This window comes from Microvirga aerophila (assembly GCF_003332305.1).
Taxonomy (GTDB): Bacteria; Pseudomonadota; Alphaproteobacteria; order Rhizobiales; family Beijerinckiaceae; genus Microvirga; species Microvirga aerophila.
Genome location: NZ_QOIO01000029.1, coordinates 1 through 56,637, shown reverse-complemented (window position 1 = coordinate 56,637; position 56,637 = coordinate 1). Strand labels below are relative to the sequence as shown.

The window sequence follows — 56,637 nt, the reverse complement described above, 5'->3', positions numbered from 1 at the left end:
TAATCGTCATAGCGTTCTCACCTCGCCGCTACGCGACGGTTCTCGCGGCGTTCGATCCAGCGAGGTTGATTACAAATATGCCCCAGAAACTCGATCACGACGAGCGCTCCCAGATAGGCAGTGACGCCCGTCCCCACGTCGAGGGGCGGGTTTACCTCCACGAAGTCGAAGCCGATGATCTCATGCCGCTCCGCGATCGCCCGCAGGCTGTCCCGCAGCTCGGGATAGGACATGCCATCCGGCTCGGCGGAGACGCAGCCCGGCACGAGGGACATGTCGAGGGCATCGACGTCGATGCTCACATAAACTGGAGACCCGGGGGGAAGCAGCTCCGCGATCCCTGACGGACCGAGACTGCGGAACTGGCCCATCGGGATGACGCGATTGCCGTCCGCCCGAATCTCGTCGATCTGATCCTTGCTGTTGCGCAGGCTTCTGATGCCGACCTGCGTAAGGCTGAGGGCGGTTTCCATCGCGGCCACGTGCCGGAAGGCATGCCCATTGGTATAGCGCAGCCCGTGCTCGAATGAGCCATAGTCGCAATGGGCGTCGAACTGGATCACGTGGACCGGGCGGTCGAATGCTCGGAAGATCGGATAGGTGATCGAATGATCGCCTCCGAGAACCACGGGCATGGCTCCTCGCTCGAGAATGGCGCGCACGGAAGCTGTGATGTTCTCGAACGTCGCCTCGGTGTTGGTAGGGCGGATATCCACATCGCCCACATCGGCGATGAGACCGCCTGTCAGTTCTGCTGCCAAGTATTCGTTGCCGGTTTCGGGATCATAGACGCCCCTGGGGCTGAACCGGAGGGAATGCTCCCGCAGGGCCCGCGGCCCCATGCGGCTGCCCGGCAGGAACGGGGAGCCTTCGTCGAACGGCACGCCCAGAATGGCCACATCGGCATCGAGATCGGACAGATCGGCGCAGATCGGCGTGCGCAGGAAAGACGGAATACCGACATAGGGTCGGTCCACGCGGTCCATATTCTACTCCTTTGTGGATGATGATTGCGCGCCGGCGCCGGCGCGCCCCGGGGACATGACGAGATCGAAGAACGCCCTCGCGCGCAGGCTGGAAGCCTGGTTCAGCACCTGCTGGGCCGGGCCGTCCTCGACGATGCGGCCGCCATCCATGAACGCGATGCGGTCCGCCACTTTGGCCGCGAAGCCGATTTCGTGGGTGACGACCAGCATGGTCATGCCGCCCCGGGCGAGATCCCTCAGGAGTTCGAGCACCTCGCCGACCAATTCGGGATCGAGAGCCGATGTCGGCTCGTCGAACAGCATCAGGGCCGGGTCCATGGCAAGCGCCCTGGCGATGGCGACTCGCTGGCGTTGACCGCCGGACAACTCATGAGGGAAGGACGAGGCCTTGTCGGCAAGACCCAGCCGTTCCAGCAGAGCCCTGCCTCGACGGGCCGCTTCCTCGGGCGCCCGACCAAGCACCACGACCTGCGGGCGCGCAATGTTGTCGAGGGCGCTGAGGTGTGGCCAGAGATGAAGTTGCTGGAACACCATGCCGATCCGCGGGCGCATGGTGTCGATCTGCCGGCCACTGTGGCGGCGGACAGCTCCGCCGGGGTTCACCTCGCGCCCGAATGGTTTCCCTTCGATAGCAATGAAGCCGTCGTCAGGCTGTTCGAGCCAGGTTAGGCAGCGCAGCAACGTGCTCTTCCCGCAGCCGCTCGGGCCGGTGAGTGCGACCACCTCGCCGCGATGGATGTCGAGATAAATCTGTTCCAGGGCCGACGTTCGGCCGAACCGCTTCACGAGGGCGGAGACCGACAGAACCGGTATGTCGCTCATGATGCGGGCCGTCGTTCGAGGGAAAGGAAGCTGTCCGCAAGGCTGTTGCGGGTGACAGCCTTGGACTGCGCTCCGCCGGCCTTGCGCTCAAGCAGAGTTGCGGCCCGCGCCACGGCGATGGAGATAATCCAGTATACGCCGGCCACCACGGCGAAGACCTCGAAGGGCGCGAAGGTGTTCCCCTGCACCACCAACCCCTGATAGGTCAGCTCCGCCACTGTGATGGAGCTCAGGACGGACGATTCCTTGATCATCGTGAGCGTCATGTTGGTGGAAGGCGGCACGAGAGGACGAAGGATCTGTGGAGCCACCACGTAGCGCATGGCCTGCCCGGGCGACATGCCGATCGCTCTCGCGGATTCGAACTGTCCCTTCGGCAGAGCGACGATGGCAGCTCTTACAATCTCGGCGAAATAGGCGCTGGCGAACAGGGAGAGAGCGATGGTGCCGGTGAAGACGGCCGGGAGGCGGACGCCTGCAAAAGGCAGGCCGTAATGCACCAGGAACAGGATGATGATGAACGGGATGCCCCGCAGCACTGCAAGATATACACCGATCAGGAACCGCAGCGGCCGTAGGGGCACAAGCGCAAGGAGCGCGAGCACAGTGCCGAGCGCGAAGCCAACCACGAAGGCCGCCAAGCAAACCCGGATCGTCAGGAGCGCGCCTTGAAGAAACAGGGGCCAATAGGTGGTGAAGACCGAGACGTCGAAACCCATAGGCTTACATCCGCCTTGCGGCGAGGCGTGCCTCGAGGGTCATGCCCACGAAGCTCACTGCCAGATTGATGACGAGGAAGACGATGGCCGCGCCTACGAGGGTCTCGAAGGGACGGAAGGTAGAGCTGGCGATCTGCTGGGCGGTGCGCAGGACATCCACCACCGTGATGACCGAGAGCAGCGCCGTGCCCTTCACGACGATGGTGGACTCGTTGATGAGGACCGGGAGGGTTCGACGAAAGAGCTGGGGCAGGATCACCCGCAGCCAGATCACGTGGCGACGCAATCCCAGCGCCGTGGCGGCCTCGATCTGTCCAGGATCGATCGTTGGAAGGCTGCCGCGCATGATCTCGCTGACGAAGACCGCGCTGTTGAACGAGATGGCCAGCACTCCGGCGACCTCGGCGCTCAAATCCAACCCGGCATTCGGCAAAGCGTAGTAGAAGATGAAGATCTGGACCAGCAGCGGCGTTCCGCGGATGAAGCTGATCAGCACGTCGATCACCGCATTCACGGGAGCGATCTTGAGTGACCGGAGGATCGTGAGCGCCGTGCCGAGGATCAGGGCGATCGCGATGATGATCAACGCGAGGCGGAGGTTGACGAGGGCGGCGGCCGACAGGTTCGGCATCACCGAAATGAGATGAGCAGTCTGGAAAACCATCGCCCTCGAGATCCTTCCAGTCCCAATTAGAACGAACCCGGGGGCAGGTAGCCGGTTTCCGGAATTTTCATCTGGAATCCGAACCACTTGTCTTGCAGCTTGCCCAGCCGGCCGTCGTCGCGCATGGTGCGGATCACGCCGGATACGAAGTCCCGCAGATCCAGATCGTTCGGACGCGTGACCCATGACAGGTAGGTGTAGTTCGCGCCTGCAGTCATCGGTGCGAGAAGCTCGAAGGTCTCCGGACGCTCCTTGACGAGCACCGCAAGACTCGGGAGGGACTGGATCACGGCGTCGACCTCCCCGTTCGCCAGTGCCACGTAACTCTCCGTGAAGGCCGTATAAAGCTTGAGGTCCGCAAACCCCTTCCCGCCATCCGCCTTGAGCTTGGCGTCGACGGCCTTGGCGACCGGTTCGGTCGAGGAGGCAAGTTGCGTGGCGACGACCTTGCCGTTGAGATCTGCCATGCTCTTCATCGCTTCGCCCTTGCGCTTTGCCGCATAGGGCACCCCATCGGCGATGGGCAGGGTGTACGCGTAGCGCTTTGCGCGCTCCTCGTTGATGCCGACGGTAGTTGCTACGAGATCGAACTTGCCCGCCAGGATGCCCGGCAGGATGCCTTGCCACGGCAGGTCGAGTTGTTCGAGCTTGACGCCGAGCGCGGCCACGACCTCATCGAGGATGTCCTTGCCGTAGCCGACGATCTTGCCATCCTTGACGAACTCAAAGGGCGGGAAGGCCGCCTCGGTGCCGACCCTGAGCACGCCCGTGCGCCTGATCTTTTCAAGGGTCGTTTCGGCAAAGGCGGGGCGCGGCGCGAATAGGCCCAGCGCTGCGCCTCCCGCCAGAAGGCCGAATTGCCTGCGATCGATATTAGACATTGCACAACCTCGTGGTTTCTGGAGCGAGACGGCGTTCAGTTGAAGAAGCGTCGAAATAGCCAGCTCGAACGGCTGATCCGATGAGATTCACCATAAGTCTCCCGGCTGTGATGCTGGTGATGTTGTTCACGTCGAACGACGGCGTGATCTCGACGATATCCATGCCGAGCACCCGCCCCTTACCGACCAGCCCGTGGATGAGACGGCGGACCTGATGGAACGTCAGACCTCCGGGAGCAGGCCCCTCCACGGCCGGCATGACGGATGGGTCCAGGCCGTCGGCGTCGATGGTGATGTAGTACTGCCCCCCATCGGGAATGCGAGCCAACACGGCGTCGATACCGCCATCGTGGACCTCGAAAGCCGGGATGATGTTTGCGCCGTAGGCAAGCGCAGCCTCCACCTCCTCGGGACGGGCGCTTCCCTGGGACCTGATGCCGATCTGGAAGATGTCGCCGATATGGTCCATCTCGGAGGCCCGGCGGATCGGACTTGAAAGGCCGTCATAGACGCCGTTCACGTGATCGCGCCAATCGATATGCGCATCCACTTGGATCAGCGTGATGGGTCCGCGGCCTTCGAAGGCGCGCAGGATAGGAATCGGGATGCCGTGGTCGCCGCCGATCGTGATTGGCATCGCGCCGGCGGCCAGGATCTTTCGGACCGCTTCCTCGGCCCGCCTGTAATGGCTGCTCCGGTCATGAATATCGAACGGGACGTTCCCGACATCGACGACCTTCAGGTCGCGGTCGCCATAGATCGTGCCGCCTACGTCGAAATCGTAGCGCTCAAGCCCCCGGCTGATCCGATCCGTTACAGCGCGGACAGCATCCGGAGCCTTGATCTGATCGTTCGCGATCGCATGCGGCTCGTAGGCGCTGCCATATGGAATGCCGAGGATTGCGACATCGGCCTCAAGCGCGTCGAGATCCGTGACGACTGGCGAGTAGAGGAAGCTCTGGTGACCGGCCCTCGGCGGGACCGTTAGCGGCAAGGACATCGATACCCCTTGAATAATCCTAGTGCACAATCATCGTGCAGGATGCCTAAACAGCGTATTCAATATGCACATCATTTAGACATATAAGAATTCTATGCAATTCATTGTCACTCACAAGTATGCCAGAGTACACGCATACTTGTAGAGCACGCAACATGATACGTTCTGAAGTTTCTGCAATCCCGTCATTTACGGAGGGTGATCTACGATTATTAGGTATTTTTAGAGCTGTAGCCGAAGCAGGCGGACTGACCGCTGCGGAAACAAAACTGCGGATGGAGCGCTCGACGATCAGTCGACATATCCAATCCCTTGAAGCGCGCTTGGGCGCGCGCTTGTGTCACCGGGGCCCCTCGGGCTTCGAGCTCACGGAATTCGGCCGCGTTGCATTGCGGGCGTCGATCGCTGCATGCGACACCTTGGAGGCAGTTCGCAACGAATTGAACTTCGCCAGGAACGTGATTGTCGGAGAAGTGCGCGTTGGCATTGCCGATAATTGCATCACCAATCCGCAGACCCGGCTTGTTCCAGCCATCAGGCAATTCAGATCTCTCGCGCCTGACGTCACGTTGGATGTTCGAGTCCGTCCGCCCCGCGAACTGCTCGATGACCTTCTGTCCCGCCATATCCACATCGGTATCACCGGCGCGCCCGTCGGCGACAGCCACTTCGAATACGAGGAATTGTTCATCGAGGAGTTCCGCCTATACGCAGGCCCTATGGAGGGCGAGGAGGAACTGGACCTCAAAGATGTCGCTGCCGGCAAGGCATCCTTGATCGTGCGCGAGCAGGATCGTCATAGCCTCGCGCTAGCGAAACGGCTTGGGGTCGAGCACACTGCTGTAGCATCCGGCCTCGAATCGGTTGCGACACTTCTCGCAAGTGGTGGCTATGCGGCCTTTCTCCCGACCCACTACGTGGCTGGACTTCCGCGGCTGAGCGCCTTCCGTGAGGTGAAGGGCGCTACGGAACTGATCTATCGTGCCCCGTTCTCTGTCGTGATCGAGCGAAGCCGCTCCCCCTCGCCTGCCGTCGCGCTGTTTCGCAAGCAACTGCTCAACTGCCACCAAGAAGCCTCTATTACACTTGCCTGCTCTGCCTGAGATCCTGAGCAGGAATGGAGCCTCTTATACTAGCTTGTTTCGCGTAAAGCCGAACAAGCAATAAGTCTTCAGACCGCAGATGCGTCCGCTGGCAGGTCCACCACCTGCTCGCTCTCAAGCACCTCAATATGGTTTAGATGATCATGCGCGCGGCGCGTTCCCGAGCGGCCAAGCGGCGATCCCCCGACGAGGTGCTTCTCGTACCCAGTCTCCACCCTGCAGCGACGGCGCCCGCCACGCAGCCGAGCGCAACCGCGGCCAGGATCCCGCGCGCAGCCGTTTCGGAAACTGCCATTACGCGCTTGCGGGAGCATGGGCCGAACCGGCCGCCGACTCCCGGATCGCCAGGAGGCGCATCGAACAGGTTACCCTCGCGAGGCCGCGCTGGCTTTCCGGTCATCTGCCCCTCCCAAGCCCGGCGCGCCATCATGCGGTCCAGGAGTCTCGGCGCAACCATTGTTCCGAGGATCGCCTGAATCGTGGGACTGCCGACCCACATCTCGCGGGGGGCGTTCCGGGCAGCCCGCACGATTGCCTCCGCCACAGCCTCGGGCTCGTGGATCGGAGGAACGGGCTGTAATTCCTTGGGCAGATGACTGCGCACCCAATCAAACTGAGGGGTGTCCACGGCAGGAAGCTGCACCATGGTAAGTCTGATCCGGCTGCCTTCGTGCTGTAATTCGCTGCGCAGCGAATCCGTGAACCCGCGCACGGCGAATTTCGCCGCGCAATAGGCCGACTGCAGCGGGATCGACCGATAGCTCAGCGCCGACCCGATTTGGACGATGGTTCCTTCGCCCGTCTTCTGCATATGACGCAGGGCCGCTAGTGTTCCGTGGACCTGCCCGAGATAGGTCACTTCGGTGACACGGCGGATTTCGTCAGAGTTCAACGCGCTGGCTGGGCCGAAGACCGACGCCATTGCGTTGTTGATCCAGACATCGATGCGTCCCCATACGCCGACCACTTGGTCGGCCGCAGCCTCCATGGCGTCGGCATCCGCTACATCAGCCGCGATGACCAGAGCTTTGCCGCCCGCTTTTTCGACCTCGCGAGCCGCGCTCGCAAGGCGCCCGCGCCCGCGGGCGATGAGGGCCACGTGCCAGCCATCCCGGCCGAACGCCACCGCTACGGCGCGCCCGACGCCCGCGGACGCCCCTGTGATGACGACCACAGGACTGGTCGCCCGGGATGCCGGCGGTGTCTGGTGCGCCATCGCGTCAGCCCGGTTTTCATCATGAAAATTGTCAATCACATCGGGCTCTTCGGTACGTTTGGAACGACAGTGCCTAGATATAAGAACGGCCCAGTTAGTGAGTTCCACCCCATGGGCCGCACGCTCGAGGCCAGCGAACCCTGGCGGGACGTCACTCCCTCGAAGGCACGATCGATCCGATAAGGCCACGGGCGGTATCGACGAGCACGTTGCGAGCCTCCGCGTCACCCTTGACGAGTGCGCCCATGAAGTGTCGCGCCTGCTTCAGCGTGATATGAGGTGGGATCGGGGACACATTGGGATCCGTCACCATATCGAGTACGAAAGGTCGGTCCGCCGCAAGGGCCTCGTCCCAGGCCCGACCGACCTGCTCCGGATCCTCAACCCGACGGCCCGCAAGACCGATGGATTTGGCAAACTCCGCATAGGGTACGTCAGGAAGCGTCTGCGAGGCCTCCCATTTCGGGTCGCCCGCCTGAACGCGCTCCTCCCAGGTGACATAGGCAAGGTCGCGGTTGTTCAGCGCCATCACGATCAGACGTGGATCCGCCCACCGTCGCCAGTATTTCGCAATCGTAATGAGTTCCGCCAAGCCGTTCATCTGCATGGCGCCGTCGCCGACGAGAGCAATCACCGGACGCTCGGGATAGGCGAACTTCGCCGCAATGGCATAAGGAACCGCGCATCCCATGGTGGCGAGAGTTCCCGAGACGGAGCCCATCATTCCCCGCCTGAAGCTGAGATTGCGCGCATACCAGACCGACGTAGTGCCGCTGTCGGCCGTGACGATGGATCGGTCCGGCAAACGCTGTGAGAGCTCCAATACGACCCGCTGTGGGTTGATCGGATCGGCCTCGGCCATCGCCATGCCGTGGATTTGCTCCCGCGAGGAAACAACGCTGGCCTCGATCGTTTCACGCCACGACCGATCCGGCTTTTCGTCGAGCAGCAGCAGAAGCGCTGCCAGCGTCGCGGCGGAATCGCCGACAAGGTTGACCTCCGTTGGGTAGCGCAGTCCCAACATGCCAGCGTCACGATCGATCTGCACACCTCGGGCTTGGCCTTCCTTCGGCAGGAATTCCGCATAGGGAAAGCCCGAACCAACCATAAGGAGCGTGTCGCAGTCTTGCATGAGGTCCCAGCTGGCCTTTGTACCCAGAAGGCCGATCGAACCCGTGCAGAACGATAGGTCGTCCGGGACGGCGGCTTTGCCTAGAAGCGCCTTGGCGACCCCAGCGCCAAGCCGTTCCGCCACGGCGATGACCTCATCCGTGGCCCTAAGCGCGCCAGCGCCCACCAGGAGAGCGACCCTCTCCCCCGCATTCAGCACCTCGGCAGCCCGGGCTAAGGCGCTCGGGTCGGGAACGACGGGCGACATTTCTATACCGGTCCCCGAATGGGTCATGGCATGCTCGTGCGTCGGCTGCTCCATCGGCGCAACCTGGAGATCGTTCGGCAGGATCACGCACGTGACGCGACGCTCCGCTTTCGCGATTCGGTAGGCCCGGTCGATCAGATGCCGGACCTGGGCCGGCGCGACAGCGGTCTCCACGTAAGCGCCGGCCACGTCCTTGAAGAGGGACTGGAGGTCGAGGTCCTGCTGGTAATGCGAGCCGATGGCCGTGCGCGCCTGCTGGCCGACGAGCGCCAGAACAGGCTGGTGGTCCAATTTCGCGTCGTAGAGGCCGTTCAAAAGGTGAATCGCGCCGGGCCCGGAGGTTGCGATGCAGATGCCCATGTCACCGGTGAACTTCGCGTCTGCGCAGGCCATCAAGCCCGCCATTTCCTCATGCCGCACCTGGACGAAGTCGACCGCGCCCTCGGTCCTCGCAAGTGCCGCGATCAAACCGCCGATCCCATCTCCCGGATAGCCGTAGACACGGCGTACGCCCCATTCCTGCAAACGCTGCCAGATGAAATCTGCGACGGTATCGGCCATGACCGGCTCCTGTCAGGGTTCTGCCCTTAAACCCAGGCCGCTCCTTTAAAGTTGCATGGAGGCCGCCACGGAACCGCAGCCTTGCGGTGGGGCTCGTTCTGACGGGCGCTGAACTCCGTCTCCCGCAGAGCGGTATCGCTTTGGCCATGTTTCGGGACTTCGGTCTTTGCCGACTGTCTCGTTAGATCGGGCGGACTGACCGAGTGAAACGAGCCTCACTTACGGCAAGCGAAAGGCGGGAAGGTGCTCGCTGTTCCGGCGTTCATCGCTGCAACCACCATGATGTTTGCGAGTTCGAGTTCCTCGGTAGAACGGGGGCAGACATCACCTTTCGTCGTGCAACCCGATGCCAGGAAGGCATCATGACGACTGAGAAATTCTGATCCTAGACCTCGCGTGCCCCGTCGTGCCAGAGCCTCGGTCCACGCCGCCTTATAGCGGGCGCACTTCACCTCAGGCCAGCTTTGCGGCTCCTTACCCTGCGCGAAAGCGGTCGAAGCTCCGTTCGCCAGGGAGGCCGCCAGAAAGGCCGCAAGAGCGGCAGTCAGTATCTTGTAAGGGCTCATCTTATCCTCGGGCCTGCAACGCGGGCGCGAAGGAACACGAGCGCCGGCCCAGGTCAAGCCGGCCTCCACATCTGCCGTCGGGCTCGCGCCCCCCTCCCCATATTCCGGATCTTTGGAGGCGGCCCGGCATTATTCGAATGGCGAAGCCTGATCGTTGACCCTGTTGGAGAGCCTGTGAGGTTCGTATGAAAACATCATATGTCTGGATTGCACTCGCGGCCGCTGCGTTCAGCACAGCGGCGACCGCGGCAGATTTAACCACCATGACCCGAAGCCGGGACACCGTAATCCGAGGCCAGCAGACCAGTCGACCGATCATCAGGCTGGCGGATCAGGAGCTTGGTTACTCGGTCCTGCATGACACAGGCCCCTCATCCCGTGGCTACCGGGTGCATGTGACATGCACTTTGGACGATAGTTTTATGCAAACGTATTGCCCGACAACGCAATACGTCGCCACCTGTCCAAGGGCCAAGATCGCGTGTGGCGGACCCTGAGGAAAGCCGGCGCGCTTTATCCAGTTGGACCAATGGATAAAGGCGGACCGATGGTCCGCCTCGTTCTTGATGTCTAGGCGTCCAGCTTAAAACCCGACCCCGATCGAGATGCCCCCGTAGGGCCGTCCGTATCCATAATAGGGATAATAGGGGCGGCCATAGCCTGCATAATACCGGACGGGCCGGTAGTACCCATAGGCCGGACCGTAATATCCGTACGGGACGACGCGAGCAGGCCGATAGACGGGGTACGGTCGGGCGTAGCGATACGGCCGGGCATACCTGTAAGGCCGGGCGTATCGGACCACGCGAACGGGACGCCGGTTGTTCCAATTCCGATAAACGACCCTACGGTAGCGTGGGCGTCGCTCGACAACGCGGTAGCGATACTGGGTATAAGCCGTCTCGACCCGGTCGAAATCAGGCACTACGGCCTTGGGCGACGCCTCGGCGGCACCGCCCCAGGCTATGGAAACCGCCATGGCGGCAAGAAGGTGGCGCAAACGCATCAAAACCTCCTAGAGCGTTTGTCTTGAAACGTATGGGCCGCCCGCCCCGTTCCAGAGAACTGTCCACAGGGCCAGCCATGGCGCTGCCAGTGCTTTACGCTCGCCTTCTCAACCAAGGCTGGAGAATTCTTCCTTCGTATCGACGTCTCGTAGAACCGCTTGCCTGCTCGTGGGCCACTCGACCACGTCGGACCGACCGCGAAGGACGAGACCTGCGCCGCTGTCTCCGGAAAGCTCATCGATCAGGCCGTGGAGCCTTCGTGAGATTATGACCGGGTTACCCCGTTGCCCGTTCAACGTCGGAACCAAAGCGGCTGGTTCACCCGCCTCCTCCCAGGCGACCACGAGCTCGTCGATAAGGGCAGCTGTCACCAGCGGCATATCTCCCAGAAGAATGATGGCGGCTTTTGCTTTCGGCGGGAGCGCAGCGAACCCGGCCTTAAGCGATGTCGAGAGGCCCTCTGCGAAAGAAGCGTTGTGGACAATCTGAATCGGAAGACCTTCCAGCACGACCTCAATCTCACCGCTGCGGTGCCCTGTTACGACGATAACGGGCTGCGCCGCGGACCCCATTGCCGCCTCGACTCCATAGAGGAGCAAGGGTTTGCCCTGCAACGTGGCGAGCAACTTAGGCTCCTGGCCAAAGCGGGTGCCACGCCCGGCAGCAAGAATAATGGCCGCCACACCACTCACGCTTCATCCTCGCTTTCACCGCCAGCGCGCGGTTGCGGCCGGGAAAAGATCTCCATGAGAAGCCCCCCTACTCCCATAGCGTTGATGTCGGCGCGGGTGACGGGGACTTTCGCCAGCATGCGTTGAAGGACCCAGTCAAATCCATTTTCCTTGGGAGACCTGGCGCAACCCGGCGCGCCAATGACCGGTTTGCCCGTTATGGTTCCGACAAGGAGCAGGTTTCCAGGATCAACGGGCATGCCGAGGCTTTCCACATGCCCACCAGCCTTGTCGATCGCGGCTGGAATCACATCCCGCCGGTCTGCAATGGCAGATGCCCCGAACACGATGATGATCTCGGTCTCATCAGCCGCCTGCCGCAGCAGTTCATCGGCAAGCACATAGGTATCGTGGGGAATGCGACGATCCGCCGTGACCGTCGCGCCGGCAGGCTCCAGCCGCGTCGACAGCACGGTGATCGTCTTATCGATGATCGTCTGCTTCATGCCTGGCAGGAAGGTAGAAATCACCCCGACCGTTCGGCAGGCATAGGGAGCGACATGCAAAGCTCCCCCACCGACGACAGCCAAACCGCGCTTGAGCACCAAATCGGGAACTGCATACGGGATGACCTTCACGGTTCCGATCATTTCCCCTTCGACCACGGGTTTGTAGGCAGGCAATGTTGCAGCGGTAATCGCCTCGTCGACAGCATTGAGACGGTCGATCGACAGCTTATCAACCATGAGAACGCCGGAAGCGCCGGCGTAAAGATTGGATCGGCCCGTAAAGGGCCGTTCTACAATGACACTCTCCCCCGCGAGTGTCTCGGCGATCCTTCGCGCAGCGTCATCCTCGCCGACATCGCCATGTTCCAGCTGGGCGGCGACGATCATGTCAACGCCTTCTCGCTTCAAACACAGGGCCAGCTCCGCCGTGATGGAGCTTCCTTTCCTGATGAACGTTTTGCCTGCGCGTACACTGTGAACGGCAATCGCCCCGATAGCATCCTCGATCGCGACAGGACCGAACTTCACGCTGATCCTCTCCGCTCATTCCGAAAGGCAGCGACGATTTCGGCTAGAATCGAGACGGCAATCTCCGCAGGCGACGTTGCGCCTATATCGAGACCGATAGGTGCACGAATACGGGACAGATCAGCCTCTATGAAGCCCGCGTTGGTCAGGCGTTCAATACGTCGTTCATGTGTTTTGCGCGATCCGAGAGCACCGATGTAGAAGCATTGTGAACGAAGAGCAGTTATGATCGCAGGGTCATCTATTTTCGGATCATGTGTCAGCGCGACTAGCGCTGTGTACCGATCGAAGCCAAGACTTGGTAGGACGGCGTCCGGCCACATTGTTAAGAGCGAAACATCTGGGAAGCGATCTGGCGTCGCAAAGGCCGTACGTGGGTCGACGACTGTGATGCTCAGGTCGAGTTGCTTCATCATAGGGATCAACGCCTGGCTGATATGCACAGCTCCTATAATAACGACCTTCAACGGTGGCTCTTGCACTGTCAGAAAGAACTGGCGCCCATCATGTTCTACAAGAGCGCTCTTGCCTCGCGTCAGATGCAGATCCAGCAGCGGGGCGAGCGGATCCTGTGCGATTGCGTCCTGACCTACGAGACGCTGCTCGCCGGATTGGATATCGGTGATGATAATAGCGGCACGGCGGGCGGCTCGCTCGCCGTTGAGCCGTGAGAGCATCTCCAGTTTCATAGACAGGCCCTTGCCGAAGCGCTGCCAGGACGCTGACCTAGAGGCAGTTCGGAGATGTTCTCAGGGAAAGCGAGATGCTTAGATGGCGACCCGTCCATTTCTGAAGCCATGTTATTCCACGCGCTCCACGTAAATCTTGATGCGCCCGCCACAGGAGAGCCCGACACGCCAAGCAGTTTCATCCGCGACCCCGAATTCGAGCACACGTGGCCTTCCGTCCGCGATGACATCAAGCGCTTCGGTGATGACAGAGCCCTCCACGCAGCCGCCGGAGACCGAGCCCAGAAAGTTCGCATCCTCATCGATGATCAGATGGCTGCCAATGGCCCGAGGGGCCGATCCCCAGGTTTCGATCACGGTCGCCAGCGCAACGCCTTTTCCGGCCCGCCTCCAGTCTTCCGCCGCTTTCAGCACATCAGTATCGGTAGAGAGCATTTCGGTTCATCATCATGAGGCCCAAACGACGCTAGCTTGGTGGTAAAACGGCTTACTCTTTACCATATCGGGACTGTGATTATCCAGAAGCCCCATGTGAGCGCTCCGCATCCTGAACAGAGCTTGTTCTATGGATGTTGCGCCGCATCCCCAGCGACATCAAGATGCACAGATCTAGCGAGATTGCGGAACGGAGCCTCCGGTCGCCGTACCACTTCCCTTCGTGAGGTCCTGATTGTCATCGAGACCAGCCTCTCGTGCGAGCGGTTCGAACCCCTTGGCATTTTTCAGTATGCTCAGATCCATCTTTACCAGGAGATGAACATCCCGACGGTTCACCGTCTTCTGTTCGATGGCGCCGACGGGAATGCCAACTCTCCTGCCGTTTGCTCCGGAAGCAGCGTCTAGGTCAGCAACCAGCGCCGTCATTTTATGATCACGACTGATAAGAATGTCCCGTACGGTTCCAACTCGCGTTCCAGCGGCGTCATGAAGAGGCCGGCCGATAAGGTCGCTGGAGAGCAATTCCCCCTCCATCTGCTCCGTGACGACACTTGAGGTGTTCGTACTTCCTGAATTGGTCTGGTTGGCATTCGGAATACCGCCGATAAGTGGCGCCTGAGTGGATGGAGTTTCGGACAACTGCGGCCGCGCGCCAGGTTGAGAGGTCGGCCCTTGCGCGAAGGCAACAGCACTGGCCGCCATCGCCAGAAACGTTATCCCAGTTGCGTACCTCATTCGTTATGCTCCTCAGCCTAGCTGTCTCTGAACAACGTGAATTGTTTCACTCGGATCCGGCCGAGCTCCAAAATGGATGCCGATACGGCACCTTCCGATAAAGCTCATAACAAGTACGAGCTTACGTAACTGTCTCGAATAAAACTTGTCGGAATTATTGCGCCAACTTACGATACTGCAATAGCTGGCAGTGAGATTCATTTGTTTCGCAGATAAGCTCTATTTTGCACTGCAGCGAATTTGCTGCACCAGCACAATACGAAACTGGGAGGATGGCACGTGGTTGACTTCAGTTTGAATGGTAAAGCTGTCAGCGTGGATGCGCCTGACGATACGTTCTTGCTCTATGTGCTTGTCAATGATCTCCGGATCAATGGGGCGAAATATGGCTGCGGCCGCGCGCAATGCGGAGCATGTACGGTGCTCATTGACGGCGAACCGGTCCGGTCATGCCTCACCGCAACCTCTGCCGCCGCTGGACGTTCGGTCACAACCCTGGAAGGCCTGCGTGACGGCGAGAAGCCCGGCAGACTTCAGCAGGCATTTATCGACGAGCAGGCTGCGCAATGTGGGTACTGCTCCTCCGGAATGATCCTCCAAGCGCAAGCCCTTCTCGATCGCAATCCCACTCCGAGCGACGGCGAGGTACGAGCGGCGCTGGACGCCAACCTGTGCAGGTGTGGCTCGCACAACCGTATCGTTCGGGCCGTGCTGCGTGCGGCAAGGGAGGTTTAAGCAATGAACAAGCCCTTCACTCTCGATCGCCGCCGCCTACTCCAAGGCTTGGGTTCCCTGACTCTATCCTTCGCGGTCCCCCTGGATCTTGCGGTTGCGCAAACTCCTCCAAAACTGCCCGGCGATCTCAAGACATCGCCGATGCTGAGCGCATGGCTTAAGATCAATGCTGACGGCACCGTCACTCTGATGATCGGAAAGGTTGAGCTTGGCCAAGGCATCCTGACAGCTGTCACACAGATCTGCGCCGACGAACTCGACGTGGACCTTGGGCGCGTCAAAATCATCTCCGGCGATACTGCTGTCGTGCCGGACGAAGGAACGACAGCAGGCTCCCAATCAATGCCGGGCTGTGCGCCGGCCGTTCAACAAGCCTCCGCCGAAGTCCGCCAGATCCTGCTCGGGCTGGCCGCCGCGAAACTTGGGCAGCCGGTAGAGTCTCTAAAAGTCAGTGATGGAACGATCACGGGCCAAGGAGGCTCGCAGGCTACCTATTGGGAACTCGTCACCGGCAAGGAGTTGGAGAGAGAAGCAACCGGAAAGACGCCTCTAAAGCCCGCATCGGAACACCGATATATCGGGAAGTCGGTTACGCGTGTCGATATCCCGGCAAAGATGACCGGCGAGGCCATCTTCCTTCAGGAATACCGACCGGAAGGTATGGTTCACGGACGCATCGTTCGTCCGCCGACTTATTCCGCTCGGTTAGCCGATGCGAAAACCGATCAAGTCGAGAGCATGCCTGGCGTCCTTAAAGTCGTTCGCAACGGCAGCTTCCTTGGGGTTATTGCGGAACGTGAGGACCAGGCGCTTGCCGCCGCCGCCGAACTGGAGAATGCGGCCAAGTGGGAGGTCGACAACCTCCTTCCAGGACATGAAGGCATCTACGACTGGCTACTCAAGGCTAAGTCTGAGGATAAGGAGATCCATAAGAAGGCCAGATCAGGAGGGGGCGAAACCGCCAAGGTCATCGAGGCAACCTATCAACGGCCATACCACATGCATGCCTCGATCGGGCCCTCGGCGGCGATTGCTACGATGGGCAATGATGGCACCTTGACGATCCAAACACATAGCCAGAGCGTCTTCGAGACCGCCCCGGCAATCGCCAAGATGCTCAGCATGGACCCTGCAAAGGTACGGTGCCAGCACATGCAGGGGTCCGGATGCTACGGACATAATATGGCTGACGATGCTGCGGCCGACGCAGCGCTTCTTGCCGTTGCCTTGCCGGGCCGGCCGGTTCGACTGCTCTATACGCGAGACCAAGAGCATAAATGGGAACCCTACGGTTCCGCCATGGTGATCAAAACCAAGGCAGCCGTCGACGACAAAGGAAACGTTCTCGATTGGGACCTCGAAGTTTGGTCCACGCCCCATGGAACCCGACCAGGCGGAGAACCGGGCAACCTGCTGTCTGCACGCTACCTGGAGAAGCCCTTCAAACAGCCGGTTCCGCGCAATGGCGGACCGCCAAACTACGCGGCCGACAGAAACGCCATTGCTCTCTATGACTTCCCTGGCCAACGGGTCCTTTTGCATTACATCACGGAGATGCCCCTTCGGGTTTCCTCCACCCGGGGCTTGGGGGCTTACGCGAATGTGTTCGCAATTGAGTCGTTCATCGACGAACTGGCTCGGTCCGCAGGCGCAGACCCGCTCGAGTATCGGCTGCGTTTCTTGAAGGACAAGCGAGCCCGCGATGTCCTGGTCAAAGCCGCCGAGACATTCGGCTGGGATAAGTTCGAGAAGAAGGAAAATCGCGGACGCGGCATCGCATTCGCTCAGTACAAAAACTATGCCGGGCTGTGCGCGGTCGCCATGGAGGTGGACGTCAATCGACGCAATGGCAGGGTTCGCGTGGTGCGGGTGGCAACGGCTGCCGATAGCGGCCATGTCGTCAGTCCGGACGGTATCTCCAACCAGATCGAGGGTGGCGTCATTCAGTCCCTGAGCTGGAGCCTCAAGGAGGAGGTCAAGTTCGACAACTCCAGGGTGCTCTCCGAAGATTGGGCGAGCTACCCAATCCTCACGTTCTCGGAAGTCCCGCCTGTCGAAGTCTCGATCATCGATCGACCAGGCGAACCATACCTCGGAACGGGCGAGGCCTCGCAAGGACCTACATCGGCAGCGCTCGCTAATGCGGTCTTCGACGCGACAGGAGTTCGTTTCCGGCGGCTTCCATTTACCCCCGAACGTGTCAAGGCGGGCCTCACCGTTTGAAGGAAGCGGGGAGCTTCGGCTCCCCACTTTTTCGATGAGTTCCTCGCTTGGCTTCGCACGCGAGTAAAATAAGGTTTGCTTCACGCTGGAAGCGCCGGAACATCCTCATTCCAAAATACCAGCCGGCCTCACCCAACCGGCGATTAGCCAATCGGAGTAATTTTATGGAAATGACCGAGAGCCGGGAAATCGGCGCCCCTCGTGCGGTTGTATGGGCTGGGCTGAATGACCCCGAGATCCTAAGACAATGCATTCCAGGCTGCGAAAGTCTCGAGAAGCTGTCCGATACGGAGATGCAGGCCAAGGTGACGCTCAAGATTGGCCCTGTGAAGGCCACGTTCAAAGGTGCGGTCACCCTCAAGGATCTGGATCCTCCCAACGCTTACACCATCAGCGGCGAAGGCACTGGCGGCGCAGCAGGTCATGCAAAGGGGTCGGCTTTCGTACAATTGGAAGAGAATGATGCCGGCACGACCCTGCGCTATGCGGTCAAGGTGCAGATCGGCGGCAAGCTGGCTCAACTTGGCGGCCGGCTGATAGACGCAACGGCCAAAAAGCTTGCTGGCGAATTCTTCACCAAGTTTAGTGAGCTTGTAGCTCCGGTCCGACAACCGGAGGCAGAAGAAGCCCCTGCGAGTCCGCAGAAACAGGGTTGGTTGGGAGGGGTATTCTCAAAGAAGGATCAGCCGGTTCCCTGAAGGCTCGAAGAAGACGTGCCTACAAGGCTCAGGGTGGAACCCATAACGAGTTCCACCCTGAGCTTTTCTTAGTGGCGCGTCGAACCTGTCAGACCGAGCAGTAACGCTCCTGAATCTCTGCGTCCGCCAGAAGTTCCGACGCCGAAGCATGATGCACGACAGTGCCTTGATCGACCACGTACGCCCGATCCGCAATGCTGAGGGCAAGCTCCACATTCTGCTCCACGAGCAGAATGGTCGTGCCTTGTGCCTTCATGTTGCGGAACAGCTCAAACATCTCGTCCACCAGCACCGGCATAATGCCTTCCGACGGCTCGTCGAGCATGATCAGCTTCGGGTCCGAGATCATGGCCCGCGCGATCGCCAACATTTGCTGCTCGCCTCCGGACATGGTGATGGCCACTTGATCGAGACGTTCCGCCAGACGAGGAAAGATCGTAGCGGTTCGGTCGATCAGTTCCGCCTCTTTCTTTTTGTTGGGCGATGCGACCAAGCCCAGCCTCAGGTTTTCGCGCACGGAGAGGCCAGGAACAATTCGGCGCTCCTCAGGCACATAGGCAAGGCCCGCTCCGAAGCGGGCATGCGCCGGCTTGCTCAAGACCTCCCGGCCTTCAAACTCGACCCGGCCGGCTGTCTTGTCGATCAGACCGATAATCGACTTGAGCGTGGTGGTCTTGCCTGCCCCGTTACGTCCGATGAGACAAACGATCTCGCCATTGTTGACGTCAAGGCTGATGTCCTGAAGAACGTGACTTGATCCGTACCAGGCATTGAGCTTTTCGACCCTCAGCATCGATTCAGTGCTCCCGCTGGCCGAGATAGACGCGCTTGACGGTTTCGTTCCGACGGATATCCGCAGGCGTTCCCTCTGCCAGGAGTTCGCCGTGGTGCAGAACGAGCAACCGGTCGCTGATCCCCATTACGAGTTTCATCTTGTGCTCCACGAGAATGACTGTCCGCTCCTGCGCAAGCTGTACGATCAGGTCCATCATCACGCGGGTTTCCTCAGGGCTCATTCCGGCAGTCGGCTCATCGAGCAATAAAAGCCGGGGGTGACTTGCAAGCGCCATGCCGATTTCAAGCGCACGCTGTTCGCCGTGGGCGAGTGTTCCCGCAAGACGGCCGCGCCGGCTCCAAAGCCCAACTCGATGAAGCAGTTCATCGGCTTGGACGACCAGATCCTTGTAGGAGGTCCGGGGCGTCCAGATGTTGTACCGGGAGGAAAGCGCCTGGAGGGCGACCCGGATGTTCTCGTGCGTGGACAGTTGCGGAAACACGTTCGTGATCTGGAAGGACTTGGCCACGCCCATGTGAGCGAATTTATGCTGCGGGAGCCCGGTCACGTCCCGCCCCTCGAACTCAACCTGACCGCTTGTGGGAGGAAAGGCCCCTGACAACAGGTTGAAATAGGTGCTCTTGCCGGCTCCATTCGGCCCAATGATGGACGTGATGGCACCACGACGAAACTCAGCCGTGATGTCTTTCAGCGCTGTAAACTTGCCGAACTGCTTGCTGACCCTTTCGGTACGCAGAATGACGTCTGAGGTTGCTGTCTGACCGATCACTTTTGAACCCTCTGCAGCAAGGTTCCCCAAATTCCCTTCGGGAAGAACAGGACGCACACCATGAAAACGGCTCCCACGAAGAGCTGCCAGTGCACGGTCCAGAGGGAGACGAGATTCTCGAGAAGCAGGAATACGGCAGCCCCAACGAAGGGGCCGAAGAAGGTTCCCATACCGCCGAGAAGCGACATCATGACCGCAAGGCCCGACGTCTCGTAATGCATGATCTCGATCGGTACGATCGAGAGATGCAATGCCTGAAGGGCTCCCGCCAGTCCGCAGAATGCGCCCGATAGAATGAACGCTATCAAACGAGTAGCCGTGACGTTGTAGCCAGAGGCACGGGCACGGGCTTCATTCTCGCGTACGGCTTCGATGACTGCGCCAAAAGGCGACGCAAGGATGCGCGACAGAAAGATCAGGGCGAGGATTACAAAAGCTGCAACCACATAGTAGCGCGTCAGCGGATCGATGAAGTCGAACTTCAGCCCGAAGATCGAGATTTCACGCACGTTGATGCCGCGCAGGCCGTTTTCGCCTCCTGTCCAGTCGATTGCCTGATAGAACAGGTAATAGACGCACTGCGACAGGGCCATGGTGACCATAGCGAAGTAAATGCCCCGGGTGCGGATCGCCAGCACGCCGATCGCAGCCGCCATGGCGACGCCACCCAAGACACCTACCACTATCGCAGCGTACCAGGGCATTCCGAAATGCACGATCGCGATGCCGCATAAATAAGCTCCTGTCCCGAAGAGCGCAGCGTGCCCAAAGGATAAAAGGCCCAGATATCCGAACAGCAGGTTGAAGCCGAGAGCGTATAGCCCGTAGATCAGGATGTTCACCGCCAAGGCGGTGAACGGCATCACCAGCGGAAAGGCCAGCAGGAAAGCCGATGACAGCAGAACCCGGTGCTGTCGGGCAAGTTCGAACCAGCTGGCGCGATGCCTGGGAGCAGCCGCCAATGGTTCGGAGATGTGGGAAGCTTCATGCATGATGATAATTCCGTCAGCTCATCAGACCGGCTCGGCCAAAGAAGCCCTGCGGGCGGATCAGCAGAACGATCGCCATGAGCGCGAAAATGGAAACCTTCGCCATTTCAGGCACGAAGAGCGACGACAAGCTCACCACCACTCCAACCAGAAGTCCGGCGAGGACGGCCCCGAGCAGGGACCCCATGCCGCCGACCACAGTGACGACGAACGCCTCGACGAGGATCGGCCCCCCCATTTCGGGGATGACGCCCTGGAGCGGCGCGGCAAGCAATCCGGCAAGGGCAGCAATCCCAGTTCCAATCCCAAAGACCACCAGCCATACCCGGGCCACATCGACCCCTAGGACCCGCACGATCTGTGGGTCTCGAGCCCCGGCCCGGATGATGAGGCCGAAGCTCGTCCGTTCCAGGAACAGCCAGAGGCCGAGAAGGACAACGCCCGCGGCTGCGATGACGAAAAGACGATAGAGCGGGAAGTAGCCGATGCCGATATCCACGGCGCCTTGCAGCAGTTCCGGCGTATCGAAGGGGTAGCCTGCCTTGCCGAACGCGATCCGGACGAGCTCGACGATCACGTAGCTTAGGCCGAAGGTGAGCAGGAGCGGATAATCGATTCCGCGTCCGTAGAGTGGTCGAATGAGAAACCGTTCAACCACCAGGCCGATCGTCCCGACAATGATCGGAACAGCCACAAGGCAAAGCCAGAAATTCCCGCCTAGAGCGAGGAGGTAGACCCCCACATAGGCGCCCAGCATATAGAAAGCGCCGTGAGCAAAGTTCACGACGGTCAACATGCCGAAAATGAGCGAAAGGCCGATTGCAAGAAGCACGTAGACCGCCCCGAGTGCGAGGCCAGTGAACAGTTGCAATCCTATCAAGTCCAGGGTCAGACCCGCCATTTATATCTCCAAAGCGCAAGCGGGCTCACTGGGGAGCCCGCCGCTGTCTGACTGGTTACGCCTTGTGGCCTAAAGATTCGCACGAACGAAGGTTCGCTTCGTTGGGCTGCTCCGTAGCAACGACGTCAAATACGTCCGCCTCGTTGCGCTGGTTCTGCGTCTTGGATTCGATGATGAACACCGACTGGACGGATTGGTGATCGCACTTCCGGAAGTATTGCGGTCCCTTGTAGTAGTCGTACTTCAAGGCTTCCATTGCGGCGATGACCATCTCGCTTTCCACGCTGCCGGCCTCTTTCGCGGCCATCAGGAGCGTCTTCACTCCGCCATATCCGAGCGCGCCGTAGTCCGACGGAACCTTCCCGTCATGCATCTTGCGGAAGCGATCGTTGAAGGCTTTGGCTGAAGCGAACTGGTCCTCGATACCCCAGTAGTACGATGTGCCGCCAATGACGCCATTAAATGCCTGGGCTCCTGCGGCCAAGCGACCGGTGTAGAGCAGGATGGGCGTGATGAGCTTGATATTCCTTTTGAGACCGAAGTCGGTCGCCTGCTTCAAAGCGATCTGCTGATCACGGCCAAAATTACAGATGCAGAGGATATCCGGCTTCAAGGCTTGGATGCGAGGGAGAAGAGTCGAAAAATCAGTCGCCCCGATCGGGTGGCGGATGTCCGCCAGCTCTTCGATGCCAACTGCCTTCCCCGCCTCCCGGAACCCCCGGACCATTTCATGACCATAAGCATAATCGGCGGTAAGAAATGCAACCTTCTTGCCGAATTTCGGGAACGCATAACGCCCGACGGCGCCCGCCGTCATATGCGGGTTAAGGGCCTCGTGGAACGTAAATTTGCTGAAGTCCGCAATCTCGTTGATGGCGTCCGATTGACTGATCGAATTGAATATGACCCCGCGCTCTTTGGTAACGTTGTTGACGGCAAGCTGTACGGCGGCGGAAAGGCTGCCGACGATGAAGTTGACCTTGTCCTTCTCGATCAGCTCGAGCGCACGGGTGGCGGCTTCGCCAGGATTGAGCTTGTCGTCGCGTACGAGCAACTCAGCTTTACGGCCGTTCAGACCACCGGCCTCGTTGAACTCCGCGATTGCGACCTCCGCCGCCCGCACTTGGTCTTGCGCTTCTGTCCCGTAGGGGCCGGTCAGGGGAACAGGAAAACCGATCTTGATCGTCTGCTCCTGAGCCCGAAGAATGTTGATCGAGAACGGAGATACGGCGAGCAATGCTCCCGCGCCCGCCGTGCCGAGAAGGCTACGGCGGCTAATGTCTGTCGGCTTCTTGCCGGAACTCGTCATGGTGTTTCCTCCTAAGGGATGTCGCTTTTTTGATTTTGGAAGGCGGCAAGCCGCCATCGGTCAGGCGATACTTTCAGAAGCGTTTAAGCTCCTTCAGGATAAGTTCAGGGGTCAGCGGAATTTCGGTGATGAGCACATCGAAGGGCGAGAGGGCGTCATTCACCGCATTGGCCACGGCAGCCGCCGCCCCGGCGGTGCCGGCTTCCCCTGCCCCTTTGGCGCCGAGTTCGGTTTCCAGAGTTGGCGAAACGACGTGACCTACCTCGATATCCGGCATCTCGGCCGCCATGGGCACAAGGTAGTCGGCCATGTTGCCATTCGTGAGCTGGCCGCTCTCATCATACCGGCAGTGCTCATAAAGCGCCGGCCCCAGACCCTGCACCACGCCGCCGCGGATCTGCTCGTCGACGAGCTGGGGATTGATGATCGTACCGCAATCCTCGACCACCCAGTGCTTGAGCAGGGTTACGAAGCCGGTCTCGATATCCACTTCAAGCCAACTGGCCTGAACGCCGTTGGTGAAGGCGAATGGGTATTGGCGCGGCACGAAGTGCCGGGTGGCCATCAGCTCGGCCTGGAACCCTGGCGGAAGCGTATCGGGACGGAAGTAAGTAATGCGTGCCATTTCATCGAGACCGATGCGTTGACGCGTCGTCCCCTTGTCCACTACGACGCCGTCCACAACGTCGAGGGTTGCGGGATCCGCCTGCAGGATGGTTGCCGCCGCAGCCAAGATATTGTTGCGCAGCGCCTTGCCCGCCTGCCACGCCGCCTCACCGCCAATGCCCGCTGCGCGCGACGCCCAGGTACCACCGCCATAAGGCGTGTTGTCCGTATCGCCGAGGATGACCCGAACCCGCTCCATCGGCACACCGATCGCCGTCGCGACAACCTGCGCCGTAATCGCTTCCGAGCCCTGTCCCTGCTCCGTGATGCTGGTTTGGCAGGTCACGGAGCCGGTTGCGTCGAGCCTTACCGTCACGCCATCCTGCGATGAAATCCTGGCGCCGCCGACACCATAGAAGGCAGCACTGGGGTTGGTCACCTCGATGAAGCTTGCTAGTCCGATTCCGCGATAAATTCCTCTCTGGCGCAACTCGGCCTGCTCCACCCGGAGGGCGTCATAATTCATCATCGCGAGGAGCTTGTTCAAAGCTGCGTGATGGGAGAGCGCTTCGAACTTGAGACCGGACGGCGATCCGCACGGATAGGCGTCGTCCTGAATGAGGTTGCGTCGCCGGATCTCAGCTGGATCCATTCCGATCGCGCGCGCCGCAAGATCGACCAGTCCCTCTGTGACGGAGCAGGCGATGGGGTGGCCGACGGCGCGGTATTGGCACGTCACGTTCTTGTTCTGGAAAACCACCCGCGCCCTGGCGCGATAGTTCTGTGCCGTATAGGGCCCGCCGACAAGGTTGACGACTTGGTTGGCCTCGATGGCGCTGGTGCGCGGATACATCGAGTAAGGGCCGATCCCGGTGAGATCATCGATCTCGAAAGCGGTGATGGTGCCGTCTTTCATGACGCCGATCTTGCCATAACAGCGATGGTCACGGGCATGGATGTCGGTTGCAAAGCTTTCGATGCGATCAGCCACGAACTTGACAGGACGGCGAAGGAGCTTCGAGAGCGCAGCAGTGGCCATCTCGTCTGCATAGACATGAACCTTGATCCCAAAGGATCCGCCGACGTCCTTACAGACCACTCGCACCTGAGCCTCCTCGAGGCTTAAATGCTTGGCAAAGATGTTCTGCATCATATGAGGAGCTTGGGTGCCCTGATAGACCGTGAGCCGCCCCTCCCCGGCGTTCCAGTCGGCGAGGACCGACCGCGATTCGAGGGTTACTCCCGTGTGACGGCCGAACACGAACTCCGCATCCACAACCGCGTCCGCTTCGGCGAAGGCCCTGTCCACTTCACCTGCATCGAGCTTCCGCTCAAAGGCGAGGTTATCGCCGAGGTCGGGATGAATGACCGGCGTCTCGGGATCAAGCGCCGTGCGCATGTCCGTAACCGGTTCAAGCTCTTCATAATCGACGATGACCTGTTCTGCGGCATCTTCTGCAATTGCCCGGCTTGTGGCGATCACTGCGGCCACAGCCTCACCTTGCCAACAGGCGCGGTCGACGGCGATGGGGTACTGAGGGGCAGATTTCAGGCCCTTGAGATGCGACAGAACCCCTACCCAGGGCGTGCAGACCTGAGCAAGTTCGGCGCCAGTTACAACCGCGATCACGCCAGGCATTGCCTTGGCATCCGTCGAGTCGATCCCCAGTATGCGCGCATGCGCATATGGGGACCGGACATAGACCACGTGCCCCATGCGAGGCAGCGTCATGTCGCTCACGTACTGTCCGCGTCCCTGCATGAGGCGCGTGAGGTTGGGGCGCGGAACCGCTCGACCGATATAGGAGTTCGGCCGGTCGAGGGCGGAGAGTCCCGAGGGAGTGTCGGCGCTGCCGCTCATGCATTGGCTCCATTGCGGGCGCGCACCGTGGCCTCGACCGCATCAACAATTGCGTGGTACCCGGTGCACCGGCAATAGTTTCCTGAAAGATGCTCTCGGATCGTCTCCCGGCTAGGGTTGCTCTGCTGGCGCAGCAGTTCCTGGACCGCGATCAGCATGCCGGGAGTGCAATAGCCGCACTGAAGAGCATTCCGATTGCGGAAGGCCTCCTGCAGATCGGCGATTTCGCCGCTGTCGGACAGCCCCTCGATCGTCTCGACGACGGCTCCGTCCGCTTGAACCGCAAGAACCAGACAGCCTCGCACGATGTCGCCGTCAAGGCGAACGGTACATGCTCCGCATACCCCGTGCTCGCATCCAAGATGGGTGCCGGTGAGACCAAGATGGTCGCGCAGAAAATCGGCGAGATGCGTGCGGGGAGAAACGTGAGCATTCACGTGCTCGTCGTTGACCATGAGGGTGATGGAGACGGGAGCAATCACTGCAATGCCTTCCTTTTCATTTCCTGGTCTTGCACGAGATCAGACATGCATCGTTCCAGCAGAACCTTCGCAAGATGAAGCCGCATTGCAGAGGAAGCCTGCTGGTCATCATGCGGCTCAAGATCCTCCGCAAGGGCGGACTGAGCGTCGGCTATGACCGCCGGGCCGATCGGTTGGCGGGCGACCTTGGCCGCCGCATGGGCGGCAAGCGTTGGTCTGCCGCCAATCGCAAAATAAGCAAGACGGAGGCTTTCGACCGTCCCATCTCGGACATTGGCCTGAGCAGCCAGCCCCGCAATGGCAAAGTCACCGTTGCGGCGCGAAAACTCGTGGAAGTAAAACCGGCTTCCAGCCGCAGTTACGGGGATTTCCAAACCGATAAGCAGCTCGTCCGGGGCCAATGCTGTCTCATAGATCCCGAGGAAGAACTCGGATGCCGCGACGCGCCTCTCACCGGAAGGACCGGAAATAACCATGACGGCATCGAGCGCCATCATACAGGCAGGCAACTCCGATGCGGGATCCGCATGGGCGAGGTTGCCTCCGATCGTGCCCCGATTGCGGATAGCCGGGTGGGCCACGTAGGTGATTGCCTCGGCCAGGAGAGGCACGTGCTCTGCGATCTCTTGCGAATTCAGGAGATCGACATGACGCGCGAGCGCGCCGATCCGGACCATCCCGTCGGCTACGGAAATGTAGCGCAACGTGCCGATGCGGCCGATGTCGATGAGGATTTCTGGAGCTAGCAGTCGAAGGTTGAGGGCCGGGACCAAGCTCTGGCCACCGGCAATAACCTTGGCTCCGTCCCCATGGAGAGCAAGCAGACTTGTCGCTTCCTCAACGGAAGACGGGCAGACATAATTGAAATCCGACGCCTTCATGGCCGGCTTCCTCATCCGCTGTAAGTTTGCGACAGTAAATAGGCCCGCCAAGAGGCGGTCAAGATTATTTATCGGTTGAAAATTATATATAAAGGTTCGGGTTGTGACAGGCTTCGTGCAGTACCGTTCTGAGGCGTTGAAATGGTGCAGCGCACCATTACTCTTCGACCGACGCTACGGCATCTTAGCTTGATACCTTGAGAACGAACAGGACCGTGCTCGCAAACATTTCCCCATAAGCTAGGCGGCCAGAAAACCGTTGCTTATGCAACAATCCACTTGATAAAGTCACTACGAATGCGGCTGATGCGAGCAGTCACCTAACCCTACAAGGACGGTATCTCCAACTCATTCCCTACGACTGTTGAAGCGCATGAAAGCCTCCTTGCATTTCAGGCACCCCATCATGACGAATAACGTACGTCCTCTTTGAGGTGGAGACGATCACACATGGGCCTCGCCCTTCCCCGTTCGACCCCGCTCTCCCGCCATGAGAAAACATCGACGGGAGCAATTTACCTTACGGAGAACCATGATGGCTGAGAAAGCCTTCGCGTCGACCGCAGACACGACGGACAAGATGGTCTCGTTCACGGAAGTCGGTCCGGGGCTTTATGCCTATACGGCTCAAGGCGACCCGAATTCCGGCATCATCGTAGGCGACGACGGCTGCATGGTGATTGACGCCCAGGCGACTCCCGCCATGGCCGAGGACGTGATCTCGCGCGTGCGCACTGTCACCGACAAGCCGATCAAGTACGTCGTCCTCTCCCACTATCATGCTGTGCGGGTGCTTGGCGCCTCGGCCTATGAGGCTCAGGGCATCATCGCGTCGAACGCGACCTACGACCTGATCGTCGAACGGGGCGAACAGGACAAAGCCTCAGAAATCGGCCGTTTCCCACGCCTTTTCCGTGGCGAAAACAGCATCCCGGAAGGGCTAACCTGGCCGACGATCACCTTCGAGAACAGCATGTCGGTTTTTCTCGGCAAGCGCGAGGTGAAGCTCTTTCATTTAGGCGCGGGCCATACCGCAGGCGACATCGTCGCTTGGGTGCCGGACGCGCAGGTGATGTTTTCCGGCGACCTCGTAGAGTATCACTCTGCCTGTTATTGCGGCGATGCCCACTTGCGCGAATGGCCTGAAACACTGGAGGAAATCCGGGCTTTCAGGCCCAAAGCCCTTGTGCCCGGCCGCGGTGATGCGCTCAAGGGCGAGCAGATGGTGCGCGAAGCCATTGCCATGACACGGGATTTCGTCACCAGCCTATACGGAGCCGCGGAACTATCGGTCGCTCGTGGCCGCAACCTGAAGCAGACGTTCGCGGCCGCTCGAGACGTCATGGACCCGAAATTCGGCAGTTTCGCCATCTACGAACATTGTCTCCCATTCAACGTTTCCCGGGCATTTGACGAGGCCTCCGGGATCGATCATCCCGTGATATGGACCGCTGAGCGGGACCGGGAGCTTTGGGCGGCTCTGCAGGGGTAGGTCTTTGGGGCAAGGTCGAGAAACGGACGCGCCATGAACACCCGCAAAGCTCTCTACCAGTTCGGCTATCGCCGCAGCCCGGATCAGGACCGCCCCACTCCAGCTCACCATCCTGTGGTCGTGGTCGGCGCGGGGCCTGTTGGACTTTGCACGGCCATCGACCTTGTCCAGCGCGGTGTGCCGGTCATCCTACTTGACGATGCGGATCGGATCGGGGAAGGCTCGCGCGGCATCTGCTATGCCAAGAGAACGCTCGAAATCCTCGACCGGCTCGGCGTGGCCCAGACCTGCCTTTCCAAGGGCGTGACCTGGAAGGTCGGCAAGGTGTTCCAGCGTGAGGAGCTGCTCTACGCGTTCGATCTTTTGCCCGAGGATGGGCACAAGATGCCGGCCTTCATCAATCTTCAGCAATACTACCTCGAGCACGCGCTCGTGGAGCGCGCCGCGCAGTTGCCGGATCTCGATATCCGCTGGCGCAACAAGGCGACCGGTCTAAAGCCACGCAATGACGGCGCGAGGCTCACGGTCGAGACACCTGAAGGCTCCTATGATCTGGACGCCGATTGGGTGGTGGCTGCCGATGGGGCGCGCTCAGCCTTGCGCAGCATGCTCGGTCTCAGCTTCACAGGCGAGGTTTTCGAGGACCGGTTTCTCATCGCCGATGTGAAAATGCGGGGCGATTTTCCAACGGAGCGGTGGTTCTGGTTCGATCCACCCTTCCATGATGGCCGCTCGGCCCTCCTCCACAAGCAGCCGGACGACGTCTGGCGCATCGATCTCCAGCTTGGTCCTGATGCGGACGCAAAAGCCGAACAGGCCCCGGAGCGGGTCCTGCCGCGTCTCAGACAGATGCTCGGGCACGACAACTTTGCCCTCGAATGGGTGTCAGTCTACACCTTCCAGTGCCGTCGCCTCGAGCGCTTCGTGCACGGGCGCGTGGTATTCGTGGGGGATGCTGCCCACCAGGTTTCGCCGTTCGGTGCACGCGGCGCGAATTCCGGCATCCAAGATGCGGAGAATCTAGCCTGGAAGCTCGCCCTCGTTGTAAACGATGCAGCGCCCGAACGTTTGATGGAGACCTATGAGTTTGAGCGCTCCGCCGCGACGGATGAGAATATCGGCCACTCGACCCGCTCGACCGACTTCATCGCCCCACGCTCCGCTCAGGAGCTACGCTTTCGCGATGCCGCGCTTGCTCTTGCCCGCCATGCACCCTTTGCGAAGCGCATGGTGAACTCAGGCAGGCTCTCGACGCCCTCCACCTACGAGACCTCTCTCTCGACGCCCGATCGTGACGCCTGGGCTGGATCCGCTCGCCTTGGAGCGCCCCTCCCCGATGCACCCATGCGCGACCGCGAGGGGCGGCCCATCTGGCTGCTTGAAGCACTGGGTGGCCAGGAAACCATCCTTTACGTCTCGAACGGCGATCCCCCACCGTGCAGTTGCCGCATTCTCACGATCGGCCACGACCTGATCGACGAGAACGGGTTTTTCGAACAACGGTTCGATGCATCTCCCGGCAGCGCCTACCTGGTTCGTCCCGACCAGCATCTGGCGGCCCGCTGGCGACATCCGGACTCCTCGATGATCGAACGTGCCACCCGCCGTTTGCGTGGTTTTGACGGAGGAGCCGCATGACTTTTCTTGTCGCCGACAACCGCTTCTCAGACCCGGACCGCGCCTATCGGGCCCTCATAGAAGCGCATCGTGGTCTATCGGATGAGGCGAGCGCGGCGCTCAACAGCCGCCTTGTGCTGATCCTGGCCAACCACATCGGCGATCAGGCTGTTCTTCAGGACGCTCTTGCCCTCGCGAAGAAAAGCATGGTGCAGCCGGAAAGTGCTTCGAGTTGATCCCCTGCTTCAGCGCAAGACCATAGTGGTCCCTTACTCGATACCGAGGTATGCGGCCTTGACCTGGGGATCGGCCAAGAGCGCCGAACCTGCGCCAGTGTAAGCGACCTTTCCGGTTTCGAGTACATAGCCACGATCCGCGATCGCCAAGGCGGCGCTTGCGTTCTGCTCGACAAGAAGCACCGTAATGCCGTCTTTCCTGAGCGACACGATGGCGTCCAGGATCTGATCGACCAGGAGCGGCGACAGTCCCAGCGACGGTTCGTCGAGAAGCAAGAGTTTGGGTCGTCCCATCAACGCCCGGCCGATAGCCAGCATCTGCTGCTGCCCTCCCGACAATCCGCCGGCCAGAAGATGTCTCTTCTCGGCTAGGATCGGAAACATCGTGAAAACACGGTCGCGATCCGAACCGATGTCCTTATCGCTTCGCCGATAAGCGCCAAGCCGCAGGTTGTCCTCTACGGTCAAGGGGCCGAATACCTGGCGTCCCTCCGGCGATTGCGTAATCCCGCGATCGACCCGCCGATGGGGCGGCAGGCGATGAATCGGCTCACCGTTGAACAGGATTTCGCCGCCGGTGATCGGCTGGACTCCGGACAGCGCACGAAGGAGTGTCGTCTTACCAGCGCCATTGGACCCAACGAGAGCAACCACTTCGCCTGTCTCGACGTGAAGCGTAACGCCCTTGAGCACCTCAATCCGGCCGTAGGCGCTGCGAAGACCTTTGATCTCAAGCACGGGCTGCCTCCTGGGCCCCATGACGCCCGAGATAAGCCTCTAGAACCTTGGGGTTGTCACGAACCTCGCGCGGCGATCCTTCGGCAAGCGGCCTGCCCCGCTCAAGAACCAGGATCCGGTCGGAGATCTTCATCACGAGCTTCATGTCGTGCTCGACGAGCACAACCGCGACTCCCCGGTCCGCGACCTGTCGGATGAGGTGGTCAATTTCCTCCGTCTCGACCGCATTGCAGCCGGCGGCCGGTTCGTCGAGGAGAAGCACGCGCGGCTCAGCCGCGAGCGCGCGCGCGATCTCGAGACGCTTGCACGCGCCGTAGGGAAGCGAACCCGCCAGGACATCAGCCGAGTCCTTCAGCCCCACATAGCTCAGGAGTTCGAGAGCCGCCGCCCTCGTCTCCCGGTTCTGGCGCGTGACCGCGGGCATTCTGAACAGGGCAGGCAGAAGGCTGCACTTCTCCCGCAGGTGGCGTCCAACCATTACGTTCTCGCAGGCCGTCATGCGCTGAAAGATCTGGAGATTCTGGAAGGTCCGTGAAAGACCTCGGGTCGCTAGGTTGTGTGGCGCCAGCCCGGTCACGTTTTCGCCGGAGAGGTGGATGGTGCCGCGACTGGCGGTATAGACACCCGAGATCACGTTGAAGAGCGTTGTCTTTCCTGCGCCGTTGGGACCGATGATCGAAAGAATCTGGCCGGGACTGACCGAGAAGCTCACCCCATCGACCGCCTTCACGCCGCCGAAGGAAATGCCGATATCCATTGCCTGTAGGATTGTCATGACCGTGTCCTCTGGAAGAACAGGGACGACAAAGTCGGTACGATGCCGCTGCGCATAAAGATCATCGACACGATGATGATGAGCCCGAGCAGGAGGTGCTCGTACTCATGAAAAACAGTCAGCACTTGGGGAAGCGTCACGAGCAAGGCCGCGCCAACGATGCTTCCGACCACTGATCCGAGCCCCCCTAGCACCACCATGGTGACGAGTTCCACGGAGTGTAGGAAGCCAGCCTGATCCGGGTTGATGAAGCCGTTCATCATCGCGAGCGCGGAGCCGGCCAAAGACGCGTAGACCGCTGCGATCACGAAGGCCTGCAGTTTGAAACGAGCGACGTCGACTCCGACGACCTGCGCCGCCACCTCACTGTCGTGAAGCGCCCGAAATGCTCTGCCGGTGGGAGTTTCATCGAGGTTGAGTGCAATCCAAGCGCCAATGAGCAGGAGGCCCCCCGTCACCCAATACCATGTATCCGATCCGGTCACCCGCCATCCGAACAAGGTCAGCCGAGCTACTGGCATGCCGTCCGGCCCGCCAGTCCATCGACTTTCGGTCGAGATGACGAGCGCGACGAGGACGCCAAGGCCTAGTGTGGCAATCGCGAGATAGTGTCCTTTCAGCCGCAGGATGGGACGCCCCACCAGAAAAGCGAGCGCAGCTGAAAGAAGAGCCCCAATGAGAAGCGCAGCCCAGGTGGGTAGACCGAGATGGGCTGGGCCGATGGCGACCGCATAGGCGCCAATGCCGAAGAACGCCGCATGACCGAGGCTGACCTGCCCTGCCTGGCCCATGAGAATGTTAAGGCCGATGGCAGCGAGCGCCGACACCCAGACGAGGGATGCAACGCGGAAATAGTAGCTGGAAGGGAAAATGAGGGGCAGAACGGCAATCACGACTGCCAGAATGGCGAGCGTCGTAAAGCGTTGATTGACAAGAGCACGCATGCTCATACCCTCTCGACGGCTCGCCGGCCGAACAGTCCTTGAGGCGCAGCAAACAACACGACAAGAATGACAAGGAACGCAAAGGCGTCCTTATAGGTCGAGCTGAGGTAGCCCGCGCCGAATGCCTCGAGAAGCCCGATCAGGAGCCCGCCGACGACGGCGCCCAGCGGATTACCCATGCCTCCCAGCATCGCGGCGGCAAACCCTTTCAGCGCAAGAAGCGTGCCGACATCGTAGCTTGTGAGAGTGATCGGCGTCACGAGAATGCCAGCGATCGCGCCGATCGCCGCGGACCCTCCGAAGGCAAGCGCCATGATCGTGGTCGTGTTGATGCCGACTAGGCGAGCGGCTAGGCGGTTTGCGGCGGTTGCCAGCACAGCCTTGCCGAGCACCGTGCGTTCCAGGAAGGCGTATAACCCCAAAACCACGACCGCGGCTCCGCCGAGGACCCAGAAGCTCTGCGGCTGAACCGCTGCTCCAAAGATGTCGACTGGCGTATCTCCGGAGAACGAGGGCAGCTTGTGAAATTGCTTGTCGAAGACGATCTGCGCAATGCCACGGAGCAGGATCGATGCGCCAATCGTTATGATGATGAGTGTTACAGCCGATGCGCCGCGCGCGGGCTCGATGGCGAAACGGTGCAGCAGAAGCCCAATGACGACGGCAACGCATACTGCAATCAACGCAGCCAGCGGCAACGGCACCCCTGCGGCCGAAACAAACACCGTGACCATCCCGCCAAGCATGACGAACTCGCCCTGGGCGAAGTTCACCACGCCCGACGCATTATAGATCAGGGTAAAACCCAGTGCGACCAGGGCGTAGACCGCTCCGACCGTCAATCCGGAGATAAGAAACTGGAGAAACTCGGCCATTATGCGGTCCCGCAGCCTCTGGTTACTGGACCGGCGGCAAACGAGCAGCCGTCAGTCCTGAGGAATAGGAAGCGACGCCTCCGGGCTTCCATGTGTGTATGGCCCGGAGGCGTTGTGAGCAGGATCAGCTTCCCGATTCAGCCAGATTCCAGTCGCCGCCCTTGATCTCGAGCATGCGGAACGCGGAGAGGTCGAGCCCGAGGTGGTCTGTCGCCGACATGGTGACGATGCCGCCCGTGCCGACAAACCCCTTGGTTTTTTCGATCTCATCGCGGATTTTCTTGGGATCCGTGGAGTTCGCGCGCTTCATCGCTTCGACCAGAATGAACAATCCATCATAGGCATGGCCGCCAAAGGTCGAGACAGGCTGCTTCGTGGCGCTCTCGTAGGTCTTCTTGTACTCGGTCACGACCTTCTTCTGCGGATCGCTCTCAGGGAGCTTGTCCCCCACGAGAAGCGCTGCGGCCGGGAGCCGGACACCTTCTGCGGCTGCGCCTGCCAGATCAATGAAGCTCTTCGACGCTACGCCGTGGCTCTGGTAGAACGGCGTTCCGGTCATGCCGAGCTGCGCATAGTTGCGGGTCACGATCGCCGGCCCCTGGCCGAAACCTGGATTAACGACAGCCTGCAGGCCGGCCGTGTTCTTGATCTTGGTAAGCTGGGCCGTCATATCGCTGTCGCGAGGACCATAAGTCTCATCGATAACGATCTGCATTCCGTAGTTGGGTGCAACCTTGACGCACTGCGCCCGCATGGAAGCGCCGAACCCGTCCGTGCCCGAAATCATCCCGATCTTCGTGAGGTTGCGTTTCTTCAGATCCTCAAAAATTTTCTCGCACGCCATTTTGTCCGTGTGGGGCGTCTTGAACACGAACTTGCGCACGGGATCGACCACCTCGATCGCGCCTGCCAGTGAGATGAACGGAACCTGCGCGTCCTCGAACACAGGGACCATCGCCATGGTGGAACCTGTCGAGGTTCCTCCCACCATGGCGATAACCTCATCGTCCTCGATAAGGCGGGTCGCAAAGGTCCGGGCCTTGTTGGCGTCACCCCCGTCATCGTAGATCACGAGCTCGATCTTCTTGCCGGCAACACCGCCTGCGGCGTTAATCTGGTCGACATAAATCCGGAGCGTCTTGTCCTCGGGTTCACCCAGAAAGGAGGACGGGCCAGTGACAGACAGGACCGAGCCAATCTTGACGGTGTCCTGAGCGAGCGCGCCATTGGAAAAGCCTAAGCTGATCGCACTGGCGGCGAGCATGTACTTGAGCGTCGAGGGTGATTTCATCTGTTTCCTCCTGGATGAATTGCCGAATGTTCTTGTTCTTATTGTACGTGCTGCGCGACGGGTGAGGCCACCAAAGGCCTGCATGCCGTTGCAATGTGAAAGCGGTCGGCTACGAAGGCCGCGCCGGTAAAGCAGGCTGCTTCGGTCAGATTCGTCCCTGTCGCGTGATAGTCGCTGAAACGGGCGGACTGATTGACGAACACCCCTCCTTTGAGATCGACCGAAAGCGCAACGCCAGCGGATGCAAAAGCCTCGGACGCCTTGTCGATCAGCGGTTCGTTGGCGGCTTTAGCGGTTTCGCCGTAGATCTTGCCGCTTGGGATTTCCGGATAGGCGCTCCAATAACCACGCGACCGCACCGCTTGAAGGGGTTGATTGAGTGTATCTCGATGGTTGTCGAAAAATCCCATCCCGTCCTCCTGAACGCCGGCCATACGCTCATTGACGCTATCCATAGCATCAATATAATTGACCGGACGGTTGGTCAATAGTAAAACAAGTCGAAGCAACTGTCTGCGATCCACCGGAATCCGGGAGGGCCACGTTGGAGAATGACTTCATCCTCATGGACAGGCGAGAGGGGTATCGCGTCATCACTCTCAATCGCCCTGACCGTCTCAACTCCTTCAACGAGGCGATGCATGCGGCTTTGATGACAGCTCTTCTCGATGCGGAAGCTGACAAGGACTGCCGAACGCTCATTCTCACCGGTGCCGGACGCGGGTTCTGCGCTGGCCAGGATCTGTCGGATCGGGTCTTCAGCCCAGGCGAGGTTCCAGATCTCTCTTCCACCCTTGAACGGCTTTACAATCCGCTCGTGCGCAAGCTTCGGGACCTACGGATGCCTGTGCTCTGTGCGGTCAACGGCGTTGCGGCCGGTGCCGGCGCAAACATCGCGTTCGCGTGCGACATCGTTCTGGCGGCGCGGTCCGCCAAGTTCATCCAGGCATTCGCAAAGCTTGGTCTCGTCCCTGACTCAGGCGGAACCTGGTTTCTGCCGCGGCTCGTCGGTCCTGCGCGGGCGCGGGCTCTCGCCCTCCTGGCCGAGCCGGTTCCTGCCGAACAGGCCGAAACCTGGGGCATGATCTGGAAGGCTGTTGATGATGCAGTGCTCATGGAGGAAGCGCATCGTCTTGCCGTTCATTTCTCGTCCCAGCCCACCGTCGGGCTCGGCCTGATCAAGCAGGCCCTAGATGCATCCGAAACGAACGATCTCGACCAGCAGCTCGATCTGGAGCGGGATTTTCAAGGGCAAGCGGGCCGCACGCCAGACTACATGGAAGGCGTCACGGCTTTCTTCGAAAAGCGGCGTCCTAAATTTACCGGGAGGACCTGATGGACGCACAGCCGACCGCTTCCGGGAACGACGCGCAGGAAGTTGCGCGAGCTTGCGCCGAGGCCATGTGGGCAGAGGATCAGGCGAGCCAGGGGCTCGGGATGCTCGTCGAGCGGGTCTCGCCCGGCGAGGCCGTCATCTCGATGAAGATCCGAGCCGACATGACAAATGGACACGGCATTTGCCACGGCGGGTTCATCTTTACCTTGGCGGACTCGGCTTTCGCTTTTGCCTGCAACACATACAACCAGCGCACGGTCGCCCAGCAATGCGCGGTAACGTTCCTGCAACCCGGCCGTCGCGGAGACACGCTCACGGCCCATGCTGTGGAACGCACCCGGACGGGCCGCTCCGGTATCTACGACGTAACAGTTCGGAACAGCCGGGACGAAGTCGTCGCAGAGTTTCGCGGGCATTCGAGAACCATCGCCGGCATGCTTCTCTCGCCGGGTACTAAATAAATCTACTAAAAAACTGCGTATGGGAGGTTACTTTGTTTCAGATTCCGCTCCGCAAGCTTTCCGAACTCAAGCCGCAACCGACAGATCTCGACCGGTTCGAACTGGCATCGAAGGATGAGCTTGCTGCCTGGCAGCGTGACCGACTGGCCTGGTCCTTGCGGCACGCTTACGAGAACGTGCCGCACTACAAGGCCAAGTTCGACGCGGCCGGTGTTCACCCGGACGATTTCAAGGAACTGAGCGATCTCGCAAAGTTCCCGTTCACCACCAAGCACGACCTGCGCGACAATTATCCCTTCGGCATGTTCGCCGTGCCTCAGAGCCAGGTTGCCCGCGTCCACGGCTCGTCCGGAACCACCGGCAAGCCTACGGTCGTCGGCTATACCAAGCACGATATCGACACATGGGCGGACGTTGTGGCCCGCTCGATCCGGGCAAGCGGCGGGCGGCCGGGCATGAAGGTGCACGTGGCTTACGGCTACGGCCTCTTCACGGGAGGCTTGGGCGCACATTATGGAGCCGAGAGGCTCGGCTGCATGGTGATCCCCATGTCCGGCGGCATGACCGAGCGGCAGGTGCAGCTCATCCACGATTTCGAGCCTGACGTGATCATGGTCACACCCTCCTACATGCTGGCGATTCTGGACCAATTCCGGAAGCAAGGGCTCGACCCGCGCAAGTCCTCGCTCAAGATCGGCATCTTCGGCGCCGAACCCTGGACGAACGCCATGCGGGCGGAAATCGAGGAGGCGTTCGATATTCACGCGGTGGACATCTATGGCCTATCGGAGGTCATGGGTCCGGGTGTCGCCTGCGAATGCATCGAGAGCAAGGACGGCCTGCACATCTGGGAGGATCATTTCTACCCCGAGGTGATCGACCCTGTTACCGGCGAAGTGCTGCCGGACGGCGAGGAAGGGGAACTGGTTTTCACGTCCCTCACCAAGGAGGCGATGCCCATCATCCGATATCGCACCCGCGACCTGACGCGGCTCATGCCCGGGACCTCCCGGGCGATGCGCCGCATGGAGAAGGTCACGGGCCGCACGGACGATATGATGATCATCCGCGGGGTCAACGTCTTCCCCAGCCAGATCGAGGAAAAGCTCCTGACCATCCCGGCTCTTTCAGGCCATTATCAGATCATTCTGACCCGTGAGGGGCGCATGGACCAGATGGAGATCCGCACAGAGATCCGCGCCGAAGCTGATTATCACGAAACCCGGAAAGCCGCTGCCGACCGGCTGAGCCAGGCGATAAAGGATACCATTGGGATCACTGCGCAGGTAAACGTCCTGGATCCCGAGGGAATCGAGCGCTCGCTAGGCAAGGCGAGACGCGTCATAGACCGCAGACCGAAAGAATAGAAGTGTCAAATGGCCCGCACCCGCGCCAACGATTATGATGAGAAGCGTCGGGCGATTTTGAATCGCTCGGCCGAGCTTTTTGCAGCGCATGGCTATGATCGCGCGTCAATGAGCAAGATCGCAGAGGCATGCGGCGTCTCGAAGGCCAACCTCTATCATTACTATAAGGACAAGGAAGAACTGCTCTTCGACGTCATTCGCTTTCACCTCGAGGAATTGCTTGAGGTGGTCGAAGCCGCCGATCGCCCGGAACTTTCGCCCGAACCGCGCTTAAAGGAACTGATTGCCGCCCTGTTAGAGGCTTATCGGGATGCCGATGCCCAGCACAATGTGCAGATCAACGGCCTCCGTCTTCTCCCGGCCGAGCGCCAGATCGAGCTCAAGGCGATGGAACGCGATCTGGTTCGCCTTTTCTCCGGCGCGGTGGCGGGCGTAGCGCCCCAGTTGGAAAGGACAAAGCTCCTGAAGCCGGTGACCATGTCGCTTTTCGGCATGATCAACTGGCATTACCTCTGGTTCAAAAGCACTGGAGAAGTCTCCCGCGCCGACTACGCGGAGCTTGTCGCGCAGCTGATCATCGATGGAACTCGAAATCTCCAAGCACAGCAATTCGGGGCAGCACGCCATGCCAAGGCAGCCGAGTAGCCTGTGATCAGATCAGGCAAGTGCCTTCTGCCGGGACGCTGGATCGAGACCGCCTTCCGGGGCACTTAGTCCAAGCTCGTCCAGAACCGGATGAACCAGGCTCTGCCAGCTCGATAGGAGCTCCTCCCTGCTCTTCTGACGCAACCCATATTTGCGGTGCTGATCGAAGTGATCCGAGGTGCTGCGGCCGAACGTGTCAGTAACCCGCGGATACCAATAGTTCACAGATGCCTGAGCGTCGGTCTTGTCGTGCCCCTTGTCCAAGGCCACACGCAGTCCCTGTTCCCCAAGCTCCGCATGACGCCGTTCGACGGGGACAATCTCGGACAACAGATCCGCCAACGGCTGATAGGAACCGCGGGTCAACTCGTCGAGCTGCACCACGGTCGCCTGCCCCATAAGAAAGTTCATCACCACCGCATCGACCCAGCCGTTGATCGGGTAATGAAACACATTGAGGCGCATGTCCCCCTCGGTGCGGCGTGTGCCGAGGTTCATGCTCCGGTCGAGGCGTGATGACCAGGGATGCGCTCCAACGTATTGACCAGTATTGGCCCCGAACTGCTCCATCAGCTCCAGGACCCGCCGCGCATGGGTGAACTTGTCGACGACCATGCGAGTGGCTGTGATCCGCTCTTTCAGCCCAGGCGCGAGGTTGATGCAATCGGCAAAGCCCGACGCTCCCGCCATTTCCGAGTCGACGAAAATCGCCATCAGGCGCATGAGCTCGCCGCGGTAGCGGGGGGTCACGTTGTCCGGCGCGCTCAGCCTGCCGCCACCGGCCACGAAGCTGACGAGGCTCTCTTCATCAACCATGGGGTGTCCCTTATCACTTATCGAAATCGACCACGATCCTGTCGGTGACCGGATAGCTCTGACAAGTCAGGATGTAGCCCCTCGCGATCTCATAATCCTCAAGGGCAAAGTTCGCATCCATGTCGACCTCGCCTTCGACCAGCATCGCCCGGCATGTGGAGCAGACTCCGCCCTTGCACGCATAGGGAAGCTCCAATCCCTCGGCAGTTCCCGCGTCCAGAACGGATGCGGCTCCCTTCTCGAAGGAGAAGGTTCGGGCTCGCCCGTCAATCACGACCGTCGCCTCGCAGAGATTCTCGCGGTCCTCCGCCCTCGCCTCGTCGGGCCGGCGCTGACGGCGGCCAGGGGTCGAGGTTGCGAAAAGCTCGAACTTGATTTGGCGTTTGTCGAGGCCATGCTCCTCGAGACTCTGGGCGACACCGAGCATCATGTCCTGCGGCCCGCAGATGAAGGCAGTGTCGATGGACGCCACATCAATCCAGTGATCGAGGAGCTGGTCGCATTTTTCCTTGTTCAGGCGACCATTGAACAAATCGATGTCCTGCTGCTCGCGGCTGAGAATATGAATAAGGCTGAATCGGTCGAGATGCTCGTTCTTGAGATCCTCAAGTTCCTCGCGGAACATGATCGAGCTTGAGGCGCGGTTTCCGTAAAACAAGGTGAAGGATGACCGTGGCTCCGCCACGAGGGTCGTCTTGACGATGCTGAGAAGGGGCGTGATCCCGCTGCCGGCCGAGAACCCCACAAAATGCCTCTTTCGGCTTTCGTCCAGCGGCACAAAAAAGTTGCCCATGGGAGGCATGGCCTCGATGACCTGTCCGGGGGCGAGCTGGCTGCTCGCCCAATTGGAAAACAGGCCATCGGCGATCTTCTTGATGCCGACCCGCAACTGGGCGTCCGTCGCTGCAGCACAGATCGAGTACGACCGGCGGACCTCATCGCCGTCGATATTCGTTCGCAGCGTCAGGTACTGGCCCTGCGAAAACCGGAATGCGTCCTTGTGCTCCTCTGGCACATCGAGCGTGAGGATGATGGCATCGCGGGTCTCGCGCCTGATATCGGAGACGGTGACCGGGTAGAACTTCGTCATGGAGCATCCGCTCGGTTCAAATGCACTTGAAATAGTCGAAGGGCTCAAGGCAATCGTGACACTGATACTGCGCCTTGCACGGTGTAGATCCGAACTCGCTGATGCGGCGGGTATTTTCAGACTTGCAGCGTGGGCACGCGATCACCAACGGCTTGCGCAGTAAGCGCTCGAACGGCGAAGGGCCGCCCGCCTCTTCCGCCGGGGGAGCAATGCCATAAGCCTCAAGCCGCCGCTTGCCTTCTTCGGTGACCCAGTCCGTGGTCCAGGGAGGCGAGAGGCGGCGCTCGATCCGGAGATTTTCGATGCCTCTCTGGCGCAATGCGGTTTCGATGTCGAAGGCGATGACGCTTGTTGCCGGGCAACCGGAATAGGTGGGCGTAATCGCAACGACGAGTTCGTCGCCGGACCATTGCACATCTCGCACGATGCCAAGGTCCATGACCGAGACCGCCGGCACCTCCGGATCAGGGACGTCTCCCAGCCAGCCGCGGATCTCATCGAGACTGGGCCGTGTCGTGACAGTCGTCATCGGCACCTTGCCTCCTCACCACGTAGCGTTGGGATAGGCGCGCTGCAGGAATTGGAGATCGGCGAGAATGTAACCGAGATGTTCCGAATGCATTCCGCGTTTCCCGCCCCGTTGCGCCCACCCGGGCTGCGGCAGCGTCAGCGTCGCCTCTTCGGCGGTCGCATGCATGAGCCCGAGCCACGGCTCATGAAGCGTCGACAGATCAGGGCCCATGCCGCTGCGGATCATGGCTTGGTCGACCTCGTCAGTCTCAAACAGTTCGCCCGTATACATCCAGAGATCGTCGAGCGCCGTCTGCATGCGCTCATGGCTCTCTTCCGTACCGTCGCCGAGGCGCAGGACCCACTCGCGGCTCCGCTCGAGATGATACGTGACCTCCTTGAGGCCCTTCGCGGCAATCTCAGCGATGCGGCTGTCCTTGGAGCCCGTCAGCTCCCGCAACAGCAGATAATGCCAGGCATCGAAGTAGAACTGCCGCGCCATGGTGGCGGCGAAGTCCCCGTTGGGCTGCTCGACCAGCAGCACGTTGCGAAAGTCCCGGGCGTCGCGGAGATAGGCCAGTTTGTCGGCGTCTCGCCCCCTGCCCTCGACGTCGCCGGCGAGGTTGAGCCAGAGCTGCGTTTGCCCGATCAGATCAAGAGCCACGTTTGACAGGGCCAAATCTTCCTCGAGGGCAGGCGAATGTCCGCACCACTCGGAGAGGCGGTGCCCCAGGATCAGAGCATTATCGCCGAGGCGCAGCAGATACTCGAACAGGGCGGCCTGATCGCTCATCACATATGCCCCAGCTCTTCTGGAATTTCGTAGAAGGTGGGGTGTCGGTAGACCTTGCTGTTAGCGGGATCGAACATGGGACCCTTCTCACTCGGAGAACTGGCCGAAATATCGGAGGCCCGCACGACCCAGATGCTCACGCCTTCGTTGCGGCGGGTATAGACGTCGCGGGCATTCAGGATCGCCATTTCGGCATCAGGCGCGTGCAGACTGCCCACGTGCCGGTGCGCCAACCCATGCTGGCTGCGGATGAAAACCTCCCAGAGGGGCCATTCTTTCTTGTCGGCCATCATCGTACTCCCGCTCACGCCGCCTGCGCCTTGGCCCGGGCGCCCTTCTTGGCCGCATAGGCATCGGCGGCATCGCGCACCCAGCGTCCCTCCTCGTAGGCCTTGACCCGTGTGCGCAGCCGCTGGCGGTTGCAGGGACCGTTGCCGCTGATCACCTGGTAAAACTCTTCCCAATTGACCTCGCCGAAATCGTACTGGCCGCGACCGGCATTCCATTTGAGGTCCGGATCGGGAACCGTGAGACCGAGATATTCCGCCTGCGGCACCGTCTGATCGACGAATTTCTGGCGCAACTCGTCGTTGGTGTTGATCTTGATCTTCCACCGCATGGATTGGGCGCTGTGAACCGACTCCGCATCGGACGGTCCAAACATCATGAGCGACGGCCACCACCAGCGGTTCAGCGCATCCTGCGCCATCTGCTTCTGCTCAGGCGTCCCGCGCGCGAGCTTGGTCATCGCGTCGTAACCCTGCCGCTGATGGAAGCTCTCCTCCTTGCAGATCCGAACCATGGCGCGGGAGTAGGGTCCGTAGGAGCACCTTTGCAGCGGCACCTGGTTCATGATCGCAGCACCGTCCACCAGCCATCCGATGGCGGCGATATCGGCCCAAGTCAGGGTGGGATAATTGAAGATGCTCGAATATTTCGCCTTGCCGCTGTTGAGTTGCTCCATGAGCTCGTCGCGAGTCACGCCGAGGGTCTCTGCGGCGCAGTAGAGATAGAGGCCGTGGCCTGCCTCGTCCTGCACCTTGGCGAGCAGAATGGCCTTCCGCTCTAGGGTCGGTGCGCGGGTGATCCAGTTCCCCTCCGGTTGCATGCCGATGATTTCGGAATGGGCGTGTTGGGAAATCTGCCGGATTAGGGTCTTGCGGTAGGCCTCGGGCATCCATTCCTTCGGCTCGATCTTGATATCTTGATCGACGCGGTCCTGGAAGGCGCGCTCCTCCGGAGACATCTCCTCCTTGGATTGGATGTGATCGACGCCCGTCTTCACCATCTGTGCGTACATGGCGTTTCTCCCTGCCTTCGTTGCCTCGTCTTCGCTTCGCCTTTGGTCCCGCGCCCTGGAAGAGGCAGCTGAGCCGCTCTCTCAGATCGGTGCGTCCGCCCATGGGACTGCAGCAAGTCAACGCTGTTGCGACCATCGGCGTTCGGATGCCAGGCAGCATGCCTCGATGCGTTTCACGAGCTTGATTAATATGTCACAAAAATTGTGCATAGCAAGATATTTCTGTAACAAATCGGCTAAGTTGCACTCACCTCGGCAACTGGCTCGATTGCGGCAAAGCGCTCCCTGAAACTTCGGTCTGCCTTCGGCAACGGGCCCCTATCGTTCTGGGCGTGGGTGTCGATCCACCGCTCGGCGGCGGGGAACAGCGTCTTGTAGATCGTTCCACACAGGGCGCGGGCGGCGGTTCCGGCCCAAGGCTTGGGAAGCAGTTGTGGCGGCAGCAGGGGATCCTTCAGGACAGCCCGCCGATAATCGTGGATCAGGAGGATACGGATCAGAAGCGCATCGAGATCAGCAAACCTGGTTCCTTGTTCGAGGGCACCGAGCGTTCCCGAATAGGTGCTCGTGAAGCGCTTATAGCGGTCCTCAATCTCCTCAAGCGGCCAGGCACGCTCCACGAGCCGCCTTGAGGTCTGAAGATCCGCTGGGGTCCCTGATAGGCGCAGGAAGGGCCCTCCTTCCGTGGAGGATACCGCGGCGGCGATGAAGAGATCCGCTCCAAGAACTCCATATCCAGCCTCCGACAACTGAGCCCGGAGTGCACTCCGATCCTGGGCGTTCTCCAAGAGCAGGAGGTCAAACGCGCCTGCCCATTCCTGCGGCGGGTCCGCATAAATTCGCTGCGTGGCCTGCGCGAAGGCTTCCCGCCCCCGACCGGTCAGTTGATAGTAGCTGTTGCGGCCAACCTTCCATCGCTCGAACCAGCCATCAGTCACAAGACGGGACATGGCAGTCCTCACGAGGGTGTCGCTGATGCGAAAAGCCCTCATGATCTCGTGAAGCGACGCTAAGGACAGGGCACCGCCCCGGGGAGCGACCGCGTCCCCGAAAACCGTCACGATCAGTGAACCTGCACGGATCGGCGTCCGCTCGTGAAACTTATCCAGCAGGGCCTCAACAAACGCGGCCATTCAACCCACTCCGGTTCCTCACGAGACTACAGGCACCCATAAGGCTTATCGCGCAGCTAACCTATTCACGTTCCCTCTGCGTCTGTCGAGCCAGGAACCAACAGCACGGCACCCGTCAATATTCCTTGACTAACCGGTCGGTCGGTTAATAATGCGGGGTAAGGCCAAGCCCCTTGATGGGGCAGGCTCATCAATGCATTCCAGGGTGTCCAGATGAGACTTGAGAGCTTCGTTCGCGGCAGTTGGATGTCACCCGGCCAGGAGCTGGCGGAGGTTCGCAGCGCCGTCACCAGCGATGTGGTCGCGCAGGTCGCCAATGGCGGTCTCGATATGGGAGAGGTGCTGGCCTATGCCCGGAAGGTAGGGGGCCCCAACCTTCGGCGGCTGACGTTCCATCAGCGTGCCGAACTCCTGAAGCGCCTTGCGCTTTATTTGTCGGAGCGCAAGGAGCAGCTCTACAAGATTTCCTACCAGACCGGCACCACGCGATCCGACAACTTCATTGATGTGGATGGGGGAATCGGCACTCTCTTTGTGTACGCCTCCAAGGGCCGCCGTGAACTGCCGAACTCGACCTTCCTGCTGGATGGAGCGGTCGAACCTCTCTCCAAGGGAGGGAGCTTCGTTGGACAGCACGTCGTGACTTCGATGCATGGCGTCGCGGTTCACATCAATGCCTTCAATTTCCCGTGCTGGGGACTTCTTGAAAAGCTCGCCCCCGCCCTCCTGGCCGGCATGCCCATCGTCACGAAGCCGGCGACCATCACCTCCTACGTGGCCCATGCTCTCGTGCGGATGATTGCAGAATCCGGCATCCTTCCCGAGGGCGCGCTCCAGTGCATTGTCGGGTCCACCGGGGATCTCTTCGACCATCTCACCTGCCAGGACGTCGTCTCCTTCACCGGCTCGGCAGACACGGCCCAGAAGCTGCAGCGCCATCCAGTCATCGCACGCGAGTCAGTCCGCTTCATCGCGGAGCGAGATTCCCTTAATGCCGCGATCCTTGCACCCGACGCTGGGCCGGGAACGCCGGAATTCGACCTTTTCGTTAAGGAGGTCGCAAAGGAGATGACTGTTAAGGCCGGACAGAAATGCACCGCCATCCGGCGCGCCATTGCGCCGAATGCGCATGTGCCGGCCGTCATCGAAGCGCTGCGTGAGCGTCTTGGAAAGGTCCGGATCGGAAACCCCGAGCTTGAAAGCGTCCGCATGGGACCGGTGGTCGGCCTTGGACAGCGCCGCGACGTGCTCGCCCAGGTGGCCAAACTGCGCAGCGAGGCCGACATCGTCGTCGGCGACCCGGACAATTTCTCGGTCGAGGGCGCGGATCGCGAGCGCGGAGCCTTTATCCCCCCGCTCCTCCTCCATTGCCCGGATCCGATCCGCGCCGTCAACGTGCACAGCGTCGAGGCCTTTGGTCCGGTCTGCACGGTGATGGGCTATGACGGACTTGATGAAGCTGTCGCGCTGGCGAACCGGGGCGACGGCAGCCTCGTCGCCTCTCTCTACACCTACGACCCCTCCACCGCCGCCGATCTCACCTTCGGCGTCGGCGCCTTCCATGGACGTCTCGTGCTGATCGACCGGGACTGCGCCAAGGAGCAGACCGGTCACGGCTCACCGATGCCTCATATGGTCCATGGCGGACCGGGGCGGGCCGGCGGCGGCGAGGAGCTCGGCGGCATGCGGGGCGTGCACCACTACATGCAGCGCACCGCCCTGCAGGGCTCCCCCGGCATGCTCTCCCGCGTGACGAAAAGCTGGATCAAGGGGGCGCCGGTCATCGAGAAGGACCGGCATCCGTTCCGTTACCACTTCGACGATCTGGAGATCGGGCAGACCTTCGTCTCCAAGGAGCGCACGATCAGCCTCGAAGATATTGAGCATTTCGCCGAATTCACGGGCGACGCCTTCTATGCTCATACGAACGAGGAGGCCACCAAGGACCATCCGTTCTTCCCGGGTCGTGTTGCCCATGGCTATCTGCTTCTGTCCTTCGCGGCCGGCCTCTTCGTCGATCCCGATCCGGGCCCCGTACTCGCCAACTATGGCCTAGACAATCTGCGCTTCCTCAAGCCGGTTCAGCCAAGCGAAGCCGTGAAAGTCCGGCTAACGACGAAAGCCAAGTCGCCGCGCAACGAGCAATATGGCGAGGTGCGATGGGATGTTGAGATCATGACCGACACAGGGGAAACGGTCGCCACTTACGATCTTCTGACGATGAACGCAGTGGGCTCATGACTTCGTCACAGACACCAACCCGATCCGGGGAGAGCAGTGAGCCGGTCCGGATCCTGGCCACATCCCCCGTGGCTCTGATCGAGATCGACAACCCGCCGGTCAACGCGACGTCGCAGGCGGTCAGGGCCGGCCTGCTCTCCGCAATCCAGGAGATCGACCGGAACCCACAAACCGAGGCCGTCGTAATCGCATGCGCAGGCCGTACCTTCGTGGCCGGCGCGGATATCCGCGAGTTCGGGCAGCCTCCGCGCGAGCCGCATTTGCCCGATGTGATCAATGCGATCGAAGCCTGCTTAAAGCCGGTCGTCGCAGCGGTTCACGGATCAGCCCTTGGCGGCGGCTGCGAAATCGCCCTCGCCTGCCACGCTCGCGTGGCCGAACCCGGCGCCACGTTCGGCCTGCCGGAGGTAAGGCTTGGGCTGGTTCCGGGAGCGGGCGGCACGCAAAGGCTGCCCCGACTCGTCGGGATGGAGGCCGCCATTGACTTGGTATCGACCGGCCGAACGGTGAAAGCGGCGGAAGCCCTGCGCCTTGGTCTGGTCGACCGACTTTCCTCCGGCGACCTCCGGGCAGAGGCGATGGATCTCGCACAGGAGATGATCGGCGTGCAACCGGCACGGACGGGGGAGCGGCCCGTAGCGGCCATGGATGCCCATGCTGCATCGGCCAAAGTCGCAGAGGTCCGCAAAAAGGCCAGAGGCGCGGAAGCACCGTGCAAGGCGGCTGAACTGGTTCTTCTCGCGGCAGACCTTCCCCTGCTGGAAGGCATGGCGCGCGAGCGCGAAACTTTCCTGGAGCTTCGCTCGTCGGAGCAATCGGCGGCCCTGCGGCACGCCTTCTTCGCCGAGCGGGAGGTGACCCGTGTCCCAGGATTGGAGAAGGTCGAGCCACGCTCGATTCAGAAGGTCGGAGTCGTCGGAGCCGGAACGATGGGCTCGGGGATTGCGGTCGCGTTCGCGGACGCGGGGTTCGACGTCAAAGTCGTTGAAACCAGCGAGAGCGCCTTTGCCGCAGGACAGGCGAGAATCACGGATATTTACGACAAGCAGGTTTCCAGCGGCCGGCTCACGTCTGCGGTCCGGGACGAGCGCCTGAGCTCGCTCAGCTACGAGGTGGGAACGCCATCCCTGGCGGATCGCGATCTGGTCGTCGAGGCCGTGTTCGAGGATATGGAGGTGAAGCGCTCCCTCTTTCGCGACCTCGATGGAGTCCTCGCGCCCGGGGCGGTGCTGGCGACGAATACGAGCTACCTGGATATCGGCCTCATTGCCGATGCTACGGCGCGGCCCGCCGATGTGCTCGGGCTTCACTTCTTCAGTCCAGCGAATGTAATGAAGCTTGTCGAGATCGTGAAAACCGATGCGACGGCGCCCGAGGTCATTGCGACGGGACTGGCGGTCGCGAAGCGCTTGCGCAAGGTTCCGGTGGTTTGCCGCGTTTGCGACGGGTTCGTGGGCAACCGCATCCTGGCCCGTTATCGCCAGCAGGCCGAATACCTACTGGAGGAAGGCGCTCTGCCGCAGGAGGTCGATGCCGCCATGGAAGCGTTCGGGTTCCCCATGGGGCCTTTTGCGGTGTCGGACCTCGCCGGGCTCGACATCGCCTGGGCCCGGCGCAAGCGTCTCGCCCCGACGCGCGATCCGCACGAGCGCTACGTGGATGTTGCTGATCGTCTCTGCGAGGCGGGCCGCTTCGGTCGCAAGACGGGAGCAGGCTGGTATCGCTATACAGCGGGAAAGCGGGAGCCCGACCCGTTCGTCACGGGGTTGGTCGAGGAGGCCTCGCAACGTCGTAAGGTTCTTCGTCGGACGATCTCCGTCGACGAGATCCAGGCGCGGATCCGCGCTGCCATCGTCAACGAGGCGTGCAAGATTCTGGACGAGCGCATCGTCGAGCGGCCCCTCGACGTGGACGTGGTGATGATGCATGGCTATGGCTATCCAGCCTGGCGCGGAGGGCCCCTATTCGAGGCCGACCGCATAGGCCTGAAGGTTATCCTCGACCAGGTGAACGAGCGGGCACCCCAGGATGGGCCGGGTTGGGAGCCTGCGGCCGGCCTGGTGAGGCGCGCCGCATCCGGCGCCCGCTTCTATCCCTGACGTCGAGTGAAGGCCCACGGGAGCCACGATCAGGCCGTCGGCCTCGGTCGCACCATTCATAGAGAGAATAATGACCCAGTTCGACAAGGCGGTCGCCGAACACATGCTGACCGGCGTATTCGCGCCGTGGGTGCAGGAGCTCGACCTCTCGGTTGAGAGTCTCGAAGCCAACGGGGTGATCCTTCGCATGAAGTTCTCGGAAAAATTATGCCGCGATAATGGTGTCGTGTGCGGGCAAGCTCTGATGAGCCTTGCGGACACGGCCATGGTCTTTGCGGTGTCGTCCGCCTCAGGAGCGTACCGGCCGATGACCACCGTCGACCAGACCATGCATTTCCTCCAGCCGGTCGCGAATGCGGATGTGCTCGCGGCGGCGGAAGTCGTCCGCCTCGGGCGCACCATGGCCTTTGGCAGTGTGACGCTCACGGCTGAAGGCGATGAACGCCCGGCCGCCATGGCGCAACTCGCCTATGCGCTGCTTTCCGAAAGCAAGTAGCCGGTTGGGCCCGATTTAGAACGGGAGCGCCACGCTCGTCTTGATTTCTTTCAGGATTACGTTGGTGCGAACGTAGCGGATGCCGGGAAGGCGAAACATGAAGTCGTCGAGAAACTGGTTGTAGGCCTTCATGTCACGCACGACCACGTGAAGGTGATAGTCGGCATCCCCTGTTGTCGCGAAGCACTCCAGAACTTCCGCACGGGCCGTCACCCGCGAGACGAACTCGTCCACGAACTTGGCATCGTGCCGTTCCAGCGAAACATGGAGGATCGCCGAGGTGGCAAACCCCGCCTTCTCCCTGTCCACGAGGGCCGAATAACCGACAATCACGCCGGATTGCTCCAAGACCCTCACCCGGCGCCAGCAGGCCGATGTGGACATGCCGACATCCTCCGCCAATTGCTGGTTTGTCGCGCGCCCATCCCTCTGCAGCTGCGCCAGGATATGCTCGTCCTGCTTCTCGATCATTGCTCCCTCGCGGATAATTTCTGCCATCAGAGAACGCATTCTGCAAGAACCATCCATTTTCCCACCCATTCGAGGAATAAATAGGAAACACCTACCAGCAGTTTAGGGTTATTCTTATACCGTCAAAGATGGTGCCAGTCGGGGATCAGGCCTATGGATCATGGTACTTTGCTGGACTCCTATCAGCTGGCTGACCGCTATGCCCGCGAGGGGGGCCGCGTTTTTCTGACGGGGACGCAGGCCATCGTCCGCATCGTTCTGGATCAGGCCCGGCGCGACCGGGCGGCGGGTCTCGACACAGCCGGATTTGTGTCCGGTTATCGCGGCTCCCCGCTGGGTGGGGTCGATCTCGAACTCTGGCGCGTCAAGGAGCAGTTGAAGGCGCACAAGATTGAGTTTTTGCCAGCCGTCAATGAGGATCTGGCCGCGACAGCCGTCCTGGGCTCTCAGCAGGTGGAGACCAACCCTGATCGGCAGGTTCAGGGCGTCTTCGGCCTCTGGTACGGAAAAGGGCCCGGCGTCGACCGCTCCGGCGATGCCTTGAAGCACGGCAATGCCTATGGGTCGTCTCCCCATGGGGGCGTGCTTGTGATTGCGGGCGACGACCACGGCTGCGTCTCCTCATCCATGCCGCATCAATCCGATGTGGCATTCATGAGTTGGTTCATGCCGACGCTCCACCCGGCGAGCGTCAGCGAGTATCTCGAGTTCGGCGAGTACGGGTACGCGCTCAGCCGTTTCTCGGGCATGTGGGTCGGGTTCAAGGCCGTGTCGGAAATCGTGGAATCCGGCGTCTCGTTCGATCTGCATCCCGCGCGACGGTTCCTCGAGCCTGAGTTCACGCCGCCACCCGGAGGCCTTCATTATCGCTGGCCCGATCTGCCTGGACCTCAGATCGAGGAACGGATGGAGGCCAAGAAGCACGCGGTCTACGCCTTCGCGAAAGCCAACCCGATCGACCGGCGCATCTACGACATCCCCGGAGCAACCTACGGCATCGTCACCGCCGGCAAGGCTCACCTGGACCTGATGGAGGCCCTGCGCCTGATCGGCCTCGATGAGGCAGCCTGCCGTTCGCACGGCATTGATATCTACAAAGTCGGCATGGTTTGGCCCCTTGCGCTCCACGATGCTTTGGAATTCGTGAAGGGCAAGCGCGAAATCCTCGTCGTCGAGGAAAAGCGCGGCATCATCGAGAGCCAGTTCAAGGAATATTTCTACGACTATCCGGGCTCCAAGCCACAGCGGATGGTCGGCAAGCACGACGAGACCGGCACGCGGCTCATTCCCTGGACGGGAGAACTGTCACCACGGTTTCTCGCCGGGGTCCTGGCGAAACGTCTTGGGCCTATCTTCCCCGATCTCAATCTCACCGACCGGGCCGCTGCGCTGACCCCTGATGCGGAACGGGTCATCGCTGTCGCGGGCGCAACGCGAACGCCTTACTTCTGCTCTGGCTGCCCGCATAACACATCCACGAAGGTGCCTGAGGGTTCGAAGGCGCTAGCCGGCATCGGCTGCCATTTCATGGCAAGCTGGATGGATCGGGAAACCTCATCACTGATCCAGATGGGCGGCGAAGGCGTCAACTGGGCCGCCTCATCGATGTTTACCGGCAAGGGCCATATTTTTCAGAACCTTGGCGAAGGCACATATTACCACTCCGGCTCCATGGCGATCCGGCAGGCCATCGCGGCGGGCGCTAACATCACTTACAAGATCCTCTTCAACGACGCGGTCGCGATGACTGGCGGCCAACCGGTCGACGGCCCGGTCAGCGTCCATGCCATCGCGCACAGCGTTCGCGCCGAGGGTGTGAACCGCATCGCGTTGGTATCCGACGATCCGTCCAAGTTCGAGTCCAAGGACCTCCCCAAGGGCGTGATCATCCATCCGCGCGAGGATCTGGATGCCGTACAGAAGGAGCTGCGGCAAGTTCCCGGCGTCACGGTGCTGATCTACGAGCAGACCTGCGCGACCGAAAAGCGCCGACGCCGCAAACGCGGCCAGATGAAGGACCCGGCCCGCTTTGCCTATATCAACGATCTCGTGTGCGAAGGCTGCGGGGATTGCTCCATCGCCTCCAACTGCCTCAGCGTGGAACCGAAGGAAACCCCGTTCGGCCGCAAACGCAAGATCAACCTGTCCACTTGCAACAAGGACTTCTCCTGCCTGGGTGGCTTCTGCCCGAGCTTCGTGACGGTCGAGGGCGCCAAGCGCCGAACCAAGGAGTCCAAAGGAACCGTCGCTAGCGCACGGGCTCAAGGCCTTGCAGCGCCAACAGTCCCGCGCCTGGACAAGCCCTTCGATCTGCTGGTGACGGGCGTCGGCGGCACAGGCGTCGTGACGATCGGCGCACTCATCAGTATGGCGGCTCATCTGGAAGGGCGCGGCGTCTCGGTGCTCGACTTTACGGGGTTTGCCCAGAAATTCGGTCCCGTTCTGAGTTTCGTCCGTCTCGCCGCAAGTCCGGAGCAGCTCAATCAGGTTCGCATCGATCAGGGAGCCGCAGATGCTCTCATCGGCTGCGATCTGGTGGTCAGCTCCTCGCCCAAGGCATCCGGAACCTATCGAAAAGGCACTCGTGCTGTCATCAACCTGGCCGAGATGCCGACTGGCGACGTGGTCCGGTTCCGCGACGCCGATCTTGCCGGCAAAATGCGCCTGAAGTCTATCGCGCGGGTGCTGGGGGAAGATCACCTTTCGGCGGTCAACGCCAACGCCTTGGCTGAGAGCCTTCTCGGCGACACCGTGTATGCCAACGTGATGATGCTCGGATTTGCGTGGCAACAGGGTCTCGTTCCGGTCTCGCTCGCAGCGCTCATGCGCGCTATCGAACTCAACGGGGTCACGATCGAGAAGAACAAGGAGGCTTTCGCCTGGGGCCGATTGCTGAGTGCGGACCCGGACTTCGTGCAGCAGACGACCGGGCACAAGCCCGACGAACCGGAAACCCTCGATCAGGTGATCGTACGGCGGGCAGCCTTCCTGACCTCCTACCAGAATGCTGCTTACGCCGCCCGCTACGAGGCGACGGTTGCGCGGGTCCGCAAGGCGGAATCCGCTCTCGGATCCGAGACCCTGACCGACGCGGTCGCACGTTCTCTCTTCAAGCTCATGGCCTACAAGGATGAGTACGAGGTGGCGCGCCTTCACATGGAAACCGGCTTTCTCGTTGAGTTGCAGCGCGAGTTCGAAGGCGACTTCACGGTGAAGTACCACTTGGCGCCACCACTCCTGCCGGCAAAGAACGATGCCCGGGGCCGCCCCCTCAAGCGCGCCTTCGGGCCGTGGATCCAAGCACCCATGAAGGTTCTGGCTCGCCTAAAGGTTCTGCGCGGCACGCCCTTCAACATTTTCGGCTACACGGCGGAGAGGCGTACGGAGCGGGCGTTGATCGGCTGGTACGAGGAGCAGATCGACAGGATCATCCGCCAGCTCGACAGAGAGCATTTCAGTGATCTCGTGGCGATTGCCAAGGCTCCGATGGACATCCGAGGCTACGGCCCGGTCAAGGAGGCTGCGATCCATAAGGTGCATTCGGAAGTCGGTACTCTATTAGCGCGGCTGAGCGCAGAGCCTCGCGCGGAAGCCGCCCGCGAACGGGAGCAGCTTCGGGCGTGAGCGCCTATCCGCGACTGACCTGTTAGAATACAGGAACGAATAGTGTTCCGGTGACTGTGCGTTGATTCAACGAGCGGGTTTATCCTGCCTAGGCACGATAACCCTGCGAGCCTCGCACCCGAGGCTCAGTCCGCTCATTTCGGGCTTTCTTTTGCCGCTGTTTCCTATCGCCCTGATCGCGCCCGCGCTTCTCGTCGCTCTTTCTGCGGCGGGAAACCGAAGTCGCAACCAGCTTTTCCTCGATCCTGGCATTCAGATTCGCGCGCTGATCCACGACGGCCTCCACATCCTCGAAAACGTCAGGATAGCGCTGCGCGAGCCAGAGCCAACTCGTGGCGATCTTCACGCGGGCTTCGAGCTTCACCAGATCGGCATGGGCGCCGAAGTTCGGAGGGGCCACCCAGCCAGCGCTCGCATGCTGCCGCGCCCAGTCGAGAAGAAGTTCCACGGCGAGCCGCTCCCGTCCATCGACAGGCGCCATTGAATATGACAGCCGGTCGAGAATGGGCAGATCGACCGTATCGAGAAGACGGGCAAGCTCGATCGTCTCCTCGATATCCGCCATCTGGAGATCCGGGTGGCCCGCCACCAGGGTGTCGTTCAAATGCTGCAGCACTTGACCGAGTCGGTTGGACCGGAGAACCTCGCTGGCGGACAGGACGGTTTCCTGGTTGGGCCTGACATAGGCCTTGCCCGTCAACTTCGTTCCCTCTCCCGTCAAGGCTTTTGAAACCACGGTCGCGATGCTTCCGTAAGCCCCAGCGTCAGGAAGCGCGGTCACGAGTCCTTCGTCGTGGTGTCCGAAGCGCCCTGCCCGGCCGGCGATCTGCTTGATCTCCATGGCCGAGAGCTGCCGCTGTTGAACGCCATCGAACTTCGAAAGGGTCGAGAAGACCACTCTTCGAAGGGGACCGATGTTCAGGCCCATCCCAATCGCATCGGTTGCGACGAGAATTTCCGCCTCGCCATCACGGAAACGGGCGGCCTCTGCCCTGCGAACCTCGGGTCCTAGAGCGCCGTAGACCGTTGCAACCGTGCGTCCGGCCTGCACGAGCCGCGTCCGCAGATCGTGAACATTCGCCCGAGAAAACGCGATGACGGCGTCCCCTTTGGATAGCCTCCTAAGGTCGACTGGCGCATCCTCGACCCTTAGCCGGCCCTTGCGCTTGAGGATCTTGACCTCCAGCGGTTCCCCGGTCATCGCCAGCAGATGCTCGACGAGCGGGATCGCCTCCGGTGCGCCAGTCAGGACGACCAGGCGCGCGGGCGCTCCGACGAGAGCCTGGGTCCAGGCCCAGCCACGGTTGGGATCTCCCAGCATCTGGACCTCGTCGATAACGCAGACATCCACCACGTGGCGCAGATCCAAGGTTTCGATGGTGCGCGCGATGTGGGTCGTTCCCTCCGGCAGAATGCGCTCCTCACCGGTCACCATGCCGGCCGCGAGGCCGTCCTCGCTCATCCGCTCGTAATGCTCGAGCGCCAGAAGCCGCAAAGGCGAGAGAATTTCAGCGGTCTCCGCCTCACCCGCCAGGCGGAGCGCTTCGTGGGTCTTGCCCGAATTGGTCGGGCCGGCAAGGAAAACGAACTTGCGTTCAAGGGAACGGGCGATCGGAAAGATTGTCGCGTATCGTTCGTAGCCGGAGGCCTCGCGAATCTGAACTTCGCGCAAATGACGGAGCCGCCTCGCCGCCGACCGGGATCGAAAATTGTCGAGCTTCTGATGAAGCTTACGTCCGGCTCCCTCCGGGCCCTGCTTGTCAGAAACCGAAATGCGGTCGAGCTTGCCAAGGGAGGACCTGATTCCGTCAAGGATTGCCTGGCGCTCGGCCTCGTCCTCATGGGCTGCCAGGTATGTGCCCAGCTCGTCTCGCCAAGCGGCCACCTCTCGTTCGCATGCGTCGAATGTAGCGTCCCTCAGCTCGACCAGCCTTGCCTGAAGCGCTTCGGCCGCGTTGGCGGTCTCCGCCCGGTCGATGCGTCCAGGCGATAGAACGGCCGCCGCGACTTCCAGGGGTTCGGCGAAGGTGAACTCGACCACGATCTCCGCGGGCGCGTCTTCGGGCAAAATCGAGATCGGCCAGCTGAAGGCCGCGCGGTAGCCTACGAACTCCCTGTCGGGTTTGGATTGGGAGTGGTGCCGCCCGCCACCGGACTGGGCTCGATCACCTAGCTTGCGGACGTCTTCGACGATGTAGATGCCGGTGTTCTTCCGAACAGGCGCTAGTATGCTCTGTCTGCGCCGATGAGCGACATCGTCCAGCGGCTTGACGGAAGCACTTTCAAACCCACTGCCCCGTCTGGCCTGTACCGGCTCCTGCGCGGCATGATCCCGACGCCCCTCGCCCTCCTCCTTCACCCGCCAGGAGGGCACCTCCGCCGCGAGGGCGGCGATGGTCTCAGGGTCGAACATGCGGGTCTCTACGATGCGCCCTCCCTTACGGAAGGTTTTCCGCTCCGAGACGGGGATCAATCCGGCGGCGATCCAGCGCTCGCACTCAGCCATGCTGGCAAGGAGGATCCCCGGCAGATGGTTGACGGCGACTTGGTCTCTCGGCTTCTTAGACATTAACAAATCCGGTTATTGGCAGGGTCCTTGAACCCAGGCACTGTTGTTGATCGCGCCCGAATTAGCAGAACGCGCCACTCACGAACATTTACAGCCCTTCACGAACGTCGATGTTTAATGCACTGGCTCGGTCATCGTTCGTCCACCATCAAAGGCTTGGCTAGCAGGCGGACAGGAACAGAGGATCCCGAAGCGACGGGCCCTATCCAGATCTCATTCAAGGAATGAACAAAGTTTCGACCGATATATAGGCAGGCGGCACCTCCATTCCTATATATCCATGTATAGACGCCATTCCGATCTCGAAGGTGGCGCTTGGGAGTGTGCCGAGGGATTTTTGCCCGCTCGCCGCTTTATAGACTGACGGCAGGAACGGGCCGATCATTGTCCTTGCAATCGCGGGCGAATCGATTATATCCGCACTCCCCGGCGCATATCCCATCAAAGGATGAGCACCGTCTCTCGGACCGAATGACCATTACAACCTAGGCAGCTCTGCTTGGGTCGGCGGTCCCGTCCGTAGGGTCTGAAGGCAGCATTGCCCTTCTGACCATAGCCATGAGCGTTACCTGTTATGTTTTTACGGGTTTTACGAGCTCCTCTGGCGAGATTTCGGCAGGATGGCTGAAGGGTTTGGTCCCTTTGGCGCGGTGGGCGTGGACGCGCAGGCGTGTCCGGCGCGCGCTGTTGCTTTGCCTGTTCTTGGATGATGCTGCGTCTGTTCTTGAAGAGCGCGACGCGATACTGTCGAAGAGACGGCAAATTCTTTCAAACGGGTGTTGACATCCGAATGGGGTTTGGCTAAATAAGCTTCATCAACGGCGCGGCTCCGAGGAGCCGGCGGCCGGAAAGCCCCACGATCCGGGCCGCCTTAAGGGCGGCGGGTTTTGGGGAGTGTCCCTGTCTTTGGACGGGGCGTGCTTTTTGACAAGTGAAGATGAGAGAGAGAAGCGTGGACGGCGGTGTCCTTGCGGACGGCCCCTTGGGGCTGTCGA

At 60.9% G+C, this 56,637-nt stretch carries 54 protein-coding genes (1 of these 54 only partly in view); 15 read left to right on the top strand and 39 right to left on the bottom strand.

Annotated features, from left to right (window positions below; genetic code table 11):
• The 7 genes in view from DRB19_RS16770 to DRB19_RS16740 are tightly spaced (at most 26 nt apart) and all read right to left on the bottom strand, a layout consistent with a single transcriptional unit that may run on beyond the window.
• On the bottom strand, positions 1–10 hold the 5' end (the start) of the coding sequence (locus DRB19_RS16770; RefSeq protein ID WP_114187181.1) for a DUF1989 domain-containing protein. Its footprint begins 611 nt before the window's first position; the window shows 10 of its 621 coding nt (coding positions 1–10); its start codon is at positions 8–10; its stop codon lies off the left edge, out of view.
• A 7-nt stretch (positions 11–17) separates the two neighbouring features.
• Positions 18–986 carry an arginase family protein gene (locus DRB19_RS16765; protein WP_114187180.1) on the bottom strand — a complete coding sequence of 323 codons (969 nt, stop codon included), beginning with the start codon at positions 984–986 and terminating at the stop codon, positions 18–20.
• A 3-nt stretch (positions 987–989) separates the two neighbouring features.
• Positions 990–1,808 (bottom strand): amino acid ABC transporter ATP-binding protein, encoded by an 819-nt coding sequence (locus DRB19_RS16760; RefSeq protein WP_114187179.1) that lies wholly within the window; start codon positions 1,806–1,808, stop codon positions 990–992.
• The gene (locus tag DRB19_RS16755) at positions 1,805–2,527 is read right to left on the bottom strand and encodes an amino acid ABC transporter permease (RefSeq protein ID WP_114187178.1); all 723 of its coding nucleotides are present in this window, start codon (positions 2,525–2,527) and stop codon (positions 1,805–1,807) included. Before DRB19_RS16755 ends, DRB19_RS16760 begins: the two co-directional genes overlap by 4 nt.
• Positions 2,528–2,531: 4 nt before the next feature.
• Positions 2,532–3,191 (bottom strand): amino acid ABC transporter permease, encoded by a 660-nt coding sequence (locus DRB19_RS16750; protein ID WP_114187177.1) that lies wholly within the window; start codon positions 3,189–3,191, stop codon positions 2,532–2,534.
• Positions 3,192–3,217: 26 nt separating this feature from the next.
• Complete coding sequence (locus DRB19_RS16745) at positions 3,218–4,072, bottom strand: transporter substrate-binding domain-containing protein (RefSeq protein WP_114187176.1); 855 nt, start codon at positions 4,070–4,072, stop codon at positions 3,218–3,220.
• The gene (locus tag DRB19_RS16740) at positions 4,065–5,072 is read right to left on the bottom strand and encodes an agmatinase (RefSeq protein ID WP_114187175.1); all 1,008 of its coding nucleotides are present in this window, start codon (positions 5,070–5,072) and stop codon (positions 4,065–4,067) included. Before DRB19_RS16740 ends, DRB19_RS16745 begins: the two co-directional genes overlap by 8 nt.
• A gap of 119 nt (positions 5,073–5,191) precedes the next feature.
• On the opposite strand from DRB19_RS16740, the gene DRB19_RS16735 reads away from it, so the two are divergent.
• Complete coding sequence (locus DRB19_RS16735) at positions 5,192–6,175, top strand: LysR substrate-binding domain-containing protein (RefSeq protein WP_114187174.1); 984 nt, start codon at positions 5,192–5,194, stop codon at positions 6,173–6,175.
• Positions 6,176–6,308: 133 nt separating this feature from the next.
• Here DRB19_RS16735 and DRB19_RS16730 read toward each other — a convergent pair whose 3' ends face one another.
• From DRB19_RS16730 to DRB19_RS16690, 9 genes are all read right to left on the bottom strand, one after another.
• A complete protein-coding gene (locus DRB19_RS16730; protein WP_308494289.1) occupies positions 6,309–7,430 on the bottom strand; it encodes an SDR family oxidoreductase in 1,122 nt (373 codons plus the stop codon).
• A gap of 112 nt (positions 7,431–7,542) precedes the next feature.
• Positions 7,543–9,330: a thiamine pyrophosphate-requiring protein gene (locus DRB19_RS16725; protein ID WP_114187172.1), complete on the bottom strand. Its 1,788-nt coding sequence runs from the start codon at positions 9,328–9,330 to the stop codon at positions 7,543–7,545.
• Positions 9,331–9,545: 215 nt separating this feature from the next.
• Complete coding sequence (locus tag DRB19_RS16720) at positions 9,546–9,896, bottom strand: hypothetical protein (RefSeq protein WP_114187171.1); 351 nt, start codon at positions 9,894–9,896, stop codon at positions 9,546–9,548.
• 583 nt (positions 9,897–10,479) lie between these two features.
• Entirely contained in the window at positions 10,480–10,902 is a 423-nt protein-coding gene (locus tag DRB19_RS30790) for a hypothetical protein (protein WP_176602648.1), read from the bottom strand.
• Between the two features lie 108 nt (positions 10,903–11,010).
• A complete protein-coding gene (locus DRB19_RS16710) occupies positions 11,011–11,595 on the bottom strand; it encodes a nucleotidyltransferase family protein (protein WP_114187170.1) in 585 nt (194 codons plus the stop codon).
• On the bottom strand, positions 11,592–12,611 hold the full coding sequence (locus tag DRB19_RS16705; RefSeq protein ID WP_114187169.1) for a molybdopterin-binding protein: 1,020 nt from the start codon (positions 12,609–12,611) through the stop codon (positions 11,592–11,594). Before DRB19_RS16705 ends, DRB19_RS16710 begins: the two co-directional genes overlap by 4 nt.
• A complete protein-coding gene (locus tag DRB19_RS16700; RefSeq protein WP_114187168.1) occupies positions 12,608–13,300 on the bottom strand; it encodes an XdhC family protein in 693 nt (230 codons plus the stop codon). The genes DRB19_RS16705 and DRB19_RS16700 overlap by 4 nt, the downstream gene beginning before the upstream one ends.
• A 111-nt stretch (positions 13,301–13,411) precedes the next feature.
• Entirely contained in the window at positions 13,412–13,735 is a 324-nt protein-coding gene (locus DRB19_RS16695) for an XdhC family protein (protein WP_114187167.1), read from the bottom strand.
• A gap of 174 nt (positions 13,736–13,909) precedes the next feature.
• A complete protein-coding gene (locus DRB19_RS16690; protein WP_114187166.1) occupies positions 13,910–14,473 on the bottom strand; it encodes a PRC-barrel domain-containing protein in 564 nt (187 codons plus the stop codon).
• A 279-nt stretch (positions 14,474–14,752) separates the two neighbouring features.
• Here DRB19_RS16690 and DRB19_RS16685 point away from each other — a divergent pair, with 279 nt between their 5' ends.
• The 3 genes from DRB19_RS16685 to DRB19_RS16675 all read left to right on the top strand — a co-directional run bounded on the left by DRB19_RS16685 (position 14,753) and on the right by DRB19_RS16675 (position 18,129).
• Positions 14,753–15,208, top strand: coding sequence for a (2Fe-2S)-binding protein (locus tag DRB19_RS16685; RefSeq protein ID WP_114187165.1), 456 nt, complete (start codon positions 14,753–14,755; stop codon positions 15,206–15,208).
• 3 nt (positions 15,209–15,211) lie between these two features.
• Positions 15,212–17,431, top strand: coding sequence for a xanthine dehydrogenase family protein molybdopterin-binding subunit (locus tag DRB19_RS16680; RefSeq protein ID WP_114187164.1), 2,220 nt, complete (start codon positions 15,212–15,214; stop codon positions 17,429–17,431).
• Between the two features lie 164 nt (positions 17,432–17,595).
• Positions 17,596–18,129 (top strand): SRPBCC family protein, encoded by a 534-nt coding sequence (locus DRB19_RS16675; protein WP_114187163.1) that lies wholly within the window; start codon positions 17,596–17,598, stop codon positions 18,127–18,129.
• An 88-nt stretch (positions 18,130–18,217) separates the two neighbouring features.
• On the opposite strand, the gene DRB19_RS16670 is transcribed toward DRB19_RS16675, so the two are convergent.
• From DRB19_RS16670 to DRB19_RS16635, 8 genes are all read right to left on the bottom strand, one after another.
• Positions 18,218–18,922 carry an ABC transporter ATP-binding protein gene (locus tag DRB19_RS16670; RefSeq protein ID WP_114187162.1) on the bottom strand — a complete coding sequence of 235 codons (705 nt, stop codon included), beginning with the start codon at positions 18,920–18,922 and terminating at the stop codon, positions 18,218–18,220.
• Between the two features lie 4 nt (positions 18,923–18,926).
• Positions 18,927–19,694, bottom strand: a complete 768-nt coding sequence (locus DRB19_RS16665; protein ID WP_114187161.1) for an ABC transporter ATP-binding protein — start codon at positions 19,692–19,694, stop codon at positions 18,927–18,929.
• Positions 19,691–20,686, bottom strand: a complete 996-nt coding sequence (locus tag DRB19_RS16660; protein ID WP_114187160.1) for a branched-chain amino acid ABC transporter permease — start codon at positions 20,684–20,686, stop codon at positions 19,691–19,693. The genes DRB19_RS16665 and DRB19_RS16660 overlap by 4 nt, the downstream gene beginning before the upstream one ends.
• A 13-nt stretch (positions 20,687–20,699) precedes the next feature.
• Positions 20,700–21,584, bottom strand: coding sequence for a branched-chain amino acid ABC transporter permease (locus tag DRB19_RS16655; RefSeq protein WP_114187159.1), 885 nt, complete (start codon positions 21,582–21,584; stop codon positions 20,700–20,702).
• 55 nt (positions 21,585–21,639) lie between these two features.
• On the bottom strand, positions 21,640–22,893 hold the full coding sequence (locus DRB19_RS16650; protein WP_114187158.1) for an ABC transporter substrate-binding protein: 1,254 nt from the start codon (positions 22,891–22,893) through the stop codon (positions 21,640–21,642).
• A gap of 73 nt (positions 22,894–22,966) precedes the next feature.
• Positions 22,967–25,360 (bottom strand): xanthine dehydrogenase family protein molybdopterin-binding subunit, encoded by a 2,394-nt coding sequence (locus DRB19_RS16645; protein WP_114187157.1) that lies wholly within the window; start codon positions 25,358–25,360, stop codon positions 22,967–22,969.
• Positions 25,357–25,815 carry a (2Fe-2S)-binding protein gene (locus DRB19_RS16640; RefSeq protein ID WP_114187204.1) on the bottom strand — a complete coding sequence of 153 codons (459 nt, stop codon included), beginning with the start codon at positions 25,813–25,815 and terminating at the stop codon, positions 25,357–25,359. Before DRB19_RS16640 ends, DRB19_RS16645 begins: the two co-directional genes overlap by 4 nt.
• 23 nt (positions 25,816–25,838) lie before the next feature.
• Positions 25,839–26,723: an FAD binding domain-containing protein gene (locus DRB19_RS16635; protein ID WP_114187156.1), complete on the bottom strand. Its 885-nt coding sequence runs from the start codon at positions 26,721–26,723 to the stop codon at positions 25,839–25,841.
• Between the two features lie 535 nt (positions 26,724–27,258).
• Between DRB19_RS16635 and DRB19_RS16630 the strand changes: the two genes are divergently transcribed.
• From DRB19_RS16630 to DRB19_RS16620, 3 genes are read left to right on the top strand one after another with little or no spacing between them, the layout of a single operon-like run.
• A complete protein-coding gene (locus tag DRB19_RS16630; RefSeq protein WP_114187155.1) occupies positions 27,259–28,215 on the top strand; it encodes an MBL fold metallo-hydrolase in 957 nt (318 codons plus the stop codon).
• Positions 28,216–28,248: 33 nt separating this feature from the next.
• Positions 28,249–29,853, top strand: a complete 1,605-nt coding sequence (locus DRB19_RS16625; protein ID WP_114187154.1) for an FAD-dependent oxidoreductase — start codon at positions 28,249–28,251, stop codon at positions 29,851–29,853.
• A complete protein-coding gene (locus tag DRB19_RS16620; protein ID WP_114187153.1) occupies positions 29,850–30,068 on the top strand; it encodes a DUF2783 domain-containing protein in 219 nt (72 codons plus the stop codon). Before DRB19_RS16625 ends, DRB19_RS16620 begins: the two co-directional genes overlap by 4 nt.
• Before the next feature lie 33 nt (positions 30,069–30,101).
• Here the strand turns inward: DRB19_RS16620 and DRB19_RS16615 are convergent, their stop codons facing one another.
• The 6 genes from DRB19_RS16615 to DRB19_RS16590 all read right to left on the bottom strand — a co-directional run bounded on the left by DRB19_RS16615 (position 30,102) and on the right by DRB19_RS16590 (position 35,200).
• Complete coding sequence (locus tag DRB19_RS16615; RefSeq protein WP_114187152.1) at positions 30,102–30,806, bottom strand: ABC transporter ATP-binding protein; 705 nt, start codon at positions 30,804–30,806, stop codon at positions 30,102–30,104.
• Positions 30,799–31,581 carry an ABC transporter ATP-binding protein gene (locus DRB19_RS16610; RefSeq protein ID WP_114187151.1) on the bottom strand — a complete coding sequence of 261 codons (783 nt, stop codon included), beginning with the start codon at positions 31,579–31,581 and terminating at the stop codon, positions 30,799–30,801. The genes DRB19_RS16615 and DRB19_RS16610 overlap by 8 nt, the downstream gene beginning before the upstream one ends.
• The gene (locus DRB19_RS16605; RefSeq protein WP_114187150.1) at positions 31,578–32,525 is read right to left on the bottom strand and encodes a branched-chain amino acid ABC transporter permease; all 948 of its coding nucleotides are present in this window, start codon (positions 32,523–32,525) and stop codon (positions 31,578–31,580) included. Before DRB19_RS16605 ends, DRB19_RS16610 begins: the two co-directional genes overlap by 4 nt.
• A 2-nt stretch (positions 32,526–32,527) precedes the next feature.
• On the bottom strand, positions 32,528–33,400 hold the full coding sequence (locus tag DRB19_RS16600) for a branched-chain amino acid ABC transporter permease (protein WP_114187149.1): 873 nt from the start codon (positions 33,398–33,400) through the stop codon (positions 32,528–32,530).
• Positions 33,401–33,524: 124 nt separating this feature from the next.
• Positions 33,525–34,691, bottom strand: coding sequence for an ABC transporter substrate-binding protein (locus DRB19_RS16595; RefSeq protein ID WP_114187148.1), 1,167 nt, complete (start codon positions 34,689–34,691; stop codon positions 33,525–33,527).
• A gap of 38 nt (positions 34,692–34,729) precedes the next feature.
• Positions 34,730–35,200, bottom strand: coding sequence for a hypothetical protein (locus tag DRB19_RS16590; protein WP_147021768.1), 471 nt, complete (start codon positions 35,198–35,200; stop codon positions 34,730–34,732).
• A gap of 56 nt (positions 35,201–35,256) precedes the next feature.
• Here DRB19_RS16590 and paaG point away from each other — a divergent pair, with 56 nt between their 5' ends.
• From paaG to DRB19_RS16570, 4 genes are read left to right on the top strand one after another with little or no spacing between them, the layout of a single operon-like run.
• Positions 35,257–36,027, top strand: coding sequence for a 2-(1,2-epoxy-1,2-dihydrophenyl)acetyl-CoA isomerase PaaG (paaG, locus tag DRB19_RS16585; protein ID WP_373867370.1), 771 nt, complete (start codon positions 35,257–35,259; stop codon positions 36,025–36,027).
• The gene (gene paaI / locus DRB19_RS16580) at positions 36,027–36,488 is read left to right on the top strand and encodes a hydroxyphenylacetyl-CoA thioesterase PaaI (protein ID WP_114187145.1); all 462 of its coding nucleotides are present in this window, start codon (positions 36,027–36,029) and stop codon (positions 36,486–36,488) included. Before paaG ends, paaI begins: the two co-directional genes overlap by 1 nt.
• A 32-nt stretch (positions 36,489–36,520) precedes the next feature.
• Entirely contained in the window at positions 36,521–37,855 is a 1,335-nt protein-coding gene (gene paaK / locus DRB19_RS16575; RefSeq protein ID WP_114187144.1) for a phenylacetate--CoA ligase PaaK, read from the top strand.
• A 9-nt stretch (positions 37,856–37,864) separates the two neighbouring features.
• Complete coding sequence (locus tag DRB19_RS16570) at positions 37,865–38,500, top strand: TetR/AcrR family transcriptional regulator (protein WP_114187143.1); 636 nt, start codon at positions 37,865–37,867, stop codon at positions 38,498–38,500.
• 12 nt (positions 38,501–38,512) lie between these two features.
• Here DRB19_RS16570 and DRB19_RS16565 read toward each other — a convergent pair whose 3' ends face one another.
• The 7 genes from DRB19_RS16565 to DRB19_RS16535 form a co-directional block, all read right to left on the bottom strand.
• On the bottom strand, positions 38,513–39,316 hold the full coding sequence (locus DRB19_RS16565; protein WP_114187142.1) for a Phenylacetic acid catabolic protein: 804 nt from the start codon (positions 39,314–39,316) through the stop codon (positions 38,513–38,515).
• 13 nt (positions 39,317–39,329) lie between these two features.
• Positions 39,330–40,406, bottom strand: coding sequence for a 1,2-phenylacetyl-CoA epoxidase subunit PaaE (paaE, locus tag DRB19_RS16560; protein ID WP_114187141.1), 1,077 nt, complete (start codon positions 40,404–40,406; stop codon positions 39,330–39,332).
• A 16-nt stretch (positions 40,407–40,422) separates the two neighbouring features.
• Positions 40,423–40,935, bottom strand: a complete 513-nt coding sequence (paaD, locus tag DRB19_RS16555) for a 1,2-phenylacetyl-CoA epoxidase subunit PaaD (RefSeq protein ID WP_114187140.1) — start codon at positions 40,933–40,935, stop codon at positions 40,423–40,425.
• A gap of 15 nt (positions 40,936–40,950) precedes the next feature.
• Positions 40,951–41,709, bottom strand: a complete 759-nt coding sequence (gene paaC, locus DRB19_RS16550; RefSeq protein ID WP_114187139.1) for a 1,2-phenylacetyl-CoA epoxidase subunit PaaC — start codon at positions 41,707–41,709, stop codon at positions 40,951–40,953.
• Positions 41,709–41,999 (bottom strand): 1,2-phenylacetyl-CoA epoxidase subunit PaaB, encoded by a 291-nt coding sequence (gene paaB, locus DRB19_RS16545; protein WP_114187203.1) that lies wholly within the window; start codon positions 41,997–41,999, stop codon positions 41,709–41,711. The genes paaC and paaB overlap by 1 nt, the downstream gene beginning before the upstream one ends.
• Positions 42,000–42,013: 14 nt before the next feature.
• Positions 42,014–43,009, bottom strand: coding sequence for a 1,2-phenylacetyl-CoA epoxidase subunit PaaA (gene paaA / locus DRB19_RS16540; RefSeq protein ID WP_114187138.1), 996 nt, complete (start codon positions 43,007–43,009; stop codon positions 42,014–42,016).
• Positions 43,010–43,245: 236 nt separating this feature from the next.
• Positions 43,246–44,142, bottom strand: a complete 897-nt coding sequence (locus DRB19_RS16535) for a PaaX family transcriptional regulator C-terminal domain-containing protein (protein WP_114187137.1) — start codon at positions 44,140–44,142, stop codon at positions 43,246–43,248.
• 213 nt (positions 44,143–44,355) lie between these two features.
• Between DRB19_RS16535 and paaZ the strand changes: the two genes are divergently transcribed.
• From paaZ to DRB19_RS16520, 3 genes are all read left to right on the top strand, one after another.
• Positions 44,356–46,383: a phenylacetic acid degradation bifunctional protein PaaZ gene (gene paaZ, locus DRB19_RS16530; RefSeq protein ID WP_114187136.1), complete on the top strand. Its 2,028-nt coding sequence runs from the start codon at positions 44,356–44,358 to the stop codon at positions 46,381–46,383.
• Entirely contained in the window at positions 46,380–48,482 is a 2,103-nt protein-coding gene (locus DRB19_RS16525) for a 3-hydroxyacyl-CoA dehydrogenase NAD-binding domain-containing protein (RefSeq protein ID WP_114187135.1), read from the top strand. Before paaZ ends, DRB19_RS16525 begins: the two co-directional genes overlap by 4 nt.
• 70 nt (positions 48,483–48,552) lie before the next feature.
• Positions 48,553–48,978 (top strand): PaaI family thioesterase, encoded by a 426-nt coding sequence (locus tag DRB19_RS16520; RefSeq protein ID WP_114187134.1) that lies wholly within the window; start codon positions 48,553–48,555, stop codon positions 48,976–48,978.
• Between the two features lie 15 nt (positions 48,979–48,993).
• Here DRB19_RS16520 and DRB19_RS16515 read toward each other — a convergent pair whose 3' ends face one another.
• Positions 48,994–49,449: an Lrp/AsnC family transcriptional regulator gene (locus DRB19_RS16515; RefSeq protein ID WP_114187202.1), complete on the bottom strand. Its 456-nt coding sequence runs from the start codon at positions 49,447–49,449 to the stop codon at positions 48,994–48,996.
• Between the two features lie 153 nt (positions 49,450–49,602).
• Between DRB19_RS16515 and DRB19_RS16510 the strand changes: the two genes are divergently transcribed.
• The gene (locus DRB19_RS16510) at positions 49,603–53,073 is read left to right on the top strand and encodes an indolepyruvate ferredoxin oxidoreductase family protein (protein WP_114187133.1); all 3,471 of its coding nucleotides are present in this window, start codon (positions 49,603–49,605) and stop codon (positions 53,071–53,073) included.
• An 88-nt stretch (positions 53,074–53,161) separates the two neighbouring features.
• Here the strand turns inward: DRB19_RS16510 and DRB19_RS16505 are convergent, their stop codons facing one another.
• Positions 53,162–55,642, bottom strand: coding sequence for a helicase-related protein (locus tag DRB19_RS16505; protein ID WP_114187132.1), 2,481 nt, complete (start codon positions 55,640–55,642; stop codon positions 53,162–53,164).
• Positions 55,643–56,637 lie beyond the last annotated feature (995 nt).

Coding starts and splice junctions, on each gene's coding strand:
- DRB19_RS16640 (WP_114187204.1), bottom strand. CDS start 25,815: ATGGTCAACGACGAGCACGTGAATGCTCACGTTTCTCCCCGCACGCAT.
- DRB19_RS16650 (WP_114187158.1), bottom strand. CDS start 22,893: ATGACGAGTTCCGGCAAGAAGCCGACAGACATTAGCCGCCGTAGCCTT.
- DRB19_RS16645 (WP_114187157.1), bottom strand. CDS start 25,360: ATGAGCGGCAGCGCCGACACTCCCTCGGGACTCTCCGCCCTCGACCGG.
- paaE (WP_114187141.1), bottom strand. CDS start 40,406: ATGACGAAGTTCTACCCGGTCACCGTCTCCGATATCAGGCGCGAGACC.
- DRB19_RS16750 (WP_114187177.1), bottom strand. CDS start 3,191: ATGGTTTTCCAGACTGCTCATCTCATTTCGGTGATGCCGAACCTGTCG.
- DRB19_RS16620 (WP_114187153.1), top strand. CDS start 29,850: ATGACTTTTCTTGTCGCCGACAACCGCTTCTCAGACCCGGACCGCGCC.
- DRB19_RS16595 (WP_114187148.1), bottom strand. CDS start 34,691: ATGAAATCACCCTCGACGCTCAAGTACATGCTCGCCGCCAGTGCGATC.
- DRB19_RS16505 (WP_114187132.1), bottom strand. CDS start 55,642: ATGTCTAAGAAGCCGAGAGACCAAGTCGCCGTCAACCATCTGCCGGGG.
- DRB19_RS16525 (WP_114187135.1), top strand. CDS start 46,380: ATGACTTCGTCACAGACACCAACCCGATCCGGGGAGAGCAGTGAGCCG.
- DRB19_RS16720 (WP_114187171.1), bottom strand. CDS start 9,896: ATGAGCCCTTACAAGATACTGACTGCCGCTCTTGCGGCCTTTCTGGCG.
- DRB19_RS16680 (WP_114187164.1), top strand. CDS start 15,212: ATGAACAAGCCCTTCACTCTCGATCGCCGCCGCCTACTCCAAGGCTTG.
- paaI (WP_114187145.1), top strand. CDS start 36,027: ATGGACGCACAGCCGACCGCTTCCGGGAACGACGCGCAGGAAGTTGCG.
- DRB19_RS16675 (WP_114187163.1), top strand. CDS start 17,596: ATGGAAATGACCGAGAGCCGGGAAATCGGCGCCCCTCGTGCGGTTGTA.
- DRB19_RS16635 (WP_114187156.1), bottom strand. CDS start 26,723: ATGAAGGCGTCGGATTTCAATTATGTCTGCCCGTCTTCCGTTGAGGAA.
- DRB19_RS16535 (WP_114187137.1), bottom strand. CDS start 44,142: ATGGCCGCGTTTGTTGAGGCCCTGCTGGATAAGTTTCACGAGCGGACG.
- paaD (WP_114187140.1), bottom strand. CDS start 40,935: ATGACGACTGTCACGACACGGCCCAGTCTCGATGAGATCCGCGGCTGG.
- DRB19_RS16605 (WP_114187150.1), bottom strand. CDS start 32,525: ATGCGTGCTCTTGTCAATCAACGCTTTACGACGCTCGCCATTCTGGCA.
- DRB19_RS16565 (WP_114187142.1), bottom strand. CDS start 39,316: ATGGTTGATGAAGAGAGCCTCGTCAGCTTCGTGGCCGGTGGCGGCAGG.
- DRB19_RS16670 (WP_114187162.1), bottom strand. CDS start 18,922: ATGCTGAGGGTCGAAAAGCTCAATGCCTGGTACGGATCAAGTCACGTT.
- DRB19_RS16625 (WP_114187154.1), top strand. CDS start 28,249: ATGAACACCCGCAAAGCTCTCTACCAGTTCGGCTATCGCCGCAGCCCG.
- paaG (WP_373867370.1), top strand. CDS start 35,257: ATGGACAGGCGAGAGGGGTATCGCGTCATCACTCTCAATCGCCCTGAC.
- DRB19_RS16655 (WP_114187159.1), bottom strand. CDS start 21,584: ATGGCGGGTCTGACCCTGGACTTGATAGGATTGCAACTGTTCACTGGC.
- DRB19_RS16740 (WP_114187175.1), bottom strand. CDS start 5,072: ATGTCCTTGCCGCTAACGGTCCCGCCGAGGGCCGGTCACCAGAGCTTC.
- DRB19_RS16600 (WP_114187149.1), bottom strand. CDS start 33,400: ATGGCCGAGTTTCTCCAGTTTCTTATCTCCGGATTGACGGTCGGAGCG.
- DRB19_RS16610 (WP_114187151.1), bottom strand. CDS start 31,581: ATGACAATCCTACAGGCAATGGATATCGGCATTTCCTTCGGCGGCGTG.
- DRB19_RS16515 (WP_114187202.1), bottom strand. CDS start 49,449: ATGATCGAGAAGCAGGACGAGCATATCCTGGCGCAGCTGCAGAGGGAT.
- DRB19_RS16520 (WP_114187134.1), top strand. CDS start 48,553: ATGACCCAGTTCGACAAGGCGGTCGCCGAACACATGCTGACCGGCGTA.
- DRB19_RS16745 (WP_114187176.1), bottom strand. CDS start 4,072: ATGTCTAATATCGATCGCAGGCAATTCGGCCTTCTGGCGGGAGGCGCA.
- paaZ (WP_114187136.1), top strand. CDS start 44,356: ATGAGACTTGAGAGCTTCGTTCGCGGCAGTTGGATGTCACCCGGCCAG.
- DRB19_RS30790 (WP_176602648.1), bottom strand. CDS start 10,902: ATGCGTTTGCGCCACCTTCTTGCCGCCATGGCGGTTTCCATAGCCTGG.
- paaA (WP_114187138.1), bottom strand. CDS start 43,009: ATGTACGCACAGATGGTGAAGACGGGCGTCGATCACATCCAATCCAAG.
- DRB19_RS16735 (WP_114187174.1), top strand. CDS start 5,192: ATGCCAGAGTACACGCATACTTGTAGAGCACGCAACATGATACGTTCT.
- DRB19_RS16755 (WP_114187178.1), bottom strand. CDS start 2,527: ATGGGTTTCGACGTCTCGGTCTTCACCACCTATTGGCCCCTGTTTCTT.
- DRB19_RS16660 (WP_114187160.1), bottom strand. CDS start 20,686: ATGCATGAAGCTTCCCACATCTCCGAACCATTGGCGGCTGCTCCCAGG.
- DRB19_RS16570 (WP_114187143.1), top strand. CDS start 37,865: ATGGCCCGCACCCGCGCCAACGATTATGATGAGAAGCGTCGGGCGATT.
- DRB19_RS16725 (WP_114187172.1), bottom strand. CDS start 9,330: ATGGCCGATACCGTCGCAGATTTCATCTGGCAGCGTTTGCAGGAATGG.
- paaC (WP_114187139.1), bottom strand. CDS start 41,709: ATGAGCGATCAGGCCGCCCTGTTCGAGTATCTGCTGCGCCTCGGCGAT.
- DRB19_RS16510 (WP_114187133.1), top strand. CDS start 49,603: ATGGATCATGGTACTTTGCTGGACTCCTATCAGCTGGCTGACCGCTAT.
- DRB19_RS16700 (WP_114187168.1), bottom strand. CDS start 13,300: ATGAAACTGGAGATGCTCTCACGGCTCAACGGCGAGCGAGCCGCCCGC.
- DRB19_RS16760 (WP_114187179.1), bottom strand. CDS start 1,808: ATGAGCGACATACCGGTTCTGTCGGTCTCCGCCCTCGTGAAGCGGTTC.
- DRB19_RS16765 (WP_114187180.1), bottom strand. CDS start 986: ATGGACCGCGTGGACCGACCCTATGTCGGTATTCCGTCTTTCCTGCGC.
- paaB (WP_114187203.1), bottom strand. CDS start 41,999: ATGGCCGACAAGAAAGAATGGCCCCTCTGGGAGGTTTTCATCCGCAGC.
- DRB19_RS16695 (WP_114187167.1), bottom strand. CDS start 13,735: ATGCTCTCTACCGATACTGATGTGCTGAAAGCGGCGGAAGACTGGAGG.
- DRB19_RS16690 (WP_114187166.1), bottom strand. CDS start 14,473: ATGAGGTACGCAACTGGGATAACGTTTCTGGCGATGGCGGCCAGTGCT.
- DRB19_RS16630 (WP_114187155.1), top strand. CDS start 27,259: ATGGCTGAGAAAGCCTTCGCGTCGACCGCAGACACGACGGACAAGATG.